Origin of the sequence: Streptomyces sp. NPDC005803 (assembly GCF_040630435.1) — a bacterium.
In the GTDB taxonomy this organism is placed as follows: domain Bacteria; phylum Actinomycetota; class Actinomycetes; order Streptomycetales; family Streptomycetaceae; genus Streptomyces.
The window spans coordinates 56,530-112,710 of the sequence record NZ_JBEXXO010000014.1 but is presented as its reverse complement, the minus strand read 5'-3'; the positions used below and the strand labels follow the sequence as shown (position 1 = coordinate 112,710).

Annotated in this window: 50 protein-coding genes (2 of these 50 cut by a window edge); 20 read left to right on the top strand and 30 right to left on the bottom strand. The window is 71.5% G+C overall.

All coding sequences use genetic code 11. The features are described 5' to 3' along the window. A protein-coding gene (locus ABZ454_RS20970) for a Uma2 family endonuclease (protein WP_359539980.1) crosses the window boundary here: on the top strand, positions 1-541 show its 3' portion. The gene continues 68 nt to the left of window position 1, outside the view; the window shows 541 of its 609 coding nt (coding positions 69-609); the start codon falls outside the window, past its left edge; it ends in the stop codon at positions 539-541. Between the two features lie 28 nt (positions 542-569). On the opposite strand, the gene recQ is transcribed toward ABZ454_RS20970, so the two are convergent. The 15 genes from recQ to ABZ454_RS20895 all read right to left on the bottom strand — a co-directional run bounded on the left by recQ (position 570) and on the right by ABZ454_RS20895 (position 18,887). Beyond that, complete coding sequence (gene recQ / locus ABZ454_RS20965) at positions 570-2,597, bottom strand: DNA helicase RecQ (protein ID WP_359539831.1); 2,028 nt, start codon at positions 2,595-2,597, stop codon at positions 570-572. Between the two features lie 148 nt (positions 2,598-2,745). Then, complete coding sequence (nuoN, locus tag ABZ454_RS20960; protein ID WP_356321799.1) at positions 2,746-4,410, bottom strand: NADH-quinone oxidoreductase subunit NuoN; 1,665 nt, start codon at positions 4,408-4,410, stop codon at positions 2,746-2,748. Then, positions 4,407-5,978, bottom strand: coding sequence for an NADH-quinone oxidoreductase subunit M (locus tag ABZ454_RS20955; RefSeq protein ID WP_356321798.1), 1,572 nt, complete (start codon positions 5,976-5,978; stop codon positions 4,407-4,409). The genes nuoN and ABZ454_RS20955 overlap by 4 nt, the downstream gene beginning before the upstream one ends. 4 nt (positions 5,979-5,982) lie before the next feature. Then, positions 5,983-7,935, bottom strand: coding sequence for an NADH-quinone oxidoreductase subunit L (gene nuoL / locus ABZ454_RS20950; protein ID WP_359539828.1), 1,953 nt, complete (start codon positions 7,933-7,935; stop codon positions 5,983-5,985). Positions 7,936-7,951: 16 nt separating this feature from the next. Further along, on the bottom strand, positions 7,952-8,251 hold the full coding sequence (gene nuoK / locus ABZ454_RS20945) for an NADH-quinone oxidoreductase subunit NuoK (protein WP_018101339.1): 300 nt from the start codon (positions 8,249-8,251) through the stop codon (positions 7,952-7,954). Continuing rightward, on the bottom strand, positions 8,248-9,078 hold the full coding sequence (locus ABZ454_RS20940) for an NADH-quinone oxidoreductase subunit J (protein WP_356321796.1): 831 nt from the start codon (positions 9,076-9,078) through the stop codon (positions 8,248-8,250). The genes nuoK and ABZ454_RS20940 overlap by 4 nt, the downstream gene beginning before the upstream one ends. Continuing rightward, positions 9,075-9,821, bottom strand: a complete 747-nt coding sequence (gene nuoI, locus ABZ454_RS20935) for an NADH-quinone oxidoreductase subunit NuoI (RefSeq protein WP_356321795.1) — start codon at positions 9,819-9,821, stop codon at positions 9,075-9,077. The genes ABZ454_RS20940 and nuoI overlap by 4 nt, the downstream gene beginning before the upstream one ends. Beyond that, positions 9,814-11,217 (bottom strand): NADH-quinone oxidoreductase subunit NuoH, encoded by a 1,404-nt coding sequence (nuoH, locus tag ABZ454_RS20930; protein ID WP_356321794.1) that lies wholly within the window; start codon positions 11,215-11,217, stop codon positions 9,814-9,816. The genes nuoI and nuoH overlap by 8 nt, the downstream gene beginning before the upstream one ends. Beyond that, positions 11,214-13,721, bottom strand: coding sequence for an NADH-quinone oxidoreductase subunit G (locus ABZ454_RS20925; protein ID WP_359539823.1), 2,508 nt, complete (start codon positions 13,719-13,721; stop codon positions 11,214-11,216). Before ABZ454_RS20925 ends, nuoH begins: the two co-directional genes overlap by 4 nt. Continuing rightward, positions 13,718-15,082 carry an NADH-quinone oxidoreductase subunit NuoF gene (gene nuoF / locus ABZ454_RS20920; protein ID WP_356321791.1) on the bottom strand — a complete coding sequence of 455 codons (1,365 nt, stop codon included), beginning with the start codon at positions 15,080-15,082 and terminating at the stop codon, positions 13,718-13,720. The genes ABZ454_RS20925 and nuoF overlap by 4 nt, the downstream gene beginning before the upstream one ends. Next, positions 15,082-15,897, bottom strand: a complete 816-nt coding sequence (nuoE, locus tag ABZ454_RS20915) for an NADH-quinone oxidoreductase subunit NuoE (RefSeq protein ID WP_359539979.1) — start codon at positions 15,895-15,897, stop codon at positions 15,082-15,084. Before nuoE ends, nuoF begins: the two co-directional genes overlap by 1 nt. Before the next feature lie 26 nt (positions 15,898-15,923). Continuing rightward, complete coding sequence (locus ABZ454_RS20910; RefSeq protein ID WP_356321790.1) at positions 15,924-17,246, bottom strand: NADH-quinone oxidoreductase subunit D; 1,323 nt, start codon at positions 17,244-17,246, stop codon at positions 15,924-15,926. Next, positions 17,246-17,959 carry an NADH-quinone oxidoreductase subunit C gene (locus ABZ454_RS20905; protein ID WP_356321789.1) on the bottom strand — a complete coding sequence of 238 codons (714 nt, stop codon included), beginning with the start codon at positions 17,957-17,959 and terminating at the stop codon, positions 17,246-17,248. Before ABZ454_RS20905 ends, ABZ454_RS20910 begins: the two co-directional genes overlap by 1 nt. Further along, positions 17,956-18,510 carry an NADH-quinone oxidoreductase subunit B family protein gene (locus tag ABZ454_RS20900; RefSeq protein WP_352276005.1) on the bottom strand — a complete coding sequence of 185 codons (555 nt, stop codon included), beginning with the start codon at positions 18,508-18,510 and terminating at the stop codon, positions 17,956-17,958. The genes ABZ454_RS20905 and ABZ454_RS20900 overlap by 4 nt, the downstream gene beginning before the upstream one ends. A 17-nt stretch (positions 18,511-18,527) precedes the next feature. Then, the gene (locus ABZ454_RS20895) at positions 18,528-18,887 is read right to left on the bottom strand and encodes an NADH-quinone oxidoreductase subunit A (RefSeq protein ID WP_123460983.1); all 360 of its coding nucleotides are present in this window, start codon (positions 18,885-18,887) and stop codon (positions 18,528-18,530) included. A gap of 781 nt (positions 18,888-19,668) precedes the next feature. On the opposite strand from ABZ454_RS20895, the gene ABZ454_RS20890 reads away from it, so the two are divergent. Together ABZ454_RS20890 and ABZ454_RS20885 are read left to right on the top strand one after the other, a co-directional pair. Beyond that, complete coding sequence (locus ABZ454_RS20890; protein WP_356321787.1) at positions 19,669-20,484, top strand: C40 family peptidase; 816 nt, start codon at positions 19,669-19,671, stop codon at positions 20,482-20,484. A 445-nt stretch (positions 20,485-20,929) separates the two neighbouring features. Further along, complete coding sequence (locus tag ABZ454_RS20885) at positions 20,930-21,676, top strand: class I SAM-dependent methyltransferase (RefSeq protein WP_359539817.1); 747 nt, start codon at positions 20,930-20,932, stop codon at positions 21,674-21,676. Positions 21,677-21,749: 73 nt separating this feature from the next. On the opposite strand, the gene ABZ454_RS20880 is transcribed toward ABZ454_RS20885, so the two are convergent. Continuing rightward, positions 21,750-23,033, bottom strand: coding sequence for a geranylgeranyl reductase family protein (locus tag ABZ454_RS20880; protein WP_356321785.1), 1,284 nt, complete (start codon positions 23,031-23,033; stop codon positions 21,750-21,752). A 97-nt stretch (positions 23,034-23,130) separates the two neighbouring features. Between ABZ454_RS20880 and ABZ454_RS20875 the strand changes: the two genes are divergently transcribed. Beyond that, entirely contained in the window at positions 23,131-23,655 is a 525-nt protein-coding gene (locus ABZ454_RS20875) for a GNAT family N-acetyltransferase (RefSeq protein WP_356321784.1), read from the top strand. A gap of 160 nt (positions 23,656-23,815) precedes the next feature. Here the strand turns inward: ABZ454_RS20875 and ABZ454_RS20870 are convergent, their stop codons facing one another. Then, positions 23,816-24,508, bottom strand: a complete 693-nt coding sequence (locus ABZ454_RS20870) for a demethylmenaquinone methyltransferase (protein ID WP_356321783.1) — start codon at positions 24,506-24,508, stop codon at positions 23,816-23,818. Positions 24,509-24,806: 298 nt separating this feature from the next. Between ABZ454_RS20870 and ABZ454_RS20865 the strand changes: the two genes are divergently transcribed. The 4 genes from ABZ454_RS20865 to ABZ454_RS20850 all read left to right on the top strand — a co-directional run bounded on the left by ABZ454_RS20865 (position 24,807) and on the right by ABZ454_RS20850 (position 27,914). Next, positions 24,807-25,316 carry a SigE family RNA polymerase sigma factor gene (locus ABZ454_RS20865; protein ID WP_356321782.1) on the top strand — a complete coding sequence of 170 codons (510 nt, stop codon included), beginning with the start codon at positions 24,807-24,809 and terminating at the stop codon, positions 25,314-25,316. Between the two features lie 11 nt (positions 25,317-25,327). Beyond that, positions 25,328-26,233 carry a hypothetical protein gene (locus tag ABZ454_RS20860; protein WP_359539814.1) on the top strand — a complete coding sequence of 302 codons (906 nt, stop codon included), beginning with the start codon at positions 25,328-25,330 and terminating at the stop codon, positions 26,231-26,233. Continuing rightward, entirely contained in the window at positions 26,223-27,101 is an 879-nt protein-coding gene (locus tag ABZ454_RS20855) for a DUF3152 domain-containing protein (RefSeq protein WP_359539813.1), read from the top strand. The genes ABZ454_RS20860 and ABZ454_RS20855 overlap by 11 nt, the downstream gene beginning before the upstream one ends. A 117-nt stretch (positions 27,102-27,218) precedes the next feature. Then, positions 27,219-27,914, top strand: coding sequence for a DUF3152 domain-containing protein (locus tag ABZ454_RS20850; protein WP_356321779.1), 696 nt, complete (start codon positions 27,219-27,221; stop codon positions 27,912-27,914). A 79-nt stretch (positions 27,915-27,993) separates the two neighbouring features. Here ABZ454_RS20850 and ABZ454_RS20845 read toward each other — a convergent pair whose 3' ends face one another. The 4 genes from ABZ454_RS20845 to ABZ454_RS20830 all read right to left on the bottom strand — a co-directional run bounded on the left by ABZ454_RS20845 (position 27,994) and on the right by ABZ454_RS20830 (position 32,996). Continuing rightward, the gene (locus tag ABZ454_RS20845) at positions 27,994-28,638 is read right to left on the bottom strand and encodes a hypothetical protein (protein ID WP_359539811.1); all 645 of its coding nucleotides are present in this window, start codon (positions 28,636-28,638) and stop codon (positions 27,994-27,996) included. A 7-nt stretch (positions 28,639-28,645) separates the two neighbouring features. Further along, the gene (gene mqnC, locus ABZ454_RS20840) at positions 28,646-29,845 is read right to left on the bottom strand and encodes a cyclic dehypoxanthinyl futalosine synthase (protein WP_359078157.1); all 1,200 of its coding nucleotides are present in this window, start codon (positions 29,843-29,845) and stop codon (positions 28,646-28,648) included. Between the two features lie 179 nt (positions 29,846-30,024). Then, positions 30,025-31,752: a serine/threonine-protein kinase gene (locus ABZ454_RS20835; protein ID WP_359539810.1), complete on the bottom strand. Its 1,728-nt coding sequence runs from the start codon at positions 31,750-31,752 to the stop codon at positions 30,025-30,027. 365 nt (positions 31,753-32,117) lie between these two features. Then, on the bottom strand, positions 32,118-32,996 hold the full coding sequence (locus ABZ454_RS20830; RefSeq protein ID WP_356321775.1) for a menaquinone biosynthesis protein: 879 nt from the start codon (positions 32,994-32,996) through the stop codon (positions 32,118-32,120). Between the two features lie 353 nt (positions 32,997-33,349). On the opposite strand from ABZ454_RS20830, the gene ABZ454_RS20825 reads away from it, so the two are divergent. Beyond that, on the top strand, positions 33,350-33,553 hold the full coding sequence (locus ABZ454_RS20825; protein ID WP_003967102.1) for a cold-shock protein: 204 nt from the start codon (positions 33,350-33,352) through the stop codon (positions 33,551-33,553). Between the two features lie 165 nt (positions 33,554-33,718). Beyond that, complete coding sequence (locus ABZ454_RS20820) at positions 33,719-34,546, top strand: MerR family transcriptional regulator (RefSeq protein ID WP_359539808.1); 828 nt, start codon at positions 33,719-33,721, stop codon at positions 34,544-34,546. A 249-nt stretch (positions 34,547-34,795) separates the two neighbouring features. Here the strand turns inward: ABZ454_RS20820 and ABZ454_RS20815 are convergent, their stop codons facing one another. Further along, positions 34,796-36,028 carry an amidohydrolase family protein gene (locus tag ABZ454_RS20815; protein ID WP_359539806.1) on the bottom strand — a complete coding sequence of 411 codons (1,233 nt, stop codon included), beginning with the start codon at positions 36,026-36,028 and terminating at the stop codon, positions 34,796-34,798. Between the two features lie 234 nt (positions 36,029-36,262). Here ABZ454_RS20815 and ABZ454_RS20810 point away from each other — a divergent pair, with 234 nt between their 5' ends. From ABZ454_RS20810 to ABZ454_RS20800, 3 genes are all read left to right on the top strand, one after another. After that, positions 36,263-39,235 carry a BTAD domain-containing putative transcriptional regulator gene (locus ABZ454_RS20810; protein WP_356320475.1) on the top strand — a complete coding sequence of 991 codons (2,973 nt, stop codon included), beginning with the start codon at positions 36,263-36,265 and terminating at the stop codon, positions 39,233-39,235. Positions 39,236-39,444: 209 nt separating this feature from the next. Continuing rightward, positions 39,445-39,633: a hypothetical protein gene (locus ABZ454_RS20805; protein ID WP_356320477.1), complete on the top strand. Its 189-nt coding sequence runs from the start codon at positions 39,445-39,447 to the stop codon at positions 39,631-39,633. A 194-nt stretch (positions 39,634-39,827) separates the two neighbouring features. Next, complete coding sequence (locus ABZ454_RS20800; protein ID WP_356320479.1) at positions 39,828-39,998, top strand: hypothetical protein; 171 nt, start codon at positions 39,828-39,830, stop codon at positions 39,996-39,998. Between the two features lie 157 nt (positions 39,999-40,155). On the opposite strand, the gene ABZ454_RS20795 is transcribed toward ABZ454_RS20800, so the two are convergent. After that, the gene (locus tag ABZ454_RS20795) at positions 40,156-41,715 is read right to left on the bottom strand and encodes a FadD3 family acyl-CoA ligase (protein ID WP_359539802.1); all 1,560 of its coding nucleotides are present in this window, start codon (positions 41,713-41,715) and stop codon (positions 40,156-40,158) included. A gap of 113 nt (positions 41,716-41,828) precedes the next feature. On the opposite strand from ABZ454_RS20795, the gene ABZ454_RS20790 reads away from it, so the two are divergent. Genes ABZ454_RS20790 through ABZ454_RS20780 form a run of 3 tightly spaced genes read left to right on the top strand, consistent with a single transcriptional unit; the run spans position 41,829 to position 44,212 of the window. Then, entirely contained in the window at positions 41,829-42,977 is a 1,149-nt protein-coding gene (locus tag ABZ454_RS20790) for a lipid-transfer protein (RefSeq protein WP_356320483.1), read from the top strand. A 5-nt stretch (positions 42,978-42,982) separates the two neighbouring features. Further along, complete coding sequence (locus tag ABZ454_RS20785; RefSeq protein ID WP_359539798.1) at positions 42,983-43,423, top strand: OB-fold domain-containing protein; 441 nt, start codon at positions 42,983-42,985, stop codon at positions 43,421-43,423. A 6-nt stretch (positions 43,424-43,429) separates the two neighbouring features. Continuing rightward, positions 43,430-44,212 carry an enoyl-CoA hydratase/isomerase family protein gene (locus ABZ454_RS20780; RefSeq protein WP_356320487.1) on the top strand — a complete coding sequence of 261 codons (783 nt, stop codon included), beginning with the start codon at positions 43,430-43,432 and terminating at the stop codon, positions 44,210-44,212. Between the two features lie 69 nt (positions 44,213-44,281). On the opposite strand, the gene ABZ454_RS20775 is transcribed toward ABZ454_RS20780, so the two are convergent. Next, on the bottom strand, positions 44,282-44,851 hold the full coding sequence (locus tag ABZ454_RS20775; protein ID WP_359539797.1) for a hypothetical protein: 570 nt from the start codon (positions 44,849-44,851) through the stop codon (positions 44,282-44,284). 248 nt (positions 44,852-45,099) lie between these two features. Between ABZ454_RS20775 and ABZ454_RS20770 the strand changes: the two genes are divergently transcribed. Further along, entirely contained in the window at positions 45,100-45,816 is a 717-nt protein-coding gene (locus ABZ454_RS20770; protein WP_359539796.1) for a hypothetical protein, read from the top strand. A 77-nt stretch (positions 45,817-45,893) separates the two neighbouring features. Here ABZ454_RS20770 and ABZ454_RS20765 read toward each other — a convergent pair whose 3' ends face one another. Further along, the gene (locus tag ABZ454_RS20765) at positions 45,894-48,269 is read right to left on the bottom strand and encodes a PQQ-binding-like beta-propeller repeat protein (RefSeq protein WP_356320583.1); all 2,376 of its coding nucleotides are present in this window, start codon (positions 48,267-48,269) and stop codon (positions 45,894-45,896) included. A 179-nt stretch (positions 48,270-48,448) separates the two neighbouring features. Continuing rightward, on the bottom strand, positions 48,449-49,249 hold the full coding sequence (locus ABZ454_RS20760) for a VOC family protein (protein WP_356320493.1): 801 nt from the start codon (positions 49,247-49,249) through the stop codon (positions 48,449-48,451). A gap of 402 nt (positions 49,250-49,651) precedes the next feature. On the opposite strand from ABZ454_RS20760, the gene ABZ454_RS20755 reads away from it, so the two are divergent. Then, on the top strand, positions 49,652-50,299 hold the full coding sequence (locus ABZ454_RS20755) for a TetR family transcriptional regulator (RefSeq protein WP_356320495.1): 648 nt from the start codon (positions 49,652-49,654) through the stop codon (positions 50,297-50,299). A gap of 135 nt (positions 50,300-50,434) precedes the next feature. Here ABZ454_RS20755 and ABZ454_RS20750 read toward each other — a convergent pair whose 3' ends face one another. From ABZ454_RS20750 to ABZ454_RS20735, 4 genes are all read right to left on the bottom strand, one after another. Next, positions 50,435-50,941, bottom strand: coding sequence for a nitroreductase family deazaflavin-dependent oxidoreductase (locus ABZ454_RS20750; protein ID WP_359539793.1), 507 nt, complete (start codon positions 50,939-50,941; stop codon positions 50,435-50,437). Next, entirely contained in the window at positions 50,941-52,173 is a 1,233-nt protein-coding gene (locus ABZ454_RS20745; protein WP_359539792.1) for an acyl-CoA dehydrogenase family protein, read from the bottom strand. Before ABZ454_RS20745 ends, ABZ454_RS20750 begins: the two co-directional genes overlap by 1 nt. Positions 52,174-52,443: 270 nt before the next feature. Next, positions 52,444-53,757, bottom strand: coding sequence for an MFS transporter (locus ABZ454_RS20740; protein WP_359539790.1), 1,314 nt, complete (start codon positions 53,755-53,757; stop codon positions 52,444-52,446). Further along, the gene (locus ABZ454_RS20735) at positions 53,754-54,359 is read right to left on the bottom strand and encodes a helix-turn-helix domain-containing protein (RefSeq protein ID WP_359539787.1); all 606 of its coding nucleotides are present in this window, start codon (positions 54,357-54,359) and stop codon (positions 53,754-53,756) included. The genes ABZ454_RS20740 and ABZ454_RS20735 overlap by 4 nt, the downstream gene beginning before the upstream one ends. A gap of 149 nt (positions 54,360-54,508) precedes the next feature. On the opposite strand from ABZ454_RS20735, the gene ABZ454_RS20730 reads away from it, so the two are divergent. Beyond that, positions 54,509-55,675, top strand: a complete 1,167-nt coding sequence (locus tag ABZ454_RS20730; RefSeq protein ID WP_359539786.1) for an acetyl-CoA acetyltransferase — start codon at positions 54,509-54,511, stop codon at positions 55,673-55,675. 190 nt (positions 55,676-55,865) lie between these two features. Next, positions 55,866-56,181, top strand: the start of a protein-coding gene (locus ABZ454_RS20725; protein WP_359539784.1) for a pyridoxal 5'-phosphate synthase. 377 nt of this gene lie beyond the right edge of the window; only the first 316 of its 693 coding nucleotides appear in the window; its start codon is at positions 55,866-55,868; its stop codon lies beyond the right edge, outside the window.

Below are 56,181 nucleotides of genomic sequence, written 5' to 3'. Positions count from 1 at the left end.
TGACCTGGACACGCTTCCCCATCTGCCTCCGCATACGGAGCTGATCGACGGGAGCCTGGTTTTCGTGAGTCCGCAGACCGTTTTCCACGAGCGTGCCATCGACTACCTCAAGTGGCAGTTGCAGTCGCTGGCCCCGCTCGACCTGGAGGTCTTCCGCGAATTCACCATCGACGTCGATTTCCAGAACCGGCCCGAGCCCGATGTGGTCGTCGTGCGCGCCGAGGCGGTCGAGAGTCTGCGGCAGACCCGGTTCCCCGCGAGCAGCGTGCTGCTCGCGATCGAGGTCGTGTCCGACGAGTCCGTCACCCGTGACCGGGAGACCAAGCCCGTGAAGTACGCGCGGGCCAGGATCCCCCACTACTGGCGGGTGGAGAACCAGGACGGCCGCGCGGTCGTGTACGTCTTCGAGCTGGAGCCGGCGACCGGCGCCTACACCTCGACCGGGATCTTCCACGACCGGATGAAGGTGTCCGCGCCCTTCGCCGTCGACCTCGACCTGACCGCGATCGTCTCGCGCCGCCGGGCGGCGGCCTCCGAGTAGACCGCCCGCCGCCCGACCGCCATCGCGCTCACTCGTACTCCGGCGGCTCCTCGTCCCAGCCGAACTCCGGATCGGCGGCCGGCGCGGTCGTCCGGGCCGGGGCAGCGGGAGCCGCAGCCGGGGCCGGGGCTGCCGTCGGGGCGGGAGCCGAGGTCGGGGCGGGGGCTGAGGTCGGGGCGGGCTCCACCTCCCCGAGGGACGCCAGCACCTCCAGCACCCCCTCCCCGTACGTCGCCAGCTTCTTCTCGCCGAGGCCGCTGACCCCGCCCAGCTCGCCGAGCGACGACGGACGCAGGGCCGCGATCTCACGCAAGGTCGCATCGTGGAAGATCACGTACGCCGGGAGGCCCAGCTCCTTGGCCTGGGCGCCGCGCCAGGCACGCAGCGCCTCGAAGACCGGCAGCGCCTCCGGCGCGAGCTCCGCCGCGGCGGCCGAGGACTTCGCCTTGCGCTCGCCCTTCGAGGAGGAGCGGGAGGCCGGCTTCGGGGCCTCCTTGCGCAGCAGCACCTCGCGCTCGCGGCCGAGCACGGCACCGCTCTCCTCGGTCAGCACCACCGTGCCGTACTCGCCCTCGACGGCGAGCAGGCCCTGGGCCAGCAGCTGCCGGACCACGCCCCGCCATTCCGCCTCGGCCAGCTCCTCGCCGATGCCGAACACCGAGAGCTGGTCGTGGTCGAACTGGATGACCTTCGCGGTCTTGCGGCCGAGCAGGATGTCGATGATCTGCCCGGCGCCGAACTTCTGCCCGCGCTCCCGCTTCAGCCGGACCACCGTGGACAGCAGCTTCTGGGCGACCACCGTGCCGTCCCACGTCTCGGGCGGGGTCAGGCAGGTGTCGCAGTTCCCGCAGGAGGCAGCGGCGGGCTCCTGGCCGAAGTACGTCAGCAGCTGGGCCCGGCGGCACTGGACGGTCTCGCAGAGCGCCAGCATGGAGTCCAGGTGCGAGGCGGCCCGGCGGCGGAACGCCTCGTCGCCCTCCCCGCCCTGGATGAGCTTGCGCTGCTGGACGACGTCCTGGAGGCCGTACGCCATCCAGGCGGTGGACGGGGCTCCGTCCCGGCCGGCCCGGCCGGTCTCCTGGTAGTAGCCCTCGACCGACTTCGGGAGGTCCAGGTGGGCGACGAAGCGGACGTCCGGCTTGTCGATGCCCATGCCGAAGGCGATGGTCGCGACGACGACGAGGCCCTCCTCGCGCAGGAAGCGGGACTGGTGGACCGCGCGGGTGCCCGCGTCGAGACCCGCGTGGTACGGGACGGCCTCGATGCCGTTGCGGCAGAGGTACTCGGCGGTCTTCTCCGTGGAATTGCGCGAGAGGCAGTAGACGATGCCCGCGTCCCCGGCGTGCTCCTCCTTCAGGAAGGACAGCAGCTGCTTCTTCGGGTCGGCCTTGGGCACGATGCGGTACTGGATGTTGGGCCGGTCGAAGCTGGCCACGAAGTGCTTGGCGTCGGGCATGCCCAGGCGCTGGGTGATCTCCCGGTGCGTGGCGCCGGTCGCCGTGGCCGTGAGGGCGATGCGCGGTACGTCGGGCCAGCGCTCGCCCAGCACGGACAGGGTCAGGTAGTCGGGCCGGAAGTCGTGGCCCCACTGGGCGACGCAGTGCGCCTCGTCGATCGCGAAGACGGAGATCTCTCCGCGGGAGAGCAGACCGAGGGTGGAGTCCAGCCGGAGGCGCTCGGGGGCCAGGTAGAGGAGATCGAGCTCTCCCGCCACGAACTGGGCCTCCATCGAGCGGCGCTCGTCGAAGTCCTGCGTCGAGTTGATGAACCCGGCCCGCACGCCGAGTGCCCGCAGCGCGTCCACCTGGTCCTGCATCAGCGCGATCAGCGGCGAGATGACGATGCCCGTGCCCCGCCTGACCAGGGCCGGGATCTGGTAGCAGAGGGACTTGCCGCCACCGGTCGGCATGAGGACGACGGCGTCCCCGCCCGCCACCACGTGGTCGACGACCGCTTCCTGCTCGCCGCGGAACGTCTCGTACCCGAAAACCCGGTGGAGCGTCTGCCGCGCCTCGCTCTCGGTCACACCTGGTACCACGTCTGTCACGTCCGTCATGCCCGTCCCGACCATCGCTCTGTCCCCCGACATCCGTCCCGTTCTGTCCCTGCGCTCTCCCCTGCCACGATAAGCGCCGCCTACGACAGCGCCGGACGGGCTTGACTTCCAAGCCCGTCCGGCGCTGTCCCGGCAGTGGTGCGTCCGGCTACCTGACGAACACTCCCGCCTGGCTCGCCAGGTCCAGGAAGTACTGCGGGGCCAGGCCCAGCACCAGGGTGACCGCGACGCCGACCGCGATCGTGGTCATCGTCAGCGGGGACGGGACGGCGACCGTGGGGCCGTCCGCCTTCGGCTCGCTGAAGAACATCAGCACGATGACCCGGATGTAGAAGAAGGCCGCGATCGCCGAGGAGATCACACCGACGACGACCAGCCCGCTCGCACCACCCTCGGCCGCGGCCTTGAACACCGCGAACTTCCCCGCGAAGCCCGAGGTGAGGGGGATACCGGCGAACGCCAGCAGGAACACCGCGAAGACCGCGGCGACCAGCGGGGAGCGCCGGCCGAGCCCGGCCCACTTCGACAGGTGCGTCGCCTCGCCGCCCGCGTCACGCACGAGGGTGACGACGGCGAAGGCGCCGACCGTCACGAACGAGTACGTCGCCAGGTAGAAGAGCACCGATGAGATGCCCTGCGGAGTGGCCGCGATGACACCGGCCAGGATGAATCCGGCGTGCGCGATCGAGGAGTAGGCCAGCAGCCTCTTGATGTCGGTCTGGGTGATGGCGACGACCGCGCCACCCACCATCGTGACGATCGCGACGCCCCACATGACGGGGCGCAGATCCCAGGTGAGGCCCGGCAGCACCACGTACAGCAGGCGCAGCAGCGCGCCGAAGGCGGCGACCTTCGTGGCGGCGGCCATGAAGCCGGTGACCGGGGTCGGGGCGCCCTGGTAGACGTCCGGGGTCCACATGTGGAACGGGACGGCGCCGACCTTGAAGAGCAGACCGGTCAGGATCATCGCGCCGCCGATCAGCAGCAGCGCGTCGTTGCCCATGGTGTCGGCGAGCGCCGGGTCGATCTGCTGGATGGAGCCGTCGACGACGGTGGCGATCCGCGCGTACGAGACGGAGCCCGCGTACCCGTAGAGCAGGGCGATCCCGAACAGCAGGAACGCCGAGGAGAAGGCGCCGAGCAGGAAGTACTTCACCGCGGCTTCCTGCGACATCAGCCGCTTGCGGCGGGCGACGGCGCACAGGAGGTAGAGCGGCAGGGAGAAGACTTCCAGGGCCACGAACAGCGTCAGCAGATCGTTGGCGGCCGGGAAGACCAGCATGCCGGCCACCGAGAAGAGGACCAGCGGGAAGACCTCGGTGGTGGTGAACCCGGCCTTGACCGCGGCCTTCTCGCTGTCGCTGCCGGGGACCGACGCGGCCTGCGCGGCGAACGAGTCGACCCTGCTGCCGTGCGACTCGGGGTCGAGCCGCCGCTCGGCGAAGGTGAAGACGGCGGCCAGCGACGTCAGCAGGATGACGCCCTGCAGGAACAGGGCGGGTCCGTCGACGGCGATGGCGCCCATCGCGGCGATGTGGGCCTTGGTCGTCCCGTATCCGGAGGCCGCCAGGCCGATCACCGCGGCGAAAGCGGCGACCAGGGCGACGACGGTCAGGAACACCTGGGTGTAGTAGCGGGCCCGGCGCGGCACGAAGGCCTCGACGAGCACGCCCAGGACGGCGACTCCGATCACGATCAGGACCGGCGTCAGCTGGGTGTACTCGATGACCGGTGCCTTGAACTTCTGGTCCGGGGCGGCCGTCGTCACCTCGCCCGCCCTTGTCCACAGGTTGTGGACAGCTGTTGCGCTCACTTGGCGGCCTCCACCTCGGGCTGGGGGTCCTTCTTCTGTACGTCCGACATGGTGTGCTGCACCGCCGGGTTGACGATCTCCGTCAGCGGCTTCGGGTAGACGCCCAGGAAGATCAGCAGAGCGATCAGCGGGACGACCACCACCAGCTCACGGACCTTGAGGTCCGCCATGCCCTGCACCTCGGCCTTGACCGGTCCCGTCATCGTCCGCTGGTAGAGGACGAGGACGTAGATCGCGGCGAGCACAATCCCGGTGGTGGCGATGATGCCGACCGCCGGGTACGCGGCGAACGCGCCGACCAGGACCAGGAACTCACTGACGAACGGGGCGAGCCCCGGCAGCGACAGCGTGGCCAGTCCGCCGATCAGGAAGGTGCCGGCCAGGACCGGGGCCACCTTCTGCACTCCGCCGTAGTCGGCGATGAGCCGCGAGCCGCGCCGGGTGATCAGGAAGCCCGCCACCAGCATCAGCGCGGCGGTCGAGATGCCGTGGTTGACCATGTAGAGCGTCGCGCCCGACTGGCCCTGACTGGTCATCGCGAAGATGCCCAGGATGATGAAGCCGAAGTGCGAGATCGACGCGTAGGCGATCAGCCGCTTGATGTCGCGCTGACCGACGGCGAGCAGCGCCCCGTACACGATGCTGATCAGTGCCAGGACCAGGACCACCGGCGTGGCCCACTTGCTGGCCTCCGGGAAGAGCTGGAGGCAGAAGCGCAGCATCGCGAAGGTGCCGACCTTGTCGACGACCGCGGTGATCAGCACGGCGACGGGGGTGGTCGCCTCGCCCATGGCGTTGGGCAGCCAGGTGTGCAGCGGCCACAGCGGGGCCTTCACCGCGAAGGCGAAGAAGAACCCGAGGAAGAGCCAGCGCTCGGTGCTCGTCGCCATGGAGAGCGAGCCGTCCGCCCGGGCGGCGGCGATCTCGGAGAGCGAGAACGTCCCCGTCACCACGTAGAGCCCGATGACCGCGGCCAGCATGATGAGGCCGCCGACCAGGTTGTAGAGGAGGAACTTGACGGCCGCGTACGAACGTTGGGCCGACGCGTTCTCGTCGCTCCCGGAGTGGGCCCGGTCCCCGAAGCCGCCGATGAGGAAGTACATCGGGATGAGCATGGCTTCGAACAGGATGTAGAAGAGGAAGACGTCGGTGGCCACGAAGGAGAGGACCACCATCGCTTCGACCATCAGGATCAGGGCGAAGAAGCCCTGCGTGGGGCGCCAGCGCGAGGAGTTCGTCTCCAGGGGGTCGGCGTCGTGCCAGCCGGCCAGGATGACGAAGGGGATCAGCAGGGCGGTGAGCGCCATGAGCGCCAGCCCGATGCCGTCCACCCCCAGCTCGTACCGCACGCCGAAGTCCTTGATCCAGGCGTGCGATTCGGTGAGCTGGTAGCGGCTGCCGCCGGGCTCGAACCGGACGAGCGCGATGCCCGCCAGGACGAGGGTGCCCAGCGAGAAGGCGAGCGCCAGCCACTTGGCGGCGGTGCGCCGGGCCGCCGGGACGGCGGCGGTGGCCACCGCGCCGATCGCCGGGAGCGCCGCCGTCGCTGTCAGGAGGGGAAAGGACATGTGATCAGACCGCCCTCATCAGCAGGGTCGCGGCGATGACAACCGCCGTACCGCCGAACATCGAGACCGCGTAGGTGCGGGCGTAGCCGTTCTGCAGTCTGCGCAGCCGGCCGGAGAGCCCGCCCATCGAGGCGGCCGTGCCGTTGACGACGCCGTCGACCAGGGAGTGGTCGACGTAGACCAGGGAGCGGGTGAGGTGCTCGCCGCCGCGGACCAGGACCACGTGGTTGAAGTCGTCCTGGAGGAGGTCGCGGCGGGCCGCCCGGGTGAGCAGCGAGCCGCGCGGGGCGATCGCGGGCACCGGCCGGCGTCCGTACATCGCCCAGGCGATCGCGACGCCGATGACGAGCACCACCATGGTGGCGGTGGTGACGGTGGTCGCGCTGACCGGGGCGTCCCCGTGGCTGTGTCCGGTGACGGGCTCCAGCCAGTGCAGGAAGCGGTCGCCGATGGAGAAGAAGCCTCCGGCGAACACCGAGCCGAACGCGAGGATGATCATGGGGATCGTCATCGACTTCGGGGACTCGTGCGGATGCGGCTCGGCGTGCTCGCCGCGCGTCTCGGCGGCGGGCTCCACGTCGGACTCGGCGGGTGACGGTGTCCGGGCCCGGCGCCAGCGCTCCTCGCCGAAGAACGTCATCAGCATCACGCGCGTCATGTAGAACGCGGTGATCGCGGCACCCAGCAGGGTCACGGCCCCGAGGATCCAACCCTCGGTGCCGCCCTTGGCGAACGCCGCCTCGATGATCTTGTCCTTGGAGAAGAAGCCGGACAGACCGGGGAAGCCGATGATCGCGAGGTAGCCGAGGCCGAAGGTGACGAAGGTGACCGGCATGTACTTCCGCAGGCCGCCGTACCTCCTCATGTCGACCTCGTCGTTCATGCCGTGCATGACCGAACCGGCGCCGAGGAAGAGCCCGGCCTTGAAGAAGCCGTGCGTCACCAGATGCATGATCGCGAAGACGTAGCCGATCGGTCCGAGGCCCGCGGCCAGGATCATGTAGCCGATCTGCGACATCGTCGACCCGGCGAGGGCCTTCTTGATGTCGTCCTTCGCGCAACCGACGATCGCACCGAAGAGGAGCGTGACCGCTCCGACGACCACGACGACGAGCTGTGCGTCCGGTGCGGCGTTGAAGATCGCGCCGGAGCGGACGATGAGATAGACACCGGCCGTGACCATGGTGGCGGCGTGGATCAGGGCCGAGACCGGGGTCGGGCCCTCCATCGCGTCACCGAGCCAGGACTGCAGCGGCACCTGGGCGGACTTGCCGCAGGCCGCGAGCAGCAGCATCAGGCCGATCGCCGTCAGCTTGCCCTCGCTCGTCTCCCCGGTCGCTTCGAGGACGGGCCCGAAGGCGAACGTGCCGAAGGTGGTGAACATCAGCATGATCGCGATCGACAGGCCCATGTCGCCGACCCGGTTGACCAGGAACGCCTTCTTGGCGGCGGTGGCCGCGCTGGGCTTGTGCTGCCAGAAGCCGATGAGCAGGTACGACGCCAGACCGACGCCCTCCCACCCGACGTACAGCAGCAGGTAGTTGTCGGCGATGACCAGGATCAGCATCGCCGCGAGGAACAGGTTCAGATAGCCGAAGAAGCGGCGCCGGCGCTCGTCGTGCTCCATGTAGCCGATCGAGTAGATGTGGATCAGCGTGCCCACACCGGTGATCAGCAGGACGAAGGTCATCGACAGCTGGTCGAGCTGGAAGGCCACGTCGGCCTGGAAGCCCTCGACCGGAATCCAGCTGAACAGCATCTGGTGCAGCGCACGGTCGTCGGCGCTCTTGCCCAGCATGTCGGCGAAGAGCACGACGGCGACGACGAAGGAGGCGGCGGCGAACAGCGTGCCGAGCCAGTGGCCCGCGCGGTCCAGCCGCCGGCCGCCGCAGAGCAGCACCGCCGCTCCGAGCAGGGGCGCCGCGACGAGCAGCGCGATCAGGTTCTCTGCGTTCATTGGGTCCAGCGCCCCTCTACAGCTTCATCAGGCTGGCGTCGTCGACCGAGGCCGAGTGGCGGGAGCGGAACAGCGACACGATGATCGCGAGCCCGACCACGACCTCCGCGGCGGCGACGACCATCGTGAAGAAGGCGATGATCTGGCCGTCGAGATTGCCGTGCATCCGGGAGAAGGTGACGAACGCGAGGTTGCAGGCGTTGAGCATCAGCTCCACGCACATGAACACCACGATCGCGTTCCGCCTGATCAGGACCCCGGCCGCGCCGATGGTGAACAGCAGAGCGGCGAGATAGAGGTAGTTGACCGGATTCACTTGGCGACCTCCTCTTCTTCTGCGCTGTCCCGGCCGAGCCGCTCACCGGAGCGCTGCTCCAGTGCCTTGAGGCCGGCCAGCGACTCGTTGGACACATCGCGCATCTGGCCGCGCTTGCGCAGCGTCTGCATGACGGTGAGTTCGGACGGTGTGCCGTCCGGGAGCAGTCCGGCGATGTCCACGGCGTTGTGCCGGGCGTAGACGCCGGGGGCGGGCAGCGGAGGCAGGTGCTTGCCGCGCACGCGCTCCTCGGACATCTCCCGCTGGGTCTTGGCCCGTTCGGTGCGCTCGCGGTGCGTGAGCACCATCGCGCCGACCGTGGCGGTGATCAGCAGGGCGCCGGTGATCTCGAAGGCGAAGACGTACTTGGTGAAGATGAGGCTGGCGAGCCCCTCCACGTTTCCGCCGTGTGCGGCGTTGGCGGCGCCCAGCCCGTTGAAGCTGTTCAGCGAGGCGTTGCCGATGCCGGCGATCAGCAGGACGCCGAAGCCGAGCCCGCATCCGGCGGCGAGCCAGCGCTGGCCCTTGAGGGTCTCCTTCAGCGAGTCCGCCGCCGTGACACCCACGAGCATGACCACGAAGAGGAACAGCATCATGATCGCGCCGGTGTAGACGACGATCTGGACGACGCCGAGGAAGTAGGCGCCGTTGGCGAGGTAGAACACCGCCAGGATGATCATGGTCCCGGCGAGGCTCAGCGCGCTGTGCACCGCCTTCTTCATCAGCACGGTGGACAGGGCGCCGATCACGGCGACCGTCCCGAGCACCCAGAACTGGAAGGCCTCGCCGGTCGAGGTCTGGGAGGCCGCTGCGGCCAGGCCGGTCATGCGTCCGCCTCCTGCTCCGCGCCGTTGCTCTCGCCGGCCCCGTCGTCGGGCTTCTCGCCCTTGGACACGGCGACCTGGCGCTCCGTACCGGGGGCGGCCTCGGTCACCAGGCCCCGGTAGTAGTCCTGTTCGTCCATGCCGGGGAAGATCGCGTGCGGGCTGTCGACCATGCCTTCCTCCAGGCCCGCGAGCAGCTCGTCCTTGGTGTAGATGAGGCTCTCGCGGGTGGTGTTGGCGAGCTCGAACTCATTGGTCATCGTCAGCGCCCGGGTCGGGCAGGCCTCGATGCACAGTCCGCAGAAGATGCAGCGCGCGTAGTTGATCTGGTAGACGCGGCCGTAGCGCTCCCCCGGGGAGTAGCGCTCCTCGTCGGTGTTGTCCGCGCCCTCGACGTAGATCGCGTCCGCCGGGCAGGCCCAGGCGCACAGCTCGCAGCCGACGCACTTCTCCAGGCCGTCCGGGTGGCGGTTGAGCTGGTGCCGGCCGTGGAAGCGCGGCGCCGTCACCTTCGGCGTCTCCGGATACTGCTCGGTCAGCCGCTTCTTGAACATGGCCTTGAAGGTCACGCCGAAGCCGGCCACCGGATTCTGGAACTTGTCCTCCGAAGACTCCGAGGACTGCGAGGACTGCGAGGACTGCGCGGACCGCGAGGACCCGGAGGCCCCCGAGGGCGCGGCCGGCCCCGTCGGTCCGGTGGACTTCGCCGGCCTCTTGGACCCCGGCGACTCAGGCAGTTCAGACACCGCCGGCCTCCTTTCCGTCACTCGGATCACCGTCACTCTGAGTATCCACGCCACCACTGACAACGAGCTCCCGCTCACGGCGGGGCGTGCGCCGCGGCACGGGCGGCAGGGTCTGTCCCGGCAGGGGCGGCACCGGGAATCCGCCCGCCATCGGGTCGAACGCCGGCTCGGGTTCCGCGTGGGCCGCGGCTTCCCGGCCCTTCTTGTCGCGGAACATGTCGACGACGAAGGAGATCAGCAGGACCGCGATCACGGCGCCGGCCACGTAGAGCAAGATCCTCGAGAAGTCGTAGCCCTCGTTGCGCAGCGCCCGCACCGTCGCGACCAGCATCAGCCAGACCACGGAGACCGGGATCAGGACCTTCCAGCCCAGCTTCATCAGCTGGTCGTAGCGGACCCGGGGAAGCGTGCCGCGCAGCCAGATGAAGAAGAACAGCAGCAGCTGGACCTTGAGGACGAACCAGAGCATCGGCCACCAGCCGTGGTTCGCGCCCTCCCAGAAGGTGCTGATCGGCCACGGGGCCCGCCAGCCGCCCAGGAACAAGGTCGTGGAGACGGCGGAGACGGTCACCATGTTGACGTACTCGGCGAGCATGAACATCGCGAACTTGATCGACGAGTACTCGGTGTTGAAGCCACCGACCAGGTCGCCCTCGGACTCCGGCATGTCGAACGGGGCGCGGTTGGTCTCACCGACCATCGTGACGATGTAGATGATGAAGGAGACCGGCAGCAGGATGATGAACCAGCGGTCCTCCTGCGCCTCCACGATCTTCGAGGTCGACATCGACCCGGAGTAGAGGAAGACCGAGGCGAACGCGGCGCCCATCGCGATCTCGTACGAGATCATCTGCGCGCAGGAGCGGAGCCCGCCGAGCAGCGGGTACGTCGATCCGGAGGACCAGCCCGCCAGCACGATGCCGTAGATGCCGACCGAGGCGACCGCGAGGATGTAGAGCATCGCGATCGGCAGGTCGGTGAGCTGCATCGCCGTACGGTGCCCGAAGATCGACACCTCGTTGCCGGACGGCCCGAACGGGATGACCGCGATCGCCATGAACGCCGGGATGGCCGCGACGATCGGGGCGAGGACGTAGACGACCTTGTCCGCCCGCTTGACGATGACGTCTTCCTTCAGCATCAGCTTCACGCCGTCGGCGAGGGACTGGAGCATGCCCCAGGGCCCGTGCCGGTTGGGGCCGATGCGCAGCTGCATCCAGGCGACGACCTTGCGCTCCCACACGATGGAGAAGAGCACGGTCACCATCAGGAACGCGAAGCAGAACACCGCCTTGACGACGACGAGCCACCAGGGGTCGGTGCCGAACATCGACAGGTCCTCGGCGGCGAGCACGGCGCCGTGCGGGGCCGCGGCCAGTTGAGCGAAGGCACTCACGCCCCCACCTCCGGTGTGACGTCGGGAATGCCGGGTGCGGCGGGGCCGATCCGGACCAGACCGCCGGGCTGGACCCCGGTGTCGGCCGGGACGCCGCGCCCCACGGAGTTCAGCGGCACCCAGACCACCCGGTCCGGCATCTCGGTGACCCGCAGCGGAAGGCTCAGGCTTCCCGCCGGCCCGGAGACGGCCAGCAGATCGCCGTCCTTGACGCCGGCCTCGGCCGCGGTGGCGGCGGAGAGCCGGGCGACCGCGGCGTGCCGTGTCCCGGCCAGCGCCGTGTCGCCCTCCTGGAGCCGGCCCAGGTCGAGCAGCATCCGGTGGCCCGCGAGGATCGCCTCCCCGTCGCCGGGCCTGGGCAGCGGCTGCGCCGAGGCACGCGGGTCCTCCGCGTGCGTACCCTGCCCACCGCCCAGCCGGTCCAGCTCGCGGCGTACGGACTTCAGGTCCGGCAGCGCGAAGTGGACGTCGAGCGCGTCGGCCAGCATGTGCAGCACCCGGGCGTCGCCCGGCGCGAGGTTCCGCGTCATCTGCTCGGGCTTCAGCGCGGCCTCGAACATCCGCGCCCTGCCCTCCCAGTTGAGGAAGGTGCCGGACTTCTCGGCGACCGCGGCGACCGGGAACACCACGTCGGCGCGGTCGGTGACCTCGCTGGGGCGGAGCTCCAGGGAGACCAGGAAACCGACCTGGTCCAGGGCCTCCAGGGCGCGCGCCGGATCGGGCAGGTCGGCGGGCTCGACACCGGCGACGAGCAGCGCGCCCAGCTCGCCGGTGGCCGCGGCCTCGACGATCTGGCCGGTGTCGCGGCCGAAGCGGGACGGGAGTTCGGCGACGCCCCAGACGGCCGCCACCTCCTCCCTGGCCCGTGGGTCGGTGGCCGGCCGGCCGCCGGGCAGCAGCGACGGGAGCGCGCCCGCCTCCACCGCACCGCGCTCGCCGGCCCGGCGCGGGATCCACACCAGGGTGGCCCCGGTCGCGGTCGCCGCCCGTACCGCCGCGGTCAGCCCGCCCGGCACGCCTGCCAGTCGTTCGCCGACCACGATCAGGGCGCCTTCACCGCGCAGCGCCTCGGCCGCGGCGGCTCCGTCGCCGTCCAGGCCGACACCGCCCGCGATGGCGTCCAGCCATTCCGTCTCGGTGCCCGGGGCGGCGGGCAGCAGCGTGCCACCCGCCTTGGTGAGCCCGCGCGTCGCGTGCGAGGCGACGGCGAAGGTGCGCTGTCCGTGCTTGCGGTGCGCCTTGCGCAGCCGCAGGAACACGCCGGGCGCCTCCTCCTCGGACTCGAACCCGACCAGCAGCACGGTCGGGGCCTTCTCCAGCGAGGTGTACGTGACCCCGCCGCCGTCCAGGTCGCGGCCGCGCCCGGCGACCCGGGCGGCCAGGAAGTCGGCCTCCTCGCCGCTGTGCACCCGGGCCCGGAAGTCGATGTCGTTGGTGTCCAGGGCGACCCGGGCGAACTTGCTGTACGCGTACGCGTCCTCGACGGTCAGCCGGCCGCCCGTGAGGACCCCGGTCCTGCCGCGTGCGGCGGAGAGTCCGGCGGCCGCGACGGCCAGCGCCTCGGGCCAGCTCGCCGGTTCCAGCTCACCGGCCTCGTTGCGCACCAGCGGAGTGGTGAGACGGTCGCGCTGCTGGGCGTAGCGGAAGCCGAAGCGGCCCTTGTCGCAGAGCCACTCCTCGTTGACCTCGGGGTCGTTGGAGGCGAGGCGCCGCATGACCTTGCCGCGCCGGTGGTCGGTGCGGGTGGCGCAGCCCCCGGCGCAGTGCTCGCACACCGAGGGGGTCGACACCAGGTCGAAGGGGCGGGAGCGGAAGCGGTACGCCGCCGAGGTCAGCGCCCCGACGGGGCAGATCTGGATGGTGTTGCCGGAGAAGTACGACTGGAACGGGTCGCCCACACCGGTGCCGACCTGCTGGAGCGCGCCGCGCTCGATCAGCTCGATCATCGGGTCGCCCGCCACCTGGTTGGAGAACCGGGTGCAGCGCGCGCAGAGCACGCACCGCTCACGGTCCAGCAGCACCTGGGTGGAGATCGGGACGGGCTTCTCGTACGTCCGCTTCTTCCCGTCGAAGCGGGAGGTCGGATCGCCGTGCGACATCGCCTGGTTCTGCAGCGGGCACTCGCCGCCCTTGTCGCAGACCGGGCAGTCCAGCGGGTGGTTGATGAGCAGCAGTTCCATCACGCCGCGCTGCGCCTTGTCCGCGACCGGCGAGGTGAGCTGCGACTTGACGACCATGCCGTCGGTGCAGGTGATGGTGCAGGACGCCATCGGCTTGCGCTGGCCCTCGACCTCGACGATGCACTGGCGACAGGCGCCGGCCGGGTCGAGGAGGGGGTGGTCGCAAAAGCGCGGGATCTCGATGCCGAGGAGTTCGGCGGCCCGGATGACCAGGGTGCCCTTGGGCACGCTGATCTCGATGCCGTCGATGGTCAGCGTGACCAGGTCCTCGGGCGGGAGCGCCGCCTCGCCGCCCCCGGAGGGCGCACTCGTGGTGACTGTCATGCGTTCACCCCCTGGGATGCGTTCTTGTCGTCGGCCCACACGGTCGACCTGGCCGGATCGAAGGGGCAGCCCTTGCCGGTGATGTGCTGCTCGTACTCCTCGCGGAAGTACTTCAGCGAGGAGAAGATCGGCGAGGCGGCGCCGTCGCCGAGGGCGCAGAACGACTTGCCGTTGATGTTGTCGGCGATGTCGTTCAGCTTGTCGAGGTCGGCCATCTGTCCCTTGCCCGCCTCGATGTCGCGGAGCAACTGGACGAGCCAGTACGTGCCCTCGCGGCACGGTGTGCACTTGCCGCAGGACTCGTGGGCGTAGAACTCGGTCCAGCGGGTGACGGCCCTGACCACGCAGGTGGTCTCGTCGAAGCACTGGAGCGCCTTGGTGCCGAGCATGGATCCGGCGGCGCCGACGCCCTCGTAGTCGAGGGGCACGTCGAGGTGCTCCTCGGTGAACATGGGCGTGGAGGAGCCGCCCGGGGTCCAGAACTTGAGCCGGTGGCCGGGGCGCATGCCGCCGCTCATGTCGAGGAGCTGGCGCAGCGTGATGCCGAGCGGGGCCTCGTACTGGCCGGGTCCGGCGACGTGTCCGCTGAGCGAGTACAGCGTGAAGCCCGGGGACTTCTCGCTGCCCATCGACTTGAACCAGTCCTTGCCCCGGTTCAGGATCGCGGGAACCGAGGCGATGGACTCGACGTTGTTCACCACAGTGGGGCAGGCGTACAGGCCGGCGACGGCGGGGAAGGGCGGGCGCAGCCGGGGCTGGCCGCGGCGTCCTTCCAGCGAGTCGAGCAGTGCGGTCTCCTCACCGCAGATGTACGCACCGGCGCCCGCGTGCACGGTGAGTTCCAGATCGAGTCCGGAGCCCATGATGTTCGTACCGAGATAGCCCGCCTCGTACGCCTCGCGCACGGCCTCGTGCAGCCGCCGCAGGACGGGGACGACTTCGCCGCGCAGGTAGATGAAGGCGTGCGAGGAGCGGATCGCGTAACAGGCGATCACGATGCCTTCGATCAGGCTGTGCGGGTTGGCGAAGAGGAGGGGGATGTCCTTGCAGGTCCCGGGCTCCGACTCGTCGGCGTTGACCACCAGGTAGTGCGGCTTGCCGTCGCCCTGCGGGATGAACTGCCACTTCATCCCGGTGGGGAAGCCGGCGCCGCCGCGGCCGCGCAGACCGGAGTCCTTGACGTACGCGATGAGGTCGTCCGGCGACATGGCCAGCGCCTTGCGCAGCCCCTCGTACCCGTCGTGGCGACGGTAGGTCTCCAGGGTCCAGGACTCCGGTTCGTCCCAGAAGGCGGACAGGACCGGCGCGAGCAGCTTCTCGGGACTGGTCCCGTTCTTGTCGATTTCGGCGGCCAACGTCATCACTCCCCCTCCTCGGCGGCGGGACCGGCCGGGTGGGCCGGGTCGGAGGCCGAGGTCTGCTGTGGCGCGTCATGGGAGCTGAGGTGTTCGGCGCCCTTCTGCGGTTCGTCGCGCGGGGCCTCGCCGCGCGGGCTCACCACGCGGGCCCGCGGTGCGGCCTCGCCCTTGGCCAGCTTCAGGCCGATGAGCGAGGCGGGTCCCGCGCCGCCGGACGCCGCGACGGCGCCTGGGCGCTCGTCGGGGAAGCCGGCCAGTATCCGGGCCGTCTCCTTGTACGAGCAGAGCGGGGCGCCGCGGGTCGGCTCGACGGTGCGTCCGGCGATCAGGTCGTCGACGAGCCGCGTCGCGCTCTCGGGCGTCTGGTTGTCGAAGTACTCCCAGTTCACCATCACGACGGGCGCGAAGTCGCAGGCCGCGTTGCACTCGATGTGTTCGAGGGTGACCTTGCCGTCCTCGGTCGTCTCGTCGTTGCCGACGCCGAGGTGCTCCTTGAGCCGGTCGAAGATCGCGTCGCCGCCCATCACCGCGCAGAGCGTGTTGGTGCAGACGCCGACCTGGTACTCGCCGCTCGGCTTGCGCCGGTACATCGTGTAGAAGGTGGCGACCGCGGTGACCTCGGCGGTGGTGAGGCCGAGCACGTCGGCGCAGAACGCCATGCCCGTACGCGAGACGTACCCCTCCTCGGACTGCACGAGGTGCAGCAGCGGCAGCAGCGCGGAGCGGCTGTCGGGGTAGCGGGCGATCACCTCCTTCGCATCCGCTTCGAGCCGGGCGCGCACCTCGGCCGGGTAGGCGGGGGCGGGGAGCTGCGGCATCCCCAGACTGACTTCGCGTGCTTCGGTCACCGGTCGACGCCTCCCATCACGGGGTCGATGGATGCGACGGCGACGATGACGTCGGCGACCTGGCCGCCCTCGCACATCGCCGCCATGGCCTGGAGGTTGGTGAAGGACGGGTCGCGGAAGTGGACCCGGTAGGGGCGGGTGCCGCCGTCCGAGACGACGTGCACGCCGAGTTCGCCCTTGGGTGACTCGACCGCGGTGTACGTCTGCCCGGCCGGGACCCGGAAGCCCTCGGTCACCAGCTTGAAGTGGTGGATCAGGGCCTCCATGGAGGTGCCCATGATCTTCTTGATGTGGTCGAGCGAGTTGCCGAGTCCGTCCGGTCCGAGCGCGAGCTGCGCGGGCCAGGCGATCTTCTTGTCGGCGACCATGACCGGCCCGGGCGCGAGCCGGTCGATGCACTGCTCGACGATCCGCAGCGACTGTCGCATCTCCTCCAGACGGATGAGGAAGCGGCCGTAGGCGTCGCAGCTGTCCGCCGTGGGGACGTCGAACTCGTAGTTCTCGTACCCGCAGTAGGGGTCGGTCTTGCGCAGGTCGTGCGGGAGTCCGGCGGAGCGCAGGATCGGACCGGTGGCGCCGAGCGCCATGCAGCCGGTGAGGTCGAGGTAGCCGACGTCCTGCATGCGGGCCTTGAAGATGGGGTTGCCGGTGGCGAGCTTGTCGTACTCCGGCAGGTTCTTCTTCATGGTCTTCACGAACTCGCGCAGCTGGTCGACCGCCCCCGGGGGCAGGTCCTGGGCGAGTCCGCCGGGGCGCACGAACGCGTGGTTCATGCGCAGGCCGGTGATGAGCTCGAACAGATCGAGAACGAGTTCACGATCGCGGAAGCCGTAGATCATGATCGTGGTGGCGCCGAGCTCCATGCCGCCGGTGGCGATGCACACCAGGTGCGAAGAGATCCGGTTGAGCTCCATCAGCAGCACGCGCAGGACGGTGGCCCGGTCGGGGATCTGGTCCTCGATGCCGAGGAGCTTCTCGACCCCCAGGCAGTACGCCGTCTCGTTGAAGAACGGCGTCAGGTAGTCCATGCGCGTGACGAAGGTGGTGCCCTGCGTCCAGTTGCGGAATTCGAGGTTCTTCTCGATGCCGGTGTGGAGGTAGCCGATGCCGCAGCGGGCCTCGGTGACGGTCTCGCCGTCGATCTCCAGGATCAGCCGGAGCACGCCGTGGGTGGACGGGTGCTGGGGACCCATGTTGACGATGATGCGCTCGTCGTCGGAGTTGACCGCGGATTCGACGACCTCGTCCCAGTCGCCGCCGGTGACTGTATATACAGTCCCCTCGGTGGTCGCACGGGGTGTCGCGTGGGGAGTGGTCATCAGGAGTACGACCTCCGCTGGTCCGGAGCCGGGATCTGGGCGCCCTTGTACTCGACGGCGATGCCGCCGAGCGGGTAGTCCTTGCGCTGCGGGAAGCCCTGCCAGTCGTCCGGCATCATGATCCGGGTGAGGGCGGGGTGCCCGTCGAAGACGAGCCCGAAGAAGTCGTAGGTCTCGCGCTCGTGCCAGTCGTTGGTCGGGTAGACCGCGACGAGGGACGGGATGTGCCGGTCGCTGTCCGGCGCGGACACCTCCAGCCGGATGAGCCGGCCGTGGGTGATCGAGCGCAGGTGGTAGACGGCGTGCAGCTCGCGTCCCTTGTCCCCGGGGAAGTGGACGCCGCTCACCCCCGTACAGAGCTCGAAGCGCAGGGCCGGGTCGTCGCGCAGGGTCCGGGCGACGGTGGGCAGGTGCTCGCGGGCGATGTGGAAGGTGAGCTCGTCGCGGTCGACGACCGTCTTCTCGATGGCGTTGCCGGGGAGCAGGCCCTGTTCCTCCAGGGCCCCTTCCAGTTCGTCGGCCACCTCGTCGAACCAGCCGCCGTAGGGGCGCGAGGTGGCGCCCGGCAGGGCGACGGTGCGGACGAGGCCGCCGTAACCGGAGGTGTCGCCGCCGTTCTCGGCGCCGAACATGCCCTTGCGTACGCCGATGACCTCGCCGTGCTCGTCGCGCGGGACGGGGACGCCGTTGGCGCCGTTCTGCTCGTCGCTCACCGGAGCAGCCCCTTCATCTCGATCAGGGGCAGTGCCTTGAGCGCCGCGTCCTCCGCCTCGCGGGCGGCCTCCTGCGCGTTGACCCCGAGCTTGGAGCCCTGGATCTTCTGGTGGAGTTTGAGGATCGCGTCCATCAGCATCTCGGGCCGCGGCGGGCAGCCCGGCAAATAGATGTCAACGGGGACAATATGATCAACACCTTGAACAATGGCATAATTGTTGAACATTCCGCCCGATGACGCGCAAACCCCCATGGAGATGACCCACTTGGGGTTCGGCATCTGGTCGTAGACCTGCCGCAGGACGGGCGCCATCTTCTGACTGACCCGCCCGGCCACGATCATCAGGTCCGCCTGCCGTGGTGATCCGCGGAACACCTCCATGCCGAACCGGGCCAGGTCGTAGCGCCCGGCCCCGGTCGTCATCATCTCGATGGCGCAGCAGGCGAGGCCGAAGGTGGCCGGGAAGACGGAGGACTTCCGTACCCAGCCGGCGGCCTGCTCGACAGTGGTCAGCACGAAGCCGCTGGGCAGCTTCTCTTCGAGTCCCATGTGTGCCCCTCAGCCCCTCAGTCCCATTCCAGGCCGCCGCGACGCCACACATACGCGTAGGCGACGAAGACGGTGAGCACGAAGAGCAGCATCTCGACGAGCCCGAAGATCCCGAGGGCGTCGAAGGTGACCGCCCAGGGATAGAGGAAGACGATCTCGATGTCGAAGACGATGAAGAGCATCGCCGTCAGGTAGTACTTGATGGGAAAACGGCCGCCTCCGGCTGGAGTCGGGGTGGGTTCGATACCGCACTCGTACGCTTCGAGCTTCGCCCGGTTGTACCGCTTGGGGCCGATAAGCGTGGCACTGACCACGGAGAAGATCGCAAACCCTGCCCCGAGGGCGCCGAGCACGAGGATGGGCGCGTAGGCATTCACGCTCCTCGCTCCTTCCAGTCGTCCTTGACCGTTGGACCGCATCGGGCGACCTGGCTCGCCACCTCACCAAGATCGTGCACATGTGAGGCAGTTCACAAGCCCGACTGCCCCGCATCCTATGCCTGCCGTCCTGTGATCTGCGACACGGGGTACGACAACGTCTTTGTGATCTCCACCACCTGACGAACGATCATGAAGTCGGATGAGCGGTGATCTTCGTACGCGAAGCGGCCGAGTGATCACGAGACGTGACATTCGGCGCTGTTACCGCTGGTCAAAGAGGTGTCGCTCTATCAAGCCACAGCACCGGACGCCAAATTGGCCATGGACGCGATCGGGTGATAGAGAGACCGCCCGGCTCCCGGATCGGCGCGGCGTCACCCGCCCGGGGGTTCGCGTGGAACGAAGTGGACGCATCACGGCATACGCCCCCTACCGGGCGAATGGGTCGACACATGCGGCCAGTTCTCCACGGGCGGCGGCCTCCGCGCACAGGGCCCTCGTATGCCCGTCACGTCGAGACCATGCTGTGACCTGCATCACGCCCCCGAGTCCGCCACAGAAGCGGGCTTGGCCAACAGTGTGAACGGGTGGTAAGTGGCGGGCAATTCGGACGTAATGCCGAAAGCCCGTGATCACAGCCGTGATCGAGCATGCCCGGTTTGCCCGTTACGGCGTCAATAAAGGCCCTCAGGAAGCGGATTCACAGATTCCGGACGTAACTGTGTCGCAACACACGTTTCTTGATGGGACCCCTGAGGCCCTGATAGCGCTAGTACCTATGTCCCACACCGCTCTCATACCCAGCCACCGGAAGCCCCGCCGAAACGCCTCGAAGACGGCGCTGCGGGCCGGAGTTGCCGGTGGCGTCCTCAGCACCATCGCGGTCGCAGGCGCTGCCGGTCCGGCCCAGGCCGAGCCGGTGACCCAGACCATCGAGATGCCCACCATCACGGCCGGGCTCTCCACCTCCGTCGCGGCCTCCGCCGAGGCCACCCAGCAGGTCGCCCTGGACCTGGAGACGCAGGCCCAGGAGGAAGCCGCGGCCACGACCGCGGCGAAGGCCGCCAAGACGGCCAAGGCCGAGGCGGTCCGCAAGGCGGAGGCCAAGAAGAAGGCCGAAGCCGCCGCGAAGGCGGAGGCCGCCGAGCGCGCCTCCCGCTCCGCCGCGCGCACGACGCTGAGCGCCTCCACCGGCTCCTCCTCGCCGTCCACCACGGTGTCCTACTCCTCCACCGCCACGGGCTCCGCGGCCGCCATCGTCGCGTTCGCGCAGGCGCAGGTCGGCGACGCGTACGTGCCCGGCGGCACCGGCCCGAACTCCTGGGACTGCTCCGGCCTCGTCCAGGCCGCGTACCGCTCGGTGAACGTCGACCTGCCGCGCGTCTCGCAGAGCCAGTCGACCGCCGGCACCCAGGTCTCGCTGAGCAACCTGCAGCCGGGCGACATCCTGTTCTGGGGCAGCGCGGGCAGCGCGTACCACGTCGGGATCTACGTGGGCGGCGGCCAGTTCGTCGGGGCGCAGAACTCCTCCACCGGTGTGGTGCAGCGCTCCCTGGACTACGACATGCCCACCGGCGCCGTCCGCGTCCTCTGAGTTCACGGATTCACAAGCGCCTCGGCGCACATCGAAGGGCCGTCGCTCCCCCGCTCGGGAGCCGCGGCCCTTCGGCGTTCCCGGCAGGTGCGCGACGCCACCCCCGGCGGCCACGGGGACTGCCGGACGCCGTCCGCCGGAGCTTGTGAACCGGGGCGAAGAGCCCCCTCGTCACCGGGCGCCGGGCGGCCCCGCCCTGCCGCCGGGCCGGGTCGGGCCGGGGAAGCCGCCGGACGCTTCGCCGGGCGCGCTCGGCACGCCCCGTTCGCGCGGGCCGGCAAAACCAGTGGCGACGGCAACCCGGAACGTCTAGGTTCGCCGGGTTCAGCATCCGTACGCGCGGAAGAAGAGGTGTGTTCGATGACGGTCCGAGCAGCGGCGGCCGACTCCGGTCGGTCGTCCCTCACCAGCGCCCTGACCACACCGAACCTAGGGGACACCACTCGTGGATCTTCCACGCATCTTCACCCTTCGTGAAAGCAGCCACCGCATCCACAACCCGCTCACCCCGGGCAAGCTCGCCGCTCTGGGCCAGGCACTGCATCTGGCACCCGGGACGCGCGTGCTCGACCTCGCCAGCGGTTCGGGCGAGATGCTGTGCACCTGGGCCCGTGACCACGACGTCACCGGGACCGGGGTGGACATCAGCACGGTGTTCACCGAGAAGGCCCGGGCCCGGGCCGCCGAACTCGGTGTCGCCGACCGGGTCGCCTTCGTCCACGGCGACGCCTCGGGCTACGTCACCGACGAACCGGTCGATCTCGCCGCGTGCGTCGGCGCCACCTGGATCGGTGGCGGCGTGGCCGGCACGGCCGAACTGCTGGGCCGCAGTCTCCGGCCCGGCGGGCTGATGCTGATCGGCGAGCCCTACTGGCGCCGGGAAGTGCCGGACCAGGAGACCGCCCGAGCCTGCCTCGCCGGCGGCGAGGAGGACTTCCTCGTCCTGCCGGAGCTGATCGAGCGGTTCGGCGACCTCGGCTACGACGTCGTGGAGATGGTGCTGGCGTCCCAGGACAGCTGGGACCGGTACCAGGCGGCGCAGTGGCTCAACCTCCGCCGCTGGCTCGACGGTCATCCCGGTGACGAACTGGCCGCCGAGGTGCGGGCCGAGCTCACCACGGGGCCCGCCCGCTACACGCGCTACCAGCGTGAGTACCTCGGCTGGGGGGTCTTCGCCCTGATGGCCCGCTGACGGTCCGACGGGCGCGGGTCCGGGCGGCATGCCGCCCGGACCCGCGCACCTTCAGGACGCCGGACCCGGCCGCTCAGGCCTTCGGTGCGACCTTCGCCAGCCCGTTGATGATGCGGTCCATCGCGTCGCCGCCCATCGGGTCGGTGAGGTTGGCGAGCATCTTCAGGGTGAACTTCATCAGCAGCGGGTGCGTGAGGCCGCGCTGGGTGGCGACCTTCATGACCTTCGGGTTGCCGATCAGCTTCACGAAGGCGCGGCCCATCGTGTAGTAGCCGCCGTAGGTCTCCTTGAGCACCTTCGGGTAGTTGTTCAGCGCCAGTTCGCGCTGGGCCGGGGTCGCGCGGGCGTGGGCCTGGACGATGACGTCCGCGGCGATCTGGCCCGACTCCATGGCGTACGCGATGCCTTCGCCGTTGAACGGGTTCACCATGCCGCCCGCGTCACCGACGAGCAGCAGGCCCTTGGTGTAGTGCGGCTGGCGGTTGAAGGCCATCGGCAGGGCGGCGCCCCGGATCGGCGTCGTCATGTTCTCGGGGGTGTAGCCCCAGTCCTCCGGCATGGAGGCGCACCACGCCTTGAGGACCTCGCGCCAGTCCAGCTCCCTGAAGGCGGAGGAGGAGTTGAGGATGCCGAGGCCGACGTTGGAGGTGCCGTCGCCCATGCCGAAGATCCAGCCGTAGCCGGGCAGCAGCCGGTCCTCGGCGCCGCGCCGGTCCCAGAGTTCCAGCCAGGACTCCAGGTAGTCGTCGTCGTGGCGGGGCGAGGTGAAGTACGTACGGACCGCGACACCCATCGGGCGGTCCTCGCGGCGGTGCAGGCCCATCGCGAGGGAGAGCCGGGTGGAGTTGCCGTCGGCGGCGACGACGAGGGGGGCGTGGAAGGTGACCGGGGTCTTCTCCTCGCCGAGCTTGGCCTGCACCCCGGTGATCCGGCCGGTGCGCTCGTCCTTGACGGGGGCGCCGACGTTGCAGCGCTCGTACAGCCGCGCGCCGGCCTTCTGGGCCTGGCGGGCCAGTTGCTCGTCGAAGTCGTCGCGCTTGCGGACCAGTCCGTAGTCCGGGTACGAGGCGAGGTCCGGCCAGTCCAGCTGGAGCCGGACGCCGCCGCCGATGATGCGCAGCCCCTTGTTGCGCAGCCAGCCGGCCTCTTCGGAGATGTCGATGCCCATGGAGACGAGCTGCTTGGTGGCGCGCGGGGTGAGTCCGTCGCCGCAGACCTTCTCGCGCGGGAAGGCGGTCTTCTCCAGGAGGAGGACGTCGAGTCCGGCCTTGGCGAGGTAGTACGCGGTGGTGGAGCCGGCGGGGCCCGCCCCGACGACGATGACGTCCGCGCTGTGTTCGGACAGGGGCTCGGTCACGGTCGGATCTCCCGAAGACTCGAAATCGCGTGCCGCGCGGCACATGTCCCGTGCAGTCTATGGGGGCCTGTTGTCCCACCCTCCGAAGGGCTCCCCGATGTCGCTCGCGCCTCCCGCACTCCCCGTCGTACAGCTGCGTGTCCCGACCGATGAGGACGCGGTGGCCTGGCACCGCGCCTTCGACGACCCCGAGGTGATGGAGTTCCACGGCGGTACGTCCGACGAGCTGTCCCTGTACGAGGAGTGGACGGCCCGCCAGCGCAGACACGACGCGGAACTCGGCTACTGCCTCTGGACCGTGCTCGACGGGAGCGGCGAGGTGCTCGGTTTCACGGGTGCGCAGCCGTGGCCGCAGAGCGCGTACGGGCCGGTGGGCGAGATCGAGATCGGCTGGCGGCTGGCCCGGCCGGCCTGGGGCCGCGGTTACGCGACCGCGGCCGCGCGCCTCACCCTGGAGCGGCTGCGCGCGGCCGGGGTGGAGCGGGTGGTGGCGACGATCGACGCGCTCAACGAGCGGTCGATCGCCGTGGCCCGCCGGCTGGGCATGGAGCAGGCGGAGAGCTTCACGACGCCCCGGGCGGGGCAGGAGGCGCTGTGCTTCCGGCTGGAGCTGCGACGCTGACGCCCCGGGCGGGGCAGGGGGCGCCGTGCTTCCGCCCGGAACCGGAGCGGTGACACCCGGGAGGCGCCGTCCCCGGCCGGAGCGGGAGCGGTGACACCCCGGGGCGCTCGCACGTGGTGGCCGCGCGCGCCCGGGCCTCGCGCGCCCGCGTCCGGCGACGTCAGGCGCGTACGCCCCGGTGCAGCGCGACCACGCCGCCGGTGAGGTTGCGCCAGGCGACCTTCGACCAGCCGGCCCGCTGGAGCCTGGCCGCGAGCCCGGCCTGGTCGGGCCAGGCGCGGATCGACTCGGCGAGGTAGACGTACGCGTCGGGGTTGGACGACACCGCGCGCGCGACCGGCGGCAGCGCCCGCATCAGGTACTCGGTGTAGACGGTCCGGAACGGCGCCCAGACCGGCTGGGAGAACTCGCAGATGACCACCCGGCCGCCCGGCTTGGTCACCCGGTACAGCTCGCGCAGTGCCGCGTCCGTGTCCTGGACGTTGCGCAGCCCGAAGGAGATGGTCACCGCGTCGAACGACGCGTCGCGGAACGGCAGTTTCGTGGCGTCGCCCGCGGTGAAGGGCAGCCAGGAGTTGCGCTTCTTGCCCTCGCGCAGCATGCCGATGGAGAAGTCGCACGGCACGACGTACGCACCGGTCGCGGCGAACGGCAGCGAGGACGTCGCCGTCCCGGCGGCCAGGTCGAGGACCTTCTCCGCCGGCCGGGCGTGCACCGCCGCGGCGACCTCCTTGCGCCACAGCCGGGCCTGGCCGAGCGAGAGCACGTCGTTGGTGAGGTCGTAGTTCGCCGCGACGTCGTCGAACATCGAGGCGACTTCGTGCGGCTGCTTGTCCAGGGAGGCTCGGGTCACCCGCCCATTCAAGCAGCCCGGCCCCGCCGCGCCGGGGCGGGCCCGCTGTCCGGGAGATCCGCGGTGCCGATCAGCGGTGCGGCGCCCCGGCGTGCCGGATCCGGGAGGCCCACCACGCCGGATCCGCCCCGGGCATCCGGCCCACCGGTGACAAGGCCGGTGCGGGACCGCGCGACCCCGCCCAGCCGCTGTCCGTCCCGGCGTCCGGACACCGATCGCGATCCGGCTTCAACCTTTCCGGCCCGTCGGCACTCAGTAACAGGCGTAGTGACCACCGACAGACCGCAGAGGAGGCTGGATGACCGCCGGACGCAGACCGGACGCCACTGGCTTCGAAGAGTTCGCCCGCGCGAGTCAGCGCCGGCTGTACCGCACCGCGTATCTGCTGTGCGGGGACGCCGACGCCGCGCGCGATCTCACCCAGACGACGCTGGCGAAACTGTTCCAGCACTGGAACCGGGCGAGCGCCGCCGAGCATCCGGACGCCTACGCCCGGACCGTGCTGACCCGTACCTACATCGCCGAGCGCCGGCGCCGGCTGCGTGACTTCCGTGCCCACACGCCGATCGCCGCGCAGGCTCCCGCACCCGGCCCCGAGCTGACGGTCACCCTGCTGGCCGCGCTCGCCGAACTCCCGGCCCGTGCCCGGGCGATGGTCGTCCTGCGGTACTGGGAGGACCTGAGCGTGGAGACGGTCGCCGAGCTGCTGCGCTGCAGCCCGTCCACCGTGAAGAGCCAGTGCTCGCGCTCGCTCGCCACGCTGCGCACGCGTCTGGGCGACGCGCACCTCTACACCACCCGAAGCTGAGGAGGACCGTCATGGACCTGTTTACGGATAGCTCCCTGGGCCGGGGGCCGGACCCGGAGGCCGAGGGCCGGCTGCTCAGGGCCGTCATGGAGCGGGCGGCCGAGGACGCGCCGCCCCTGCCCGACCTGCTGCCCGTGGCCCTGGTCCAGGGCCGCAGGCGCCGCACCCGCGCCCGTGCCGCCGTCGGGGCGGGGGCGACGGGTGCGGTGGCCCTCGGGGTGTTCGGCGTCCTCCTGCCGTTGTGGGGACCGGGCGCCGGTACGCAGCCGGTGCGGACCGCGTCCGCCGCCTCCTCGCTCGCCCCCACCGCCGTCCCCTCACCGGTCCCCTCCGCCACGCCCGTCCCCGCCCCCGTGCACATCGAGCCGACCCCCGGTGAGACGACCATGGCCGACCTGCCGGCGGCCGAACGGACCCGGCAGGAGGACTTCCAGCAGCAGGTCGCGTTTCTGCTCGACACGCTGCTCTCCGAGCAGCTCGGCGCCGTGCGTCCGGTCGACCTGGCGGTGAGCCGTTACCAGGGCGAATCGGACGGCAACGCCTTCCCGGTCGTCTTCTCGGTACGCCCGCGGGCCCGTTCCGGCGCCGTTCCCGCAGATCCACCGTGCCACGACCTCCCGTCGAAGGGGCTCCGGTGCAGGACGGCCATGCTGCCGGGTGGTATCAAGGCCCGCGCCATGAGTGCGGAAGGGGACCGGAGCGGCTCGCGGACGATCACCGGTGTCGACGTCCGGTTCGTCTACGGCGACAGCACCGTCAGGCTCTCGGTCGACGGCGACAGTTCCTCGATGGTGTCGGCGCCGGTCACCGTGGAACAACTGGCTGCCGTGGCCGGTGACTCCCGGTTCCTGAAGCTCGTGAAGTACGCGGACGAGCACCCGATGGAAGACAAGGAGCACACCGTACGTGGCGGCTGAGCAAGTCAGGCACCGAGCGAAGCGGCGGGGGCGGGCCGACAGCCGGCGTTCCCGGCAGGACCGCCGGCGTCGCGGCCGGATACGGGTACTGGCGGCGGTCCTCGTCCCGGCGGCGCTGATCGGCGTCGCCGTGATCGCCGCTCCCCGATGGGCCGGCGGGGACGACGTGTCGGCAGCCGCAGCCGCACCGGAGTCCCCTGAGCCCCGGCAGGACGCGAGCCCGGCCGGCTCGTCGCCCCCTCCCGCCGCGAAGCCGAGGGCCACCGCGTCCGCCTCTGCCTCACCTTCCGCGACCGCCCGGCCTCCCCGTATCCCGGCGTCCGGCCCGGGCACCTTCACGGTCGCCCGCGCGGGCGCCTCGTCCGGGGGCCGGAACGCCTACCGGGTCGAGGTCGAGGACGGTTCCGGCGTCGACCCGGACGCGGCGGCCGCCCAGATCGCCGGGTTCCTGACCGCGCCGCGCGGCTGGGCGCACGGCGGGGCGCACTCGTTCCACCAGGTGTCGGCCGGGCCGGCCGGGCTGGTGATCCGTATCGCCACCGCGGCGACCACCGACCGCATCTGCGGGGCGCAGGGTCTCCACACCCGTGGCGAGGTCAACTGCCGGGTGGGCGAGACCGTGATGGTGAACCTCAAGCGCTGGCAGACCGGTTCGCCGGAGTTCGCCGGCCCGCTCGCCGACTACCGGGCCCTGATCATCAACCACGAGGTCGGCCACTGGCTGGGCCACGGCCACGAGACCTGCCCCGGCAAGGGCCGTACCGCCCCCGCGATGATGCAGCAGATCTACGGCCTCAAGGGCTGCGTCTCCAACGCCTGGCCCTACGACGCCAAGGGCCGGTACCTCGGCGGCCCGTCCGTACCATGACATTCCGCCGCAATCAGGCCCCGCGCCCACCCCGTATGCGTGTGGACTGAACCAATTGGCCCCGCCCTCGGTCCTTACAGCGGGGATGGAACCACCGAGGACCGGGGAGGGGCGCGGATGTCCGCGAGGGAGGTGCGCCGGAGCGGGCGGCGGGAACGCGGCCGGAGCCGGCTGTTCGTCAAGGCCGTCGTGCCGGTGGTGCTGGTCGCGGCAGCCGTCGTGGGCATCCGGTGGCACGGCGGGCACGGGCCGAGCACGTCCTCCGCGTCCGCCACCTTCACGGTCGCCCGCGCGGGCGTCTCGGAGACCGGCACGGGCGACGCCTACCGGGTGGAGGTGGAGAAGGGCTCCGGGCTGGACGCCGACCGGGCCGCCGCCGAGATCGCCCGCATCCTGGCCGCGCCGCGTGGCTGGACGCACCACGGCGAGCATGCGTTCCGCCAGGTCGCCGAGGGCCCGGCGGGACTGGTGATCCGGATCGCCACCCCCGCGACCACCGACCGCATCTGCGGGAAGGGCGGTCTCGACACCCACGGCGAGGTCAACTGCCGCGTGGGCACCGACGTCATGGTCAACCTGAAGCGCTGGCAGACCGGTTCACCCGAGTTCCACGGACCGCTCGCCGACTACCGGGCCCTCATCGTCAACCACGAGGTCGGCCACTGGCTCGGACACGGACACGAGACCTGCCCCGGCAAGGGCCGCCCCGCCCCCGCGATGATGCAGCAGATCGACGGCCTCAAGGGCTGCGTCTCCAACGCCTGGCCCTACGACCCCAAGGGCCAGTACCTCGGCGGCCCGCCCGTCCCGTGACGCACGGCGACGTGCCGCCCGGCGGCCCGCCCGTCCCGTGACGGACCGCAAGGTGCCGCTCCGCTCCCACCGGCGCGGCCTACGTGCCCCGGTACACCAGCCGTCCCGCCGCCACCGTCGCCACGCAGCTCACCCCGCCCGCCGCGAGCAGCGCGTCCTCGTCCGGCGCGTCGAAGGCGGCCAGATCGGCCCGGCCGCCGACGGCGAGCGGCGCCGCCATCGCCCCGGCCACCGCGGTGGCCCCGGCCAGCGGATCGAGCCGGGGCGCGCTGCCGGGGTCCGCCGGAGCGGCGATGACCAGGAGCCCGGACCGGCGCATGGCCGTGATCAGGGCGGGCGGTGCGGTGGGGGCGGCCGTCGCCGCGGTCGTCCCGTGCCGGAGCATCCGGTGCAGTCCGCGCCGTACGCTGCCGGTCCGCCAGGTGTCGTCCGGCCCGAGCGCGTCGAGCGCCTCACCGGTCAGCGGTGCGGTGCCCAGGGTGTCCGCCTCCCGCGGATCGGGGAAGTACGACTCCTCCAGGAGCCGGACCGCGTTCCGCTGGACGAGCCCCGGGGTCAGGACGCCCGGCCAGCGCCGGACCCTGGCGGCGGGGTGGGCCGCGGCCAGCTCCCCGTACGGGCCGAAGGCGGCGATCACCGCGTCGCGCACGGCCACCGCCCCGCCGGGCACGGGTGCACGGCCGCCGCCCGGCAACAGCAGGGCGGCGACGTGGATCGTCAGCAAGGCGCCTCTAGTTGGCGTTGAGGAGCTTGAGCTCCGGGTGGGCCGTGCCGCCCTCGATCGCGGTGGACGAGATGTGCGAGACGACGCGCTCGTCGACCGGGTCGTTCGCCGGGTCGTCGTGGACGACGAGGTGCTCGTAGGTGGTGGCGCGCTGGGCCGGCACCCGGTCCGCCTTGCGGATCAGGTCGATGATCTCCAGGCGGTTGGAGCGGTGCTTGGCGCCGGCGGAGGAGACGACGTTCTCCTCCAGCATGATGGAGCCGAGGTCGTCCGCGCCGTAGTGCAGCGACAGCTGGCCGACCTCCTTGCCGGTGGTGAGCCAGGAGCCCTGGATGTGGGCGACGTTGTCCAGGAAGATCCGGGCGATGGCGATCATCCGCAGGTACTCGAAGAGCGTGGCCTGCGTCTGGCCCTTCAGCTTGTTGTTCTCCGGCTGGTACGTGTACGGGATGAAGGCGCGGAAGCCGCCGGTGCGGTCCTGCACGTCCCGGATCATGCGCAGGTGCTCGATGCGCTCGGCGTTCGTCTCGCCGGTGCCCATCAGCATGGTGGAGGTGGACTCGACCCCGAGGCGGTGGGCGATCTCCATGATCTCCAGCCAGCGCTCGCCGGACTCCTTGAGCGGGGCGATCGCGGTGCGCGGCCGGGCCGGGAGCAGCTCGGCGCCGGCGCCCGCGAAGGAGTCGAGCCCGGCGGCGTGGATCCGCTGGATGGCCTCCTCGGCGGAGACCTTGGAGATCCGGGCCATGTGCTCGATCTCGGAGGCGCCCAGCGAGTGGATGACCAGCTGCGGGAACGCCTTCTTGATCGCGGAGAAGTGCTCCTCGTAGTACTCCACGCCGTAGTCCGGGTGGTGTCCGCCCTGGAACATGATCTGCGTGCCGCCGAGCTCGACCGTCTCCGCGCAGCGGCGCAGGATGTCGTCGAGGTCGCGGGACCAGCCCTTGGCGGTGTCCTTGGGCGCCGCGTAGAAGGCGCAGAACTTGCACGCCGTGACGCAGACGTTGGTGTAGTTGATGTTGCGCTCGATGATGTACGTCGCGATGTGCTCCGTACCCGCGTAGCGGCGACGGCGCACGGCGTCGGCGGCAGCGCCCAGCGCGTGCAGCGGCGCCGACCGGTACAGGTCGAGGGCCTCTTCCGGAGTGATCCGGCCGCCTTCGGCGGCTCGGTCGAGGATGGGCTGGAGGTCGGCCTTCTCGGTCACCGGGCTGTCACCTTTCGGCGGTTTTTCAACGGATCTACGGACCGGTTCAGCGTACGCCAGGGCCCGTACGCGTCAGCGGCCGGACCGGGCCGGTGCGCCGCGCGCGGCTCCCGGACCGGCAGGGGACGGGGCCCGCGCGGGGGCCGGCGTCCCGTGCGGGGGTCCCGGACCGGTACGCGTCAGGGCTCGGACCGGGTCAGCGTCCCGTACGGGAGTCCGGCGCCCCGCTCGTCGGACCGGAAGCGCAGGCCGCCGTCGCCGGTGCGCGTGAAGTGGACGTCGGTGGTCGTGGTGGTGCACAGGCCCGCCGTGCCGGGGCGGTCGGGATCGGCGCGTTCCCGCAGTGTCAGTTCCTTGTCCGTGCCGGAGGTGAGGGTGGCGACGCTGTGGCAGCTGACGTCCACGCCGAGGGCGGTGATCCTGGTCGTCATGCGGACGACGTCGGCGCCCTTCTTCCCCTGGTCGAACACGGCGGTGAGGGTGCCGTGCGGCGCGCCGGTCGTCTTCTCGGTGAGCGGTCCCCGCCACGTGCCGACGAACGCCGACGGGACCTCGGTGACCTGACCCGGGGAGCCGGGTGCGGACGGCTGGGCGGACGAGGCGCCCGAGGACGCCCCGGGGGAGGTGGCGGACGGGGTCTTGCCGGCGTCGCCGTGCCCGGCGGTGTCGGAGTCGCCGCCGCCCGGCATCAGGTCGAAGAGGAACGCGCTGCCCACGGTCACGGCCACGAGCGCGCCGGCCACCGCGAGGGCGACGGTGCAGCTGAGCCGGCGCCCCCGTTGTTCGCCCGGCCGGGCGCCGCCGCCCATGGTGAAGGCGAACCGGGGGTCGGGGGTGCGCTGCCCCGGCACCCCGTCCGTCCCGGCGGCGGCCGACCACGGCGGCGGGGTCGGGCCGGCCGTCGGGGGCGGTTCGACCGGCGGGCCGAACACCCCGAGGGCGCCGCCGGCCCCGACCGCCCCGAACGAGGCGTTGCTGAACGGCACCGGCCCCGACTGCAGCGGCGCCTCCTGCGGTTCCAGGTCCAGCAGGGCGACCGCCGACCGGCTGACCTCGCGCACCAGCGGACCGGGCAGCCAGCCCGCCGCCACCGCGACCGCCGCGCCCTCGGGCGCCAGCTGCCGGGCGAGCTCCGCCGGGGTCGGCCGCACGGCCGGGTCCTTCGCCAGGCAGGAGGCGATGACCTCGCGCAGCCCGCCCTCCAGCTCGCCCAGTTCGGGCTCCTCGTGCACCACCTTGTAGAGGAGCACGGCGGAGGAGTCGCCGAGGAAGGGGGCGGAACCGGTCGCCGCGTACGCCAGCACCGCGCCCAGCGAGAAGATGTCGGCCGCGCCCGAGATGTCCTGGCCGCGGATCTGCTCCGGCGCCATGTAGCCCGGCGAGCCGACCGAGACGCCGGTGGAGGTGAGCGAGGCCGTGGCGTCGATGGCCCGGGCGATGCCGAAGTCGATCAGACGGGGACCGTCGAGGGCGAGCAGGACGTTGGACGGCTTCACGTCCCGGTGGATCAGGCCCTGCCCGTGGACCGCGGCCAGCGCCTCGGCGAGCCCGGCGCCCAGGGTGCGGACCGCCTGCTCGGGCAGCGGCCCGTGTTCGGTGACGGCGGCCGAGAGCGGCGGCCCGGCCACGTAGCCGTGGGCCACCCAGGGGACGGGGGCGTCCGGGTCGGCGTCCAGGACGGGAGCGGTCCACTGCGCACCGATCCGCCGTGCCGCGTCGACCTCGCGCCGGAACCGGGCACGGAACTGCTCGTCGAGCGCGAAGTGCGGGTGGACGACCTTGACCGCCACGGTCCGGCCGCCCGCGCTCCGTCCCAGATACACGCGGCCCATGCCGCCGGCGCCCAGTCGGCCCAGCAGCCGGTAGGCACCGATGCTCAGCGGTTCGCCGGCTTCGAGCGGCTGCATAACGGACTCCCCTCGTGGACCGGCCGGACCTCCGACCGAAGCCTAGGGGCGAAGGTCATCGGGTCACAGGGGAAACCATCCGCCGATTTCGGCCCCAAGGGAACGAACGACGCCATTCACCGCAACAAAAGGCGTGAATGTGTCCTTCCCCCGGTCGATTGCGGGAGGAGCGGGGACGTACTCCCGACGCCTTCCGCCAATCGGCCATTCAACGCGAATTCACCCGAATCGATATCCGCACATCCGCACGGGGGATGAGCACGGGGTTCTCCGCAAGGGAACAGCGGGACGGCGGCGGCGGGAATGGCCGGGCATTCCCGCCGGGGACGGTGCGCGGTGCACGCGGCGGGAGCGCCCGTAAGCCGTCAGGCGCCGAGAAGTTCGACGCGCACGTCCGCCGGGAAGCCCGTGCTCGGACCGGTCCGGCGCGCGAACTCCGTGACCCCGGCCAGCTGCGCGGGCCCGAAGCGGAAGTCGAGGGTCGTGAAGTAGCGCTCCAGGACCTCCGCGTCGAAGGCCTCCCAGCGCGCGGCCTGCTCCGCGACCTTGGTGACCTCCTCCAGGGACACGTCCCGCGAGGCCAGGAACGCCTCGTGCACCTTCCGCACGGCAGCGGGCTCGGCCGCCAGGTAGTCCTTGCGCGCGGCCCAGACGGCGAAGACGAACGGCAGGCCCGTCCACTCCTTCCACATGGCGCCCAGGTCGTGGACCTGGAGCCCGAGGCGGGGGGCGTCGTGCAGGTTGGCGCGCAGCGCGGCGTCACCGATGAGGACGGCGGCGTCCGCCTCCTGCATCATCAGGCCGAGGTCGGGCGGGCAGGTGTAGTAGTCGGGGGTGACCCCGAACCGCTCGGCGAGCAGCAGCTGCGCCAGCCGTACGGAGGTGCGGGAGGTCGAGCCGAGTGCGACCCGGGCCCGGTCGAGGTCCTCCAGGGGCCGCTGCGACACGATCACGCACGACATGACGGGCCCGTCGCAGCCGACCGCGATGTCGGGGAAGGCGACCAGGTCGTCGGCGTTGCGGAGGAACTCCACCAGGGTGACGGGGCCGATGTCGAGATCGCCCCTGATCAGCTGCTCGCTGAGCTTCTCCGGGGTGTCCTTCGAGAGCTCCAGGTCGAGCAGGGTTCCGGTCCGTGCGAGCCCCCAGTAGAGGGGAAGGCAGTTGAGGAACTGGATGTGGCCGACGCGCGGCCGGCTGCGACGATCGTCGCCTGCGACGGTTGAGACGGTTGAATTGTCCACATCGCGAGGCTAGACCCGTGACCGGCGCACGGCCTCACCGGGGGCGCGCGGCGTCGCGCCGGCCCTTCTTCCGGGGCCCGGGAATGGGCGGCCCGAAGCCCCCCGACAAGGCCCCGGGAGTCACTCCGCAGGGTCTCCCCGTGTGGCCATCCGCACGGCTATCAAACATCCGAGTGAAGTGATCTTTCCCTCTACCCTTCCCCACATGCTGCGTGCTAGGCTCAACGCCAAGTTGCAGTTTGGTTTCCCTTGCAGTACAGAGCCTGCGGAGCATGTAACCCGCAGGCTTTTGTAGTTTTCAGACTTCTTTGCAGGTTCTGGAGCAGGGCAACCCTTTGGCCCAAGGAGGGCTTATGGCTACCGGAACCGTCAAGTGGTTCAACGCTGAAAAGGGCTTCGGCTTCATCGCCCAGGACGGCGGCGGCCCGGATGTCTTCGTCCACTACTCCGCGATCAACGCGTCCGGGTTCCGCTCCCTCGAGGAGAACCAGGTCGTGAACTTCGACGTCACTCAGGGACCCAAGGGTCCGCAGGCTGAGAACGTCACCCCGGCCTAGTTGCCCGGGTCGGCCGATCGCGGCCGGTAAAGCAGTACCCAAGGAGCCCCGCTCCTCCGCCCCGGCGGAGGAGCGGGGCTCCTGCCCTTTCCCGTGTCCCGTGTTCCTGCCGGCACTGCGGCCCTTGACCTTCACACCGTGTGAGGGCGTGCAGTGGGAGACGTCATGTTCACCATCGGAGACTTCGCCCGCCACGGGCGCGTGTCGGCCCGGATGCTGCGCCATTACGACGCGGTCGGGCTGCTGCGCCCCGCCCGCACCGACCCCGCCACGGGCTACCGCTCGTACGAGGCCGCACAGCTCGCCCGGCTCAACCGGATCATCGCCCTCAAGGATCTCGGCTTCACGCTCCAGCAGGTGCGGTCCGTCCTCGACGACGAGGTGGGTCCGAAGGAGCTGCGCGGGATGCTGCTGCTGCGGCGGGCGGAGCTGGAGGCGGCGATGGCGGCGGCGGCCGCGCGGCTGGCGCAGGTCGAGGCGAGGCTCCGGTCCATCGAGAGCGAGGGACACATGTCCGTGGACGAAGTCGTGATCAAGAGCGTTCCGGCGGTACGGGTCGCGGAGCTGACCGGGGTGGCGGAGGGGTACGGGCCGGATGACATCACCCCGGTGATCGGCCCGCTGTACGACCGGCTGTTCCCGCTGCTGGAGGGGGCCGGGGTCCGTCCGGCGGGCCCCGGGGTGGCCCGCTACGAGGAGGCGCCCGAGGGCGGCGGCGCGATCGTCGTGCACGCCGGGGTGACGGTCTCCGCCCCGGTGGGGCCGCTCGGGGACACCGGGGTCACGGTGGTGGAGCTGCCCCCGTTCGAAGCGGCGACCATCGTGCACCGGGGCCCGATGGAGGCGATCCTCCCGACGGCCCAGACCCTGGCCCGTTGGATCGACGCCGGCGGATACCGCTCGGCGGGGTACGCGCGCGAGATCAACCTGGAGTGCCCCGCGGACAGGGAGCAGTGGGTGACGGAGCTCCAGGAGCCGGTCACCCGGGCCTGACGGCCGGCGGGAGGGGGCCGGTCGCCCACGCCTGACGGAGGGGGCCGGTCGCCCGCGCCTGACGGCCGGCGGGAAGGGTCCGGTCGCCCGGGCCTGACGGAGGGGGCCGGTCGCCCGCGCCTGACGGCCCGGGGAAGGGGGCCGGTCGCCCGGGCCTGACGGAGGGCGGCCGGCGGGGAGGGGCCGGAGTCGGCCCGCGTACGGGACGGCCCCGTCCCCCTCCCCGGCCTCGCGGCCCCCCTCCCCCGCTCACGCCCCCGTGCCGGGTCCCGCCCAGAGGCCTTCGGGGGTCAGCCCGAGCAGATCGATCGCGTTGCGGCGCACGATGCGGTCGACGACATCGGCGTCCAGGTGCCCCATCTGCGCCTCCCCGACCTCGCGGGACTTGGGCCAGGTCGAGTCGGAGTGCGGGTAATCGGTCTCGTACAGGACGTTCCCGACCCCGATCGCGTCCAGGTTCTTCAGCCCGAAGGCGTCGTCGAAGAAGCAGCCGTACACGTGCTCGGTGAACAGCTCCGACGGCGGCCGGTGGACCTTGTCGGCCACCCCGCCCCAGGCGCGGTTCTCCTCCCAGACGACGTCGGCGCGTTCCAGGATGTACGGGATCCAGCCGATCTGGCCCTCCGCGTACATGATCCGCAGGTTCGGGAAGCGTTCGAACTTGCCGCTCATCAGCCAGTCGACCATCGAGAAGCAGCAGTTGGCGAAGGTGATGGTGGAGCCGACGGCCGGCGGGGCGTCGGCCGAGGTGGACGGCATCTTCGAGGACGAGCCGATGTGCATGGCGATCACCGTCCCCGTCTCGTCGCAGGCCCGCAGGAACGGATCCCACTCGTCCGTGTGGATGGAGGGCAGTCCGAGATGCGGAGGTATCTCGGAGAACGCCACGGCGCGCACCCCGCGCGCGGCGTTGCGCCGGACCTCGTCGGCGGCCAGTCGCGCGTCCCAGAGCGGGATCAATGTGAGCGGGATGAGCCGGCCGTGCGCGTCGGGCCCGCACCACTCCTCGACCATCCAGTCGTTGTACGCGCGCACCCCCAGCAGTCCGAGTTCGCGGTCCTTCGCCTCGGTGAAGGTCTGCCCGCAGAAGCGGGGGAAGGTGGGAAAACAGAGGGCGGACTGGACGTGGTTGACGTCCATGTCGGCGAGCCGCTCGGGCACCGAGAACGACCCGGGGCGCATCTGCTCGTAGGTGATGACTTCGAGCTTGATCTCGTCCCGGTCGTAGCCCACGGCGGTGTCGAGGCGGGTGAGCGGGCGGTGCAGGTCCTCGTACACCCACCAGTCGCCGATCGGCCCCTCGTCCCCCTTCGCGCCCATCACGGGGGCGAACTTGCCTCCCATGAAGGTCATTTCCTTGAGCGGCGCCCGGACGACGCGCGGCCCTGAGTCCGCGTACCTGGACGGGAGCCGGTCCCGCCAGACATGAGCGGGCTCCACCGTGTGGTCGTCCACCGAGATGATCTTCGGGAAGGTCTCCATGCGTAGTACGGTAGCGCCGATCTGACGAACCGTCAGCAACTCGGGCGGGGCCTCGTTCCACAATCGTTGTCGAGGGCTTGTGCAGAGAGTCACCCACTGCTGACGCGCCCCCCTTTCACAAGGCAGACTGTTGACGGCGATACCAACGGTATGGAGCAATCCGGATGGCCCCGGCCGGATCCGGACATATGCAGATCGTGCCGGACAGCGCGCAGGGCAAAACTGGAGGCAGCAATGGGCCGTGACGACGGGCCACGGGTACGTGTTCCGGAGCAACGCGCCCCGGAGCAGGGGCCGGCGGAGGATGCTGCCGGTCTGCGGTTCTGCGTGCTCGGTCCGGTACGGGCCCGGCGGGGCGACGAGACGCTGCCCTCCGGCTCGCCGCAGCAGCGCGCCCTGCTGACCGCTCTGCTGCTCAGGGGCGGACGCACCGCGACGGCCGCCGAACTCATCGACGCCATCTGGGGCGAGGACCCGCCCTCCCAGGCCCTGGCCGCGGTGCGCACCTACGCCTCCCGGCTCCGCAAGGCCCTGGGCCCGCTCACCCTGGCCAGCGACTCCGGCGGGTACGCGATGCGGATCGGCCCCGAGGCGCTCGACGTGACCGTGGCCCAGCAGCGGGCGGCCGACGCCGAGAAGGCCCGGGCCTCGGGTGACCGCGGCCGGGCCAGAACACTGCTGAACGAGGCACTCGGCCTCTGGGACGGCGAGACCCTGGCCTCCGTGCCCGGCCCGTACGCCGAGTACCAGCGCACCCGGCTGGAGGAGTGGCGGCTCCAGCTCACCGAGACCCGCCTCGACCTGGACCTGGAGGTCGGCGCCCATGCGGAGGCGGTCTCCGAACTGACCGCGCTCACCGCCGCGCACCCGCTGCGCGAGCGGCTGCGCGAACTCCTGATGGTGGCCCTGTACCGCAGCGGCCGGCAGGCCGAGGCCCTCGCCGTCTACGCCGACACCCGGCGGCTGCTGGCCGAGGAACTGGGCGTCGACCCACGCCCCGAACTAGCCGCTCTCCAGCAGCGCATCCTGCGCGCGGACGAGGAACTCGCGCGCCCGGCGGACGAGACCGCACCGGCCGCCGCCCCGGTCCGGCCCGCGCAACTCCCGGCCACGGTCCCGGACTTCACCGGCCGCGCCTCCTTCGTACGGGAACTGGGCGACCGCCTCGCCACGGCCGAGGGTTCCGTCATGGCGGTGTCCGCGCTGGCCGGGATCGGCGGCGTGGGCAAGACGACCCTCGCCGTGCACGTCGCCCACCAGGCCCGCCGGCACTTCCCGGACGGCCAGTTGTACGTGGACCTCCAGGGCGCGGGCGGCCGGGCCGCCGAACCGGAGACCGTCCTCGGCGCGTTCCTGCGTGCCCTGGGCACGGCGGACTCGGCGATCCCCGACTCCCTGGACGAACGCGCCGCGCTCTACCGCTCCACGCTGGACGGCCGCCGCATCCTGGTCCTCCTCGACAACGCCCATGACGCGGCCCAGATCCGCCCGCTGCTCCCCGGCACGGCCGGGTGTGCGGCGCTGGTCACCAGCCGGGTCCGGATGGTCGACCTCGCGGGCGCGCACCTGGTCGACCTGGACGTGATGTCGCCCGAGGAGGCGCTCCAGCTGTTCACCCGGATCGTCGGCGAGGAGCGCATCAACGCGGAGCGCGAGGCGGCGCTCGACGTCGTCGCCGCCTGCGGCTTCCTCCCCCTGGCCATCCGCATCGCCGCCTCCCGCCTGGCGGCCCGCCGCACCTGGACGGTCTCCGTCCTCGCCGCGAAGCTGGCGGACGAGCGCCGCCGCCTGGACGAGCTCCAGGCGGGCGACCTCGCGGTGAAGGCGACCTTCGAACTCGGCTACGGCCAGCTGGAGCCGGCCCAGGCCCGCGCCTTCCGCCTCCTGGGCCTCGCGGACGGCCCGGACATCTCCCTGGCCGCGGCGGCGGCCCTGCTGGACATGGAGACCCACACGGCGGAGGACCTCCTGGAGGCCCTGGTCGACACGTCCCTCCTGGAGTCGGCGGCCCCGGGCCGCTACCGCTACCACGACCTGGTCCGCCTCTACGCGCGTTCCTGCGCGGAGCGCGACGAGCGGTCGCCACAGGAGCGGGAATCCGCGTTGTCGCGGCTGCTGGACTTCTATCTGGCCACCGCGGCGGGGGTGTACGCGCTGGAGCGGCCGGGGGACCGGTTGGTGGATCACCTGGAACCGACGGAGTACGCGGGGCTGTCGTTCAGGGAGAGGAACGCGGCGCGTGACTGGCTCTACGCCGAGGCCGGCCCGCTGCTCGCCTGCGTACGGCAGTCCTCCACCCCCGGCACCCTGCCCCGGTCCGTCGACCTCCTCTGGTCGGCGCTCGACCTGGGTGAGTCCGGTGCGAACTCGAAGCAGTACGAGTCCACCGCCCTCGCCGTGCTGGACGCCGCCCGCGAGGCCCGCGACCGACGCACCGAGGTCCGGGCACTGATGACGCTGGCCGACGTCCACCACACCTCCGGCCGCTTCGACCAGGCCAAGGACGAGGCGGAGCAGGTGATGGGACTCGTCGAGACGACGGCCGACCCGCTGCCCGGCTGCTGGGCGCCGAACGCGCTCGGGATCATGGCCCTCTACGAGAGTCGCCACGACGCCGGCGAGAAGTACCTCAGCCTCGCCATCGACCGGTTCCGCCAGATCGAGGACCGTCCGGGCGAGGCCAGCGCCCTGTGCAACCTGTCGCGCATCCACCTCGCCACCGAGCGGACCGAGAGCGCGGTCTCCTTGGCCCAGCAGGGCACCCACATCTACGACAGCCTGGGGCACGCCCTCCGTAGTGCGAACGGACGGTACGCCCTGGGCATGGCACTGACCCAGAGCGGTCAGTTCGGCACCGCCGCGGAAACCCTCGTGGAGGCCCTCGGCACCTTCCGGGACAGCCGGCAGCGCCTGTGGGAGGGGATGACCCTCTTCCGCCTCTGCGAGGTCGACCTCGCATCGGGGAGCTCCGCCGAGGCCGCGACCAAGGCCGAGCAGGCGCTGACAGCCCTTCGGGGCATCGGGGGAGAGTGGCGGCGGGGCAACGTCCTGACCGTGCTCGGCCGTGCGCTGAACAGCATCGGCCAGTTCGGACGTGCTCAGGCGTGCTGGCGCGAGGCGCTGGCCATATACGACCAACTCGGGTCCCGCGAAGCGGACGAGGTGCGCGAACTCCTGGCGTCCGTCGCTTCGGCAGCGGTCGCGTAGGGCGCACCGCCGGGGGCGTTCATCATTCGTTTATCGCGGCCGGGCATTCTTATGAACGTCAATCCGCCGCGTCGGGGGGCAGACGGGTTGACGCCAAGGCCGGAGCACTCATGTGAACGGCCCTGAGTCGCCCGCCCGGCAGTCCACGGGGGAACAGCCGGGCGGGCCTCGCCGACCCATCACATATGAGCCAAGGGAAGCAGACGATCATGGCTGACGCGAAGAAGGACCTGGAGATCAAGCCCGAGGACATGCACGCCACCGGCGAGGACGCGGGGCAGATCACGACCCTGGACATGCACGCCACGGGCGGAACGATCAAGCCCCTGGACATGCACGCCACCGGCGGCGAGGCCACGACCGACGACATGCACGCCACTTCGGAGCCGAAGGGCTGACGACTTCTGTCGACGGGGGCAGCGGCCGCGGCGGCGCGGAGGGGGAGCCGTCGCGGCCGCTGCATGTCCGCATGCGGGCGCGCAACGCGATCGCGTCGACCCTCGGCCAGTTCCCGCCAAGGGCTACCCGCCCTCGCGCCTCTGTCACTAGCGTCACATCACACCCGAACGCCGATGCCACCACAGGAGTTGCCATGACCCGCACGAAGAAGACGCTCGTCGCCGCCGCGTTCGCCGTGGCCCTCGGCATCGGCGGCGCGTCGCCGGCTCTGGCCAACACCCACGCAACGGGCGACACCCCCGTGACCACGCAGAACACCCACGCCACCGTGGTGACCCCGCAGGGCAACCTCCACGCCACCTGAGCCGCACGCAGCCCGCGAGAGGGCCCGAGCCACCCGGCTCGGGCCCTCTCGCGTACCCCTACAGCCCCCGGACGTTCGTCGGGTACGACGAACCGCTCGTCGGGTCCGCACGGGAACCGGGCCTGCCCGTCGCGTGCCCCGGGGCCGGCTGAGCGCGTCAACGCCCCCGCAGCTCCCCCTTCACCACCTTGCCGCTCGCGTTGCGGGGGAGCTCGGTGACGAACTCCACCGCTCTCGGCACCTTGTAGTTCGCCATCTCCCGCCGCGACCAGGCGATCAGGTCGTCCGCCGTCACCGTGGCGCCCGGGCGGCGGACGGCGTAGGCCTTGCCGACCTCGCCGAGGCGGGGGTCGGGGACGCCGATGACCGCCACGTCCGCGACGTCCGGGTGCAGACCCAGGAGCTGTTCGATCTCCGCGGGGTAGGCGTTGAAGCCGCCGACGATGAACATGTCCTTGATCCGGTCCGTGATCCGCAGGTTGCCGTCCTCGTCGAGGACGCCCACGTCGCCGGTGTGCAGCCAGCCGTCCGAGGTGATCGTGGCGGCCGTGGTCTCCGGGTCCTCGAAGTAGCCGCGCATCACGTGGAAGCCGCGGACCAGGATCTCGCCGGGGGCGCCGGGTGCGGCGAGGACGCGCACTTCCGTGCCGGGGATCGCCCGGCCCGAGGTGGAGGCGATGACCTCCGCCGGATCGCCGCGGCGGCACATCGTGACGATGCCGCTCGCCTCGGAGAGGCCGTAGGCGGTCAGGACCGTCGCGATGCCCAGTTCCGTGCGCAGCCGGTTCACCAGTTGGAGCGGGACGACGGCCGCTCCCGTCACGACCAGGCGGAGTGCGGAGAGGTCGTGGGACGCCCGGGCCGGGTGGTCCAGGAGGGACTGGTGGAGGGTGGGCGGGCCGGGGAGGACCGAGATGCGCTCGGCCGCGATGTTGGCGAGGACCGTGTCCACGTTGAACACCGGCTGCGGGACCATGGTCGCGCCCCGCATCAGGCACGCGATGATGCCCGCCTTGTAGCCGAACGTGTGGAAGAACGGGTTCACGATCAGATAGCGGTCGCCCTCGCGCAGACCGGCCAGCTCGCTCCAGATCGCGTAGCAGCGCAATGTCTGGGCGTGGCTGATGACGGCGCCCTTCGGCCGGCCCGTCGTGCCCGAGGTGTAGACGATGTCCGAGGGGGAGGACGGGTCGACGGCCTCGGCCCGTTCGCGTACCCGCTGCGCGGATATCCGCTCCCCCGATGCCAGGAAGTCCTTCCAGGTGACGTACCCGTCGGCCTCGGGCGCGGTGTCGGCGAGCACCACCACCTGTTCCAGGTGCGGGAGTTCGGTCTCGGCCCGGCGCAGCGACGCCACGTACGACGTGCCGAGGAAGGTGCCGGTGACGAAGAGCAGCTTCGCCCGGCTCCGCTCCAGGACGTACGCCGCCTCCGCGCCCTTGAAGCGGGTGTTGAGCGGGACGAGGACCGCGCCGGCGGTCACCGCCCCCAGCGCGGAGACGATCCAGTCCAGGGTGTTGGGCGCCCAGACCGCGACCCGGTCCCCCGGCTCCACGCCCGCGGCCATGCACGCGGCGGCGGCCCGCTCCACGCGTGCGCCGAGTTCCGCGTACGTGATCCGGGTGCGGCCCTCGGCCACCGCCTCCCGGTCCCCGTACCGCCGGACCGCCTCCCGTACCAGGTTCGGGACGGTGGACCATTCCTCGTCGCCTCGCATCTCGCGCCCTCCCGTCGCACCGGAACGCAGTAGCCGCCTCGTAGCTGACTATCCGTCAGATTAGCTGTAGCCTCCTCCGCTGTCAGCAGTCATGACGGCCTCGGAGGTGGCGGGTGGCGACGCTCAAGGACAAGGCGGCGATAGCCGGTATCGGGCAGACGGAGTTCGCGAAACACCTGCCCGAGTCCGAGAAGACCCTGGCGTGCCGGGCCATCCTGGCGGCGCTGGACGACGCGGGCATCGACGCGGCGGAGGTGGACGCGTTCGCCTCCTACACGATGGAGGAGACCGACGAGGTCGAGGTCGCCAAGGCGATCGGGGCCGGTGACGTCACCTTCTTCAGCAAGGTGGGGTACGGGGGCGGCGGCTCCTGCGCCACGCTCGCGCACCTGGCCGCCGCCGTCGCCACCGGGCAGGCGAGCGTGGGCGTCGCGTGGCGTTCACGGAAGCGGGGATCGGGGCCGCGCCCGTGGAAGAACACCGCCGTCCAGCTGCCCACCCCCGCCCAGTGGACCAGGCCGTACGGGCTCCTGCGGCCCGCCGACGAGATCGGGATGCTGGCCCGGCGGTACATGCACGAGTACGGGGCGACCCGCGACCACCTCTTCAACGTCGCGCTCGCCTGCCGCAACCGGGCCAACCAGAACCCCGCCGCGGTGATGTACGAGCGCCCGCTGACCCGCGACATGTATATGACCTCGCGCTGGATCAGCGAGCCGCTCTGCCTCTTCGACAACTGCCTGGAGACGGACGGGGCGCTGGCCTGCGTGATCGTCTCCGCCGAACGGGCCCGCGACTGCCGGCAGAAGCCCGTCTACCTCCACTCCGTCGCCCAGGGGCTGCCCGCCCAGCACCACGGGATGGTCAACTACTGGAACGACGACCCGCTCACCGGCCCCGCCTGGACGGCGGCCCGACAGCTGTGGAAGCAGGCCGACTTCGGGCCGCAGGACGTCGATGTGGCGCAGATCTACGACGCGTTCACCCCGCTCATCCCGCTCTCCCTGGAGGGGTACGGATTCTGCGGCCGCGGCGAGGGCGCCGCGTTCACCGAGGGCGGGGCGCTGGAGAGCGGCGGACGGCTGCCGATCAACACGGGCGGCGGCGGGCTCAGCGAGGGGTACGTGCACGGCTTCAACCTCATCAACGAGGGCGTGAAGCAGCTGCGCGGCATCTCCACCGCCCAGGTCCCCGACGCCTCGACCTGCCTGGTCACCGCCGGGGAGGGCGTCCCCACGTCCGCCGTACTGCTGAGGAGCTGATCTGGATGGACGACCTTCTGCTGCCCGTCGCCGACGAGGACGGCGCCCCCTTCTGGGAGTACGCGGCCCGCGGCGAACTGCGCGTCCAGGCGTGCGCCGACGACGGCTGCGGGAAGCTCCGCTTCCCGCCCCGGCCGTGCTGCCCGCACTGCGGGTCGTTCGAGAGCGAGTGGCGGGTGACGAGCGGGCGCGGCCGCATCTGGTCGTACGTGCTGCCGCATCCGCCCCTGCTGCCCGCGTACGCCGCCCAGGCCCCGTACAACGCCGTGATCGTCGAACTGGCCGACGCCCCGGAGATCCGGCTGGTCGGCAACGTGGTCAGCGGGCCCGAGGCGCCGCTGAACTCCGTCGACCCGGCGCGGCTGCGGATCGGGGCGGCGGTGAAGGCGGTCTTCTGCCCCGTCTCCCCCGACGCCACCCTGGTCCGCTGGACACTGGAGCGGTGAGCCGGGATGACGCTGCGCACGGAGACGGACAAGGAGACCGGGGTCGCGCTGCTGACCCTGGACCGGCCGGAGAAGCACAACGCGATCGATCTCGCGACGGCCGCCGAACTCGGCGCGGCGTGGCGGGCGTTCCGGTACGACGACGGGGTGCGGGCCGTCGTGGTCACCGGGGCCGGCGGCCGGGCGTTCTGCACCGGGATCGACCGGGGCGTGGACGTCCCGCAGCCCTCGTCCCCGTACACGATCGACGATCCGCTGCTCACGATCGGGCCGAAGGCCAACGACCTGTGGAAACCGGTGATCGCGGCCGTGGAGGGCATGGCCTGCGGCGGGGCGTTCTACCTGCTGGGCGAGGCGGAGTTCGTCATCGCGTCCGAGGAGGCGACGTTCTTCGATCCGCACACCACGTACGGCATGGTCAGCGCGTACGAGGCGATCGCCATGGCGCAGCGGATGCCGTTCGGCGAGGCGGCCCGGATGTCCCTGATGGGGACGGCGGAACGGGTCACGGCCCGGCGCGCGTACGAGACCGGGCTGGTCAGCGAGGTGACCCCGCCCGGCGGCGCGGTGGCGGCGGCGCTGCGGGCGGCGGCGGTCATCGCCGCGTACCCGACCGGTGCGGTCCAGGGGACCGTCCGGGCGCTCTGGTCCGCGAAGGAGGCGGCCAGGGCCCAGGCCTTCGCCCACGCCCCGCACCTGATCGCGCTCGGGAGCCTGAGGCCGGAGCAGCAGGCGGAGCTGTTCAGGGGGCGGGGCGGGGGTGGGGGAGGCGAGTTCCGCCTGAGGTGAGTTCCGCGCCCGCGGTGAGGGCGGGGTCTCGGGCGCCGGCGCCGGGGCCGGTCAGGGGCTGAGCCCGGCTCAGTAGCTGAGCTCGGCGGTGACCGCGCACTTCTTCACCCGGGAGACCTTGCCCGGGTTGCGCATCCGGACGGAGACCGTCTTCGTCTCGCCGTCGTCCGCCTCCACGGTGGCCTCGCCGGTGTCGACGGTCCTGCCCCCCGCGTCGAGGAAGGTCACGTCGATCTCGTAGGTGTGGGTGCCGAGCGCGTCGGCGGTGAGCCGCACGGTGGAGGTGGTGACGGCCTTGCGCTTGCCCTTGCGGGGCTGCGCACAGCGGAAGACGTACGCGCGCGGGGCGTCGGACGCGGTCGCGGTGGGGGTGGGGGTGCCGTACGTGGAACCGGAGGTGCTGCCCGACGAGCCGTAGGAGTCGTCCTGGTAGGTGTCGGAGTCGGTGTCGTGGTAGGTGCCGTTGCTCTTCTTGGAGTTCGAGCACCCGCCGCCGCTGCTGCTGCTGCTGCTCGACTTGCTCTTGCCGCTTCGGCTCTTGCCGCCCTTGCCGCTCCCCTTGCTGCCGCTGGAGAAGCCGGTGAGCGCGAGTACCACCGCGACCAGGACCACTGTCAGCTTGACGTGCTGCCGCACCATCGGTACGTCCCCCTTGTGTTGTCCCTCGTGTGTGCTGCGTGCCGGCCCCTGCTCATGGGCGGCCGCGCGCCACCGTAGCGCACAGCATGGCGGCCGCCGCCCGGCAATTCGGTCATGGCCCTGTCACGGTCTCGTCATCATCCGTCTGGTGGCGTCGGCCGAGGCCCCGGCGTAGCGTCGAGTCGAGAGCGGTGAGGATCCGCGTGGCCGGCCGGCGACGCCTCTCACGCGCGCGGGAGGTGCCGGACATGATCCGTAACGTCCTCGGCTCGATCGTCGCTCTCCTTGGAGCGGCGGCCGCCGTGCTGAGCCCCTTCCGTGACTGGTACGACGGCCGCCTCGGGCGGCACTACGGGATCGACGACCTGTTCACCGGCATCACGGGGGCGCACCCCGGCGTGTTCGGCTCGATCCTGCTCCCCTTCCTCTTCGCCGCGGTCCTGGCGGTCGTGGGCGTGGTGCTCCGGTTCCGGCCGATGGTCGCCCTCGCGGGCGTGCTGGTGCTCGGGTTCACCGTGCTGTGGATGGTGCGCCAGGGGCAGGCGGCCGGCAGCCTGACCGTCGCGGGCGACGGTTCGGGACTGTGGTGGGGCGTGGCGGGCGCGGCGGGCGGTGGCGTGCTGCTCCTGCTGGGCGCGGCTCTGATGTCGGGGCGGGGCGGGCGCCGCGGCCACCGGGTGGAGCGGCCGTACGCGGCGCCGGGGGCGGCCGATCCCGACACGTGGCCGCCTACGCGGGAGCCGGGGCCGTCGGTGCAGACCAGTCCCTGGCCGGAGCCGGAGGGGGAGCCGTACGTGGGGTCGTCGGGGCCAGCGCCGGGTCATCCGTCGGGGCCGCCGTCCGGGCCGTCGTCCGGGCCGCCGCGTGACCGTGACCCCGACTCGGAGCCGACCGTTTCGTACCCGGTCCAGGACCGGCGGGACCGGCCGGACCGGCCGGGCAGGTCCGGTCCGTCCGGCGATTGAGGACGAAGCGGCCACTCACTCCAGCCCGGTCGACACCCACTCCAGCCCGTCCGACAGGCACCCGGACGCAGGGAGGCCTACGTGCGGGCCCTGTTGCCCGTGCCCGTGCCCTTCAGCGCGTCCAGCGCGTACACGCAGCGGTCCTTGCTGCACGCGTAGACCACTCCGCCCTGCGCCACCGGCGAACCCGTGATCTCGCCGCCCGTCGCGAGCTTCCAGCGGAGCTGGCCGCCCACCGCGTCCAGCGTGTACAGGACGTGGTCGGCCGAGCCGAAGTGGACCCGGCCGTCGGCCACGACCGGAGCGCCCACGACCTCGCCGCCCGCGGCGAACCGCCACTTCGGGGTGCCCGTGACCGCGTCCAGCGTGTACAGCGCGCTGCCGCTGCCGACGTGCACGTTGCCCGCCACCACCAGCACCGGCTCGATCGACTTGCGGGACTCCGTGGCGATGCGCCAGCGGTCCTTGCCGGTCGAGGCGTCGAGCGCGTACACCGTGCCGAGGTAGTCCGCGAGGTACACGCCACCGCCGGTGACGGCCGGGCCGGGGGCGAAGGCGGGCGGCGAGAGGAAGACCGCCGGTGACTCGAAGTGCCAGCGCACATGGCCGGAGACGATGTCCACGGCGAGGACCCGGGTGCCGGCACAGACGTACACATAGCCGTCCGGCGCCGGGGTCACCCGGACCGGCACCCCGCCGCAGGAGGCCGCGTCGCCGACCGGGTAGGACCAGCGCTCGGTGCCCGTACGGGCGTCGACGGCCCGCAGCCGGGCGTCCTTCCAGAGGTAGACCGTGCCGTCGTGGAGGGCCGGGCCGGCGTCCGCCGTCTCGAACTCCGTCTGCGCGCCGGTGATCTCCCAGAGCCTCTCGCCCGTGGACGCCTCCCACGCCTGGACGCCGCCGCCCCGGGTACCGGTGACGACCGTGCCGCGCTCGGCCTTCAGGGAGTACACCCACGCGTCGGACTGCAGCCGCCACCGCTCGCTGCCGCTCGTCGCGTCCAGGGCGTAGAGCGACGGGCCGTCGGAGGCGAGGATGCTGCCGCCGTCCACGGCCATCGCCCAGGCGACGTCACGGGTCTTGAACTGGCGCCGCCCGTTTCCGGTGTCCAGCGCGTGCACCTCGAAGGAGGTGACGTACAGCAGGTCACCGACGACGACCGGGGTGCCCCACACGTCGTTCGACATCCGGAACCGCCACGGGCGCCAGCGTCCCGGGCCGGGGGGCGCGCTGTCGGGCGCGTGCGCCGGAGCGGGCACGGGGGCGGTCGGGGCGGTGACCGTCCCCTTCGCCCCGGCGGGCGGGCGCACCCAGCCGGTCGCCGGGCCCGCTTCGGCGGTGGCCGCCGCCGCGCGTACGTCCTGGGCGCGCGGGCCCGGGCCGATCGGCACATGCGCGCCGGACAGCCGTACCGGGCCGCCGTCGGGCGCCGGCGGTGCGGCCGGCGGGCGTCCGCCGGCGCCGCTGCGCCAGGCGTTGTCCCGGTCGGCGCCCGGCTGCTGCCGCGGGGGCGGTGCCACGGGGGCGGGCGGGACCGGCGGCGCGACGGCGACCGCACGTCCGCCGCCCCGGCGCTGCTCGATCATCTCGGTGGCCACGGTCGGCAGCCACGCCGACGCCGTACCGCTGTCGTCGCCGCCCGAGGCGAACAGGTGCGGGGAGAGCTGGGCCTGCAGTTCGGCGGGGGTGGGCCGCAGGGAGGCGTCCATCTGCATGCACGACTCGATCAGCGGCCGCAGGTCGTCGGGCAGCCCGCTCACGTCGGGGCCCTCGCGCAGCAGCATGAAGACCGTCTCGACCGGGTTGGCCCCGTGGAACGGAGCATGGCCGGTCGCGGCGAAGACCAGCGTCGAGCCGAGCGAGAAGATGTCGCTGGCCCCGGTGACGCTGCGCGAGTCCCGCGCCTGCTCGGGCGACATGTAGGCGGGCGTGCCCACGGCGACGTTCGTCATGGTGAGCCGGGTGTTGGAGACACCGGACGCGATCCCGAAGTCGATCACCCGCGGGCCGTCCTCGACGACGAGCACGTTGGACGGCTTCATGTCGCGGTGGACGAGCTTCGCCCCGTGGATGGACTGCAGGGCCTCGGCGATGCCCGCCGCCAGCCAGCGCACGGCCTGGGTCGGCATCGGCCCGCACTCATTCACTATCTCCTCGAGGGAGGGCGCGGGCACGTAGGCGGTGGCGAGCCAGGGCACGGCGGCGCGCGGGTCGGCGTCGACCACGGCGGCCGTGTAGAAACCGCTGACGGCGCGGGCGGCCTCCACCTCGCGCGTGAAGCGGACCCGGAACAGCTGGTCCTCGGCCAGTTCCGTACGGACCGTCTTGATCGCCACCCGCCGGCCGGACGCCGAGCGGGCGAGATAGACCAGCCCCATGCCGCCGGCCCCGAGCCGTCCCAGCACCTCGAACGGGCCGATCCGCCTCGGGTCGTGCTGCGTCAGCTGCTCCACCACTTGCCTGCCACCTCCCCGTACGGACCTCAGGGAACAGAGGTCCGCCAAAAAACCCGCCGTGTGCAGCGTCTCATCAGTGGGCACCACCCGGCGGTGCGCACCCTGATTCTTCCTGGCCGAGGCCCCGGTTGCGAACCCGGGGGCGTTCCGGGTGTCCCGGCCCACTCCGTCCCGTATCAGGACACCGGGGGCTGAAGTACGGCGAAGACGGCGCCCTGGTCGTCCTGGAGGACCGCCATCCGCCCGTAGGGGATGTCGAAGGGCGGCGCGGAGACCCGGCCGCCGAGCCGGACGGCGGTCCGGACCGACGCGTCGCAGTCCGCCACGGCGAAGTAGCTGAGGAAGTAGCTGGGCATCTCGGCGGGGAACGCGTCCGTGATGACGCTGCGCCCGCCGACCGCGGTGTCGGGGCCGGGCTCGGTGCCGGCCGGGGACCACATGCGGAAGTCGACGCCGGACTCGTCCGTGCCGGGATCGCCGGTGCCGGACTCGTCGAGGTCCGCGGAGCGGAAGCCGAAGACCGCCTCGTAGAAGGCGTCGACCCGGTCCTTCTGCCGGGTGTAGACCTCGGTCCAGCAGAAGGAGCCGGGCTCGTTCTGCTTCTGGAAACCCTTGCGCTCATCCGCCTGCCAGAGGCCGAACACCGCGCCGCCGGGGTCGGCCGCCTGGGCGAGCGCCCCGGACCGGCCGGCCCGGACGGGTTCGGTGATCACCTGGCCGCCGGCCTCGCGGATGCGTGCGACGGACGCGACGATGTCGTCGGTGGCGAAGTAGACGCCCCAGGCGGTCGGCATCCGGCCGTCCTGCTTGGCGGCGAGGGCGGCGACGAGCTTCCCGTCGCTGAGCGCGTCGGCGAAGGGGCCGTCGCCGGGCCGGAAGGTCCAGCCGAAGAGCTCGCCGTAGAAGCGCTTGCCCGCTTCGAGGTCGGGGAGCTGCACATCCACCCAGCACGGCGCGGACTGCGCGAATGCGGCCATGGGCCCGGATCCTTCCGTTGCGGTGCGTCGTTGCGCGTTCTCGTCGACGGTTTGTCGTCGCGCGTCGTCGTCGTAGGCCGTCGTCGCACGACGACCCACGGTGGTGACGCTCATCACACCCAACGTAGTCGCGCACCAGGCGGCCCGCGCTCCGACCCCACCGATACGAACAAAGTTTCGATAAGAACGCCCCGCACGTCCCCGTCATCCCGTCCTCACGGAAAGTTATCCACGGACGTTGTCCACAGGCTGTTGATAACATTAATCAGACTGTGGGGAACCGGTCGGGCGACCGAAGGGCGCATCCCCCGAAATCCGCCCACTCCCCCCACCCGGCCTGCCCCACTCCCCATTTGCAGTCGGCCGAATCGCGCTCCGATCACCCGTCGGTAAGCTGACGGCATGACAGGACAAGTACGCACCGTCGACGGCCGCGTGGCCGGCCGACGCGGACAGGCGACGCGGCAGAAGCTGCTCGACTGCCTCAGCGAGATGCTCAGCTCCTCGCCGTACCGGGACGTCAAAGTCATCGACGTCGCCCGGAAGGCGGGGACTTCACCCGCGACCTTCTACCAGTACTTCCCCGACGTCGAGGGCGCCGTCCTCGAAATCGCCGAAGAAATGGCCAAGGAGGGCGCCGGGCTGACCGAACTGGTCGCCGGACGCTCCTGGGTCGGCAAGTCGGGATGGCAGACGGCCGAAGAACTCGTCGAGGGCTTCCTCGACTTCTGGCGGCGCAACGACGCCATCCTGCGCGTCGTCGACCTCGGCGCGTCCGAGGGTGACAAGCGGTTCTACAAGATCCGCATGAAGATCCTGAACTCCGTCACCAATTCCCTTACGGATTCGGTGAAGGAACTCCAGGCCAAGGGCAAGGTCGACAAGGACGTCAGCGCCGGGGCGATGGCCGGCTCCCTGGTCGCGATGCTGGCCGCCGTCGCCTCGCACCAGAAGGGCTTCACCACCTGGGGCGTGAAGCAGGCCGAACTCAGGCCGAACCTCGCGCTGTTGGTACACCTGGGCATCACCGGCAAGAAGCCGACGAAGTAGCGCCCGCGCCTCGATCCCGTACTGGGTGACGCACGGTGATCCCGGGTGCCCCAGGTCCTGTCTCGCCGACGGCGGACCACGCATGTGGTCCGCCGTCGGCGTACCCGGACGCACCGCCCGGCGAGCGCCTCCCCGTCACGCGGGGCCGTCGCCCCGCTCCCACCGCTCCAGCCGGAACAGCCGGATCTCCCGGTCGATCCGGGCCTGGTACGCGGCGTAGGGCGGCCAGAACGCCAGCGCCGCCTCCCACACCCGGGCCCGCTCCTCCCCCGCCAGCAGCCGTGCCCGTACCGGAATGTCGCGGCCCTTCCAGTTGATGACGGCCGCCTCCGGGCGCGCCAGCAGATTCGCCGTCCAGGCCGGGTGCCCCGGGCGGCCGAAGTTGCTGCCGACCAGGACCCAGCTGCCCGGCGCCCCGTCACCCGGCTGCGGCATGCAGGCCAGTGGAGTGGTCCGGAGCTGCCCGCTGCGCGCCCCCGGCACCGTCAGCACCACCCCCGGCAGCATCCGCGCGCTGAGCAGCACCCGGCCGCGGGTGAGCCGGTGCACCGCGCGGTCCATGGCGGGTACGACGTGCGGGGCGATCCGCGCGAAGACGCGGGTCGAGGACACCTTCTGGACGAGCCGCACCCCGGCCGCCATCAGACCGCCACCCGCCCGGCCGGCCCGTCCCCCGCCGCACCGGCGCCCTGCTCCGGCCCGAACAGTCCGGCCCGCTGGGCCGCGTGGTCGCGGAGCCGGTGGGCGGGGCCGAGGAGCAGTTCGCCGGCCGCCGCCCGGTCGAAGTACCTCCGCGCCCCGTCCTCCCAGGTGAGGCCGGTGCCGCCGGTCAGCTGCACCGCCTCCGCGGTGGTGAGCCGCAGCGCCTCCAGGGCCTGGGCGAGCGCGAGACCGCCGGATTCCGGGTCCCAGGCCGCGTAGTACGCGGCGGAGCGGGCCGACCGCACGCGTACGTACAGGTCCGCCAGGCGGAGCTTCACGGCCTGGAAGGAACCGACCGTCCCGCCCGACCGTTCGCGCTCCCCGACATGGCCGACCGTCCGTTCCAGCGCGCTCGCCGCCGCCCCGGCCGCCTCGGCGGCGAGCGCGACGGCCGCCGTGCGCCCGACGGCCGCGAGGGCGGCCGTCGCGTCCACGCCGTCGTCGGCGCCGAGGAGTGCGGCCTCGGTGTCGCGCAGCTGGACACGGGCGAGGGACCGGGTGGCGTCGAGCGAGGCCTGCCGGGTGCGGACGAGGCCGGCGGGCGGCTGCGGCCCGTCGGTCCTGACCAGGAACAGCAGGGTGCGGCTCCGGGGGAACCCGCCCGTGTGCGCGGCGACCAGCAGCAGTCCGGCGCTGTGGCCGTCCAGGACCTGGGCGGCCTCCCCGTACAGCCGCCACCCTCCGTCGCCGCCGGCCGGCCGCGCCTGCACGCCGCCCGCCCGCCCGCCGCCCGCCCAGGCGCCTCCGGTGAGGTCGCCGGTGAGGCCGAGCGCGGTGGAGAGCGAGCCGCCGGGGACGGCCAGTGCCGCGGTGAGCTCGCCCGCCGCGAGGGGCGGCAGCAGGGCGGCGCGCTGGGCACCGGTGCCCAGGGCGAGGATCAGGGGTGCGGCGAGCACGGCCGTGGCGAGCAGCGGGGACGGCAGCAGGGCGCGGCCCGTCTCCTCCAGGGCGACGGCGAGTTCGGCCGGGCCGCGGCCCCCGCCGCCGTACTCCTCCGGGAGGGCGAGTCCGGGCAGCCCGAGGTCCCGGGAGAGCCGGCGCCACAGGGCCGTGTCGTATCCGTCCGGTGTCGCTGCGGCACTCCTGACGTCGTCGGGTCCGCCGCGCCCGGCCAGCAGTTCGCGCAGGGTGCGGCGGATCTCGTCCTGTTCCGCGGTGAAGGCGGCATCCATCGTCGGGCTCCTTCCCCTCAGAGACCGACGGCCTCTGATCTGACGGCTCGTCATGTTAGGGGCGGGGCAGCGAGATTCCCACCCCGCGCGACTCCCTGTTCATCCTGGACGCCCTGCTCGCCGGCGGCGGCCTGCGGCCCCTGCGGGACCCGGAAGTCGCCGGACTCGACGATGACGAGGAGGAGCAGGCGGCGTAGCCCGCGACTTGATGGCCGACAGAAGGTTCTTTTGCGCTCGGTCCAGAGGGGGAATTGCCCGGTGCGATCGTGATCAATGACGAGGTAGGGCCGGCTCGTCATCAAAATCCAGCGGAAGTTTGGGATTACTTGTTGCCGGGCGGGACGTCGGCAGGTCCCGGGATCGCCGGATCGGGGAGAAGAGCAGGATCAGTGCGGCGAGGGGGACCCCCGCTGTCGTGATGGCCATGGCGGTGCGCAGGCCGAGTGCGGTTCCGAGCACGCCGCCGAGCAGTGCTCCGATGGGGATCGTTCCGTAGCTGAGGAATGCTGTGCTTGCGGTGAGGCGGCCGAGGAGATCCGTCGGGCAGTAGCGTTGCTGGAAGCTCGCCTTGATGATGTTGCCGGCGACGACGCCCGCGGAGACGCTGAAGCCGCCTGTCACAAAGAGCAGGATCCCGGCTCCGCCGACAGTCAGCGGGATGAGCAGACCGAGCATGGGAAGTCCCAGCTCGAACAGCAGTGTCGCGCGGGCCGTGCCGATCCGGTGAGCAACCCGGCGTGCGGCGAATGCCCCTGCTACGCCACCAGCACTGGTCGCCGCGATGATGACGCCGACCGTCCCCGGGGCCAGGCCGACACTCCGGATCAGGAAGACCACCTGGATTGACTGGTATCCCATAAGAGCCAGGTTGGAGGCGGCTCCGAAGAGTGTGAACGTACGAAACCAGGGGTCGAGGGCGACCAGCCGCATGCCTTCGCGGACTTCACTGATCAGTGAAGTGGGGCGATGTTCGGTTCTGGTGATGCGGGGCTCGCGATGCCGGATGCCTGCGAGGCACAGGAGGGAGACGAGGAATGTCGCGGCGTTGGCGAACATCCCGTTCACCGCACCTGCCAACTGTGCGATCAGGCCGCCGGAGCCGAGCCCGGCAATCTGCGCGGCGGAGGCGCTGCCGTGCAGTTTGGCGTTGCCTTCGGGCTGGTCATCGGGTTCCAGAATGCTGGGGAGATAGGCACTGTAGGCGGTTTGGAAGAACACCGCTGCCGTGCCTGTCAGCAGGGCGACGGCCAGCAGTAGTCCGATACTCAGCCGGCCGGACCATGCGGTGACCGGGACGCCGGCGAAGAGTACGAGGGAGACCGCGGCGGCGGCCAGCATGATCGGCATGCGCCGCAGCCGGTCCACCCAGGCACCGACCGGCAGACCGATGATCAGCCAAGGGGCCCAGGCGGCGGCGCTCAGCAGACCGACCTCGAACGTGCTGGCGTGCAGGGTGGAGACGGCGACCAGCGGCATCGCCACCCCGGTGACGGACGCGCCGAACTTGCCGGCGGTCTCGCCGCACCACAGCAGGCGGAAGTCGCGATGGCGGCGCAGGAGGCCACCGCGTATGCCGTGGCTCACGCGGAGCCACGCTCCTTGCGGGGGAAGGACTGGAGCTGCACGACGACAGGGAGCGCGTCCGGGGCGTGCTCGGCGTCCGGAACAGGGGTATGGCGGGCGATGACAGCCATCAGCTCCGCGTTGAGCGCCTCCAGCTGCTTCGGGGTCATCCGCAGGTCACTCCAGTCCGAGACGGTGCCGGCGCTCCGCCACGTGTCGTCCCAGTCCTCGCTGAGGTAGTTCACGACCCGGCTGAAGTGCTGCTGCAGCAGTTCGTGCAGGTAGACCGACAGTGCGCCCCGGGTGTCGGGATCGTCGCGGAAATCGGCAGTGTTCAGCTCATTGGAGACGTCGACCCTTCTCCACCAGCGCTCGCGTTTCGTGCCCCGTCCGGTTTCCTCCTCGATGAAGCCGTGCTCGGCGAGGTGGCGCAGGTGCCAACTGATGGTGCCGGTGTTCTCCCCGAGGCGTTCGGCGAGCCTGGTGGCGGTGGCGGGGCCGTCCAGGCTGAGCAGTTCAAAGATGTTCATCCGCAGCGGATGGGCCAGCCCTCGCAGGCTGCGCGCATCGAGGCGCCGGGTGGGCTTGGCGGGCCGTGAGATGCGTTCGCGTTCGTCGGACATGCCAACAGCGTAGGTTGCAGAGTCTCCTCTGCATAGGGGTCTCTGCAGAGGAGACTCTGCCAGTGGGTGACCTCCTCACCGATACCGGCTGCCCCGTGGCCCCCGAGGCCGGGTCCCCCCATCCTCCTATCTGATGTACCGTCAGATTCATGTCTCCTCCCCGCAAGGTCGCCGTCGTCGGCATATCCCTGGCCGACTGCGGACGCGTCGACACGGCCACGCCGTACGCCCTGCACGCCCAGGCCGCCCGTCGGGCACTCGCCGACTCGGGCCTGGACCGGTCGGTCGTCGACGGCTTCGCCTCCGCCGGCCTGGGCACGCTCGCCCCGGTGGAGGTCGCCGAGTACCTGGGACTGAAACCCACCTGGGTGGACTCCACCTCGGTCGGCGGGTCGACCTGGGAGGTCATGGCGGCCCATGCGGCGGACGCCATCGCGGCGGGCCACGCCGACGCGGTACTGCTGGTGTACGGGTCGACGGCCCGGGCGGACATCAAGGCGGCCCGCCGCACGTCCAACCTCTCGTTCGGGGCCCGTGGGCCGCTCCAGTTCGAGGTCCCGTACGGGCACTCGCTGGTCGCCAAGTACGCGATGGCCGCCCGCCGCCACATGCACGAGTACGGCACGACCCTGGAGCAGCTCGCCGAGGTGGCGGTGCGGGCCCGGGCGAACGCGGCGGCCAACCCGGACGCGATGTTCCGCACCCCCATCACGGTCGACGAGGTGCTGTCGGGTCCGATGATCGCCGACCCGTTCACGAAGCTGCACTGCTGCATCCGCAGCGACGGCGGCTGCGCGGTGCTGCTGGCGGCCGAGGAGTACGTACCGGACACGGCGAAGGCCCCCGTCTGGATCCTCGGCACCGGGGAGCACGTCTCGCACGCGGCCATGTCGGAGTGGGACGACTTCACGGTCTCCCCCGCCGCCGAGTCGGGCCGCCTGGCCTTCGCCCGGGCGGGGGTGCGGCCCGCCGACATCGATCTGGCCGAGGTCTACGACGCGTTCACCTACATGACGCTGGTGACGCTGGAGGACCTGGGCTTCTGCGCGAAGGGCGAGGGCGGCGCGTTCGTCGAGAAGGGCCGCACGGGCCTCACCGGTGAGCTCCCGGTCAACACGGACGGCGGCGGCCTCTCCGCCTGCCATCCGGGGATGCGCGGCCTGTTCCTCCTCGTGGAGGCGGTACGCCAACTGCGCGGCGAGGCGGGAGCCCGGCAGGTGCGCAAGGCGGGGGGCCGGCTGCCGGAACTGGCGGTGGCGTCGGGAACGGGCGGCTGGTTCTGCTCGTCGGCGACGGTGGTCCTGGGGCGCGGCTGAGGGGCCCCGGGTCCGGGCCGGCCCCGGACGCCCGGCCGGCGGCGGCGACGCCGGGAGCGGTGCGGGCGACCGCGCCCGCCCCCGAGGCCGCCCCCGACGCCGCCCCCGAGGCCGCCCCCGGCGGGTCCGGCGCGCCCACTTCGCTCTCCACTCCCCACCGGCCTGGGGGGCGGCGAGGTGAAATGGCGGGATGACTGACGCATCCGCCTTTCTCGAACTGCTCCACGCCCAGCGCGTCTGGGACGTCGAGCTGCCCTCCTTCGACCCGTCCGCCGCGCCGCCCGCTCCCCTTCCCCTCTTCCACGCCTGGTTCGCCGAGGCGGTCGCCGCCGGGCAGGCCGAGCCGCACACGATGACGCTCGCCACCGTGGACGCGGAGGGGCGCCCGGACGTCCGCACGCTGATGCTGCACGACGCGGACGCGCGCGGCTGGCACTTCGCCTCGCACGCCGGCAGCGCGAAGGGCCGCCAGCTCGCCGGCCGCCCGTACGCGGCACTCGGCTTCT

What these genes read in the sequence shown, in the direction of transcription:
- ABZ454_RS20785 (WP_359539798.1), top strand. Translation starts at nt 42,983, where the DNA reads ATGGACGACCTTCTGCTGCCCGTCGCCGACGAGGACGGCGCCCCCTTC.
- ABZ454_RS20875 (WP_356321784.1), top strand. Translation starts at nt 23,131, where the DNA reads ATGTCGCTCGCGCCTCCCGCACTCCCCGTCGTACAGCTGCGTGTCCCG.
- ABZ454_RS20805 (WP_356320477.1), top strand. Translation starts at nt 39,445, where the DNA reads ATGGCTGACGCGAAGAAGGACCTGGAGATCAAGCCCGAGGACATGCAC.
- ABZ454_RS20865 (WP_356321782.1), top strand. Translation starts at nt 24,807, where the DNA reads ATGACCGCCGGACGCAGACCGGACGCCACTGGCTTCGAAGAGTTCGCC.
- ABZ454_RS20755 (WP_356320495.1), top strand. Translation starts at nt 49,652, where the DNA reads ATGACAGGACAAGTACGCACCGTCGACGGCCGCGTGGCCGGCCGACGC.
- recQ (WP_359539831.1), bottom strand. Translation starts at nt 2,597, where the DNA reads ATGACGGACGTGACAGACGTGGTACCAGGTGTGACCGAGAGCGAGGCG.
- ABZ454_RS20910 (WP_356321790.1), bottom strand. Translation starts at nt 17,246, where the DNA reads ATGACCACTCCCCACGCGACACCCCGTGCGACCACCGAGGGGACTGTA.
- ABZ454_RS20810 (WP_356320475.1), top strand. Translation starts at nt 36,263, where the DNA reads ATGGGCCGTGACGACGGGCCACGGGTACGTGTTCCGGAGCAACGCGCC.
- ABZ454_RS20940 (WP_356321796.1), bottom strand. Translation starts at nt 9,078, where the DNA reads ATGACCGGCCTGGCCGCAGCGGCCTCCCAGACCTCGACCGGCGAGGCC.
- ABZ454_RS20900 (WP_352276005.1), bottom strand. Translation starts at nt 18,510, where the DNA reads ATGGGACTCGAAGAGAAGCTGCCCAGCGGCTTCGTGCTGACCACTGTC.
- ABZ454_RS20890 (WP_356321787.1), top strand. Translation starts at nt 19,669, where the DNA reads ATGTCCCACACCGCTCTCATACCCAGCCACCGGAAGCCCCGCCGAAAC.
- nuoE (WP_359539979.1), bottom strand. Translation starts at nt 15,897, where the DNA reads ATGCCGCAGCTCCCCGCCCCCGCCTACCCGGCCGAGGTGCGCGCCCGG.
- ABZ454_RS20745 (WP_359539792.1), bottom strand. Translation starts at nt 52,173, where the DNA reads ATGGATGCCGCCTTCACCGCGGAACAGGACGAGATCCGCCGCACCCTG.
- nuoL (WP_359539828.1), bottom strand. Translation starts at nt 7,935, where the DNA reads ATGAACGCAGAGAACCTGATCGCGCTGCTCGTCGCGGCGCCCCTGCTC.
- ABZ454_RS20825 (WP_003967102.1), top strand. Translation starts at nt 33,350, where the DNA reads ATGGCTACCGGAACCGTCAAGTGGTTCAACGCTGAAAAGGGCTTCGGC.
- ABZ454_RS20730 (WP_359539786.1), top strand. Translation starts at nt 54,509, where the DNA reads ATGTCTCCTCCCCGCAAGGTCGCCGTCGTCGGCATATCCCTGGCCGAC.
- ABZ454_RS20795 (WP_359539802.1), bottom strand. Translation starts at nt 41,715, where the DNA reads ATGCGAGGCGACGAGGAATGGTCCACCGTCCCGAACCTGGTACGGGAG.
- ABZ454_RS20850 (WP_356321779.1), top strand. Translation starts at nt 27,219, where the DNA reads ATGTCCGCGAGGGAGGTGCGCCGGAGCGGGCGGCGGGAACGCGGCCGG.
- ABZ454_RS20735 (WP_359539787.1), bottom strand. Translation starts at nt 54,359, where the DNA reads ATGTCCGACGAACGCGAACGCATCTCACGGCCCGCCAAGCCCACCCGG.
- nuoF (WP_356321791.1), bottom strand. Translation starts at nt 15,082, where the DNA reads ATGACGTTGGCCGCCGAAATCGACAAGAACGGGACCAGTCCCGAGAAG.
- ABZ454_RS20860 (WP_359539814.1), top strand. Translation starts at nt 25,328, where the DNA reads ATGGACCTGTTTACGGATAGCTCCCTGGGCCGGGGGCCGGACCCGGAG.
- ABZ454_RS20760 (WP_356320493.1), bottom strand. Translation starts at nt 49,249, where the DNA reads ATGGCCGCATTCGCGCAGTCCGCGCCGTGCTGGGTGGATGTGCAGCTC.
- ABZ454_RS20780 (WP_356320487.1), top strand. Translation starts at nt 43,430, where the DNA reads ATGACGCTGCGCACGGAGACGGACAAGGAGACCGGGGTCGCGCTGCTG.
- ABZ454_RS20775 (WP_359539797.1), bottom strand. Translation starts at nt 44,851, where the DNA reads ATGGTGCGGCAGCACGTCAAGCTGACAGTGGTCCTGGTCGCGGTGGTA.
- ABZ454_RS20955 (WP_356321798.1), bottom strand. Translation starts at nt 5,978, where the DNA reads ATGTCCTTTCCCCTCCTGACAGCGACGGCGGCGCTCCCGGCGATCGGC.
- ABZ454_RS20750 (WP_359539793.1), bottom strand. Translation starts at nt 50,941, where the DNA reads ATGGCGGCCGGGGTGCGGCTCGTCCAGAAGGTGTCCTCGACCCGCGTC.
- ABZ454_RS20835 (WP_359539810.1), bottom strand. Translation starts at nt 31,752, where the DNA reads ATGCAGCCGCTCGAAGCCGGCGAACCGCTGAGCATCGGTGCCTACCGG.
- ABZ454_RS20815 (WP_359539806.1), bottom strand. Translation starts at nt 36,028, where the DNA reads ATGGAGACCTTCCCGAAGATCATCTCGGTGGACGACCACACGGTGGAG.
- ABZ454_RS20770 (WP_359539796.1), top strand. Translation starts at nt 45,100, where the DNA reads ATGATCCGTAACGTCCTCGGCTCGATCGTCGCTCTCCTTGGAGCGGCG.
- ABZ454_RS20925 (WP_359539823.1), bottom strand. Translation starts at nt 13,721, where the DNA reads ATGACAGTCACCACGAGTGCGCCCTCCGGGGGCGGCGAGGCGGCGCTC.
- ABZ454_RS20800 (WP_356320479.1), top strand. Translation starts at nt 39,828, where the DNA reads ATGACCCGCACGAAGAAGACGCTCGTCGCCGCCGCGTTCGCCGTGGCC.
- ABZ454_RS20820 (WP_359539808.1), top strand. Translation starts at nt 33,719, where the DNA reads ATGTTCACCATCGGAGACTTCGCCCGCCACGGGCGCGTGTCGGCCCGG.